Consider the following 56,366-nt stretch of genomic DNA (forward strand, 5'->3'; position numbering starts at 1 on the left):
AAAGGTGACGGCGCCCTTTTTGCTGTCATCAGAGCCGTAATCAAAGAAAATATTCACGACTTGTTTTACGTTTACGTGACATGAAGCAAATGTTGCAAAAATGTTATAAAACTTTTTTCCCGGTATCGCGCCGATAAACGCGATCCTGATTGATTTTTCCCAATCTGAAAGAAATCCTTGAAATCTTGCGGATGTGAGCTGGCTCTCTGTGACTGGGCAGTAACCGGGACCTTGTTGATATCCAAGGATCATGCGCCTAAATCGTGATCTGAAACGAGTCTTTGCTATATCCAACTTGGCAAATTCCGGTTAGTCTATTGGTCATTGGGTCGGGTATGTGACTTGATCCACACTGAATCCGATGGATCAGAACTCGTATCAATCGAAATTTCAAGGAGGCGAAATGCGGTTTCAGCGCGTTTCGAAAGCAGTCGTCGTAGGTGCGGCTATGGCTCTGGCCCTGTCGGCCTGTGCACCAGGCGGCGGCGACGCTGCCCCAAAGGCAAGTGAGAGCACCGGCTCCGGCAACGGCGGCGCAGAAGTCACCAACTCCGGTCTGGCCGATCTGGGCGACGTCACCACCAAAGATGACACCATCAAGGTCACCGTTGGCGCTCCTGAATTCATCAGCTACAACGGATTCACCCCACAGTCGTACTCGACCTACAACTCGGCCATCGACGACCGCATGTTCGCCAGCTTCAATTACGCTGGCACCGACGGCAAGATCTACCCGAACACCGACCTTGGCTCCTACGAGAAGATCAGCGACGATCCGCTGACCATCAAGTACACCATCGCTGAAAATGCCAAGTGGTCCGACGGCACCCCAATCACCACCGCCGACGCTGTGCTCGCATGGGCCGTGCAGAACCTGAACCTGAACTCCGGTTCCAAGGACAAGCCGCTGTTCTCCTCGGTTTCCACCGACCTTGGCGACACCGTTCCAAAGGGCCCTGAAGGCGCTGCCGACGGCAAGGAATTCACCGTCACCTTCAAGAACCCGGATCCAGACTGGGCCATCCAGAGCTGGATGCTGCAGCCAGCCCACGTGGTTGCCAAGAAGGGCGGCCTGAGCACCGATGAGTTCGTGAAGGCAGTTCGCGACGGCGACTCCAAGAAGCTCGAGAAGGCCGCCAAGTTCTGGAACGAAGGCTGGACCACCAAGCCAGGCACCCTGCCAGCAGAGGAAGACATTCCTGTTTCCGGCCCATACAAGCTGGATTCCTGGAAGGCCGGCGAGTCCGTCACCCTGACCGCCAACGAGAACTACTACGGCACCAAGCCGGCGACCAAGAACCTGAACTTCCGCTTCCTGGCTGACACCGGCATGGTGCAGGCACTGCAGAACAAGGACCTCGACGTCATCAGCCCACAGCCAACCGTTGACACCCTGGCTCAGCTGCAGGGCCTTGGCAAGGCTGTGAACATTGAGCAGGGCGACACCCTGACCTGGGAGCACCTGGACTTCAACTTCCGCAAGGGCAACGCCATGACCGACAAGAAGCTGCGCGAGGCATTCGCCATGTGCGTTCCTCGTCAGGAGATTGTCGACAACCTGGTCAAGCCGCTGAACCCTGAAGCCGTGGTCATGAACCTGCGCGAAGTCTTCCCATTCCAGGAAAACTACAAGGATGTTGAGGCAGCAGCCTACGACGGCCGCTACGACAACGTGGACATCGAAGGCGCCAAGAAGCTGGTCGACGAGGCCGGCGCCGCCGGAACCGAAATCCGCATCGGCTACTCCGCACCAAACGAGCGCCGCTCCAACGAAGTTGCAGCCATCAAGTCCTCGTGCGACAAGGCAGGCTTCAAGATCAAGGATGCAGGCGATCCGAAGTTCTTCGCACCGGGCGGCACCCAGGAGCGCGGCGACTACGAAGTAGCCCTGTTCGCTTGGGCAGGTTCGGGCCAGATCACCTCCGGCCAGAACATCTACGCCACCGGCAAGCCGCAGAACTACGGCAAGTACTCCAACAAGGAAGTCGACGCCGCTTGGGAGAAGCTTGCAACCTCGCTGGACCCAGCAGTCCACCTGGAACAGACCAAGAAGATCGAGAAGCTGCTGTGGGACGACCTGTACGGCATCCCAGTCTTCGCGCACCCAGGTCTGAGCGCATCGAGCTCCGACATCCAGAATGTCCGCCACACCGCCACCCAGAGTGGCATCGTTTGGAACGCCGAGCAGTGGGTACGCGCTGAGTAAGCCCTAGGGCAAACCAACCGCATACACCAACTGTGAGCGCCCGCGGGGCCCGATCACCATCGGGCCCCGCGGTGTGTCCGCCACCAGCACCGGGTGGCGCAAGCGCCAATAGGTGAGAAGAAAGAGGACATTAGAACCGTGTTGAAGTTTATTCTCAAGAGATTGGGGTCGGCCGTCGGCGTACTATTCGCCGCATCGCTGCTGCTCTATGTCTTGGTCATCAACTCCGGAGACCCGCTCGGAGACTTGAGGGAATCCAACGCCAAGAACCGCGAGTACTTGATGCAACAGCGCATCGACTACATGAATCTTGAACAGCCCTGGTACCTGAGGTACATCACCTGGCTCGGCGGCGTCGGCCGCTGCTTCGTAGGATCCTGCGATCTGGGCAAAAACGTCAATGGCATCGAGGTCACCGGCCTGCTGGCCAACGCAGCGTCCTCGACCCTGCGCCTGGTGCTGCTGGCAACGATTATCGCGGCCATCCTGGGCATCGCCATCGGCGTGCTCACCGCTGTGCGCCAGTACTCGGGCCTAGACTACTTGGTGACGTTCCTGACCTTCCTGTTCTTCTCACTTCCTGTGTTCTGGGCTGCCGTGCTGCTCAAGGAATACATGGCCATTGGCTACAACAACTGGCTTGAAGATCCCCAGATATCCATTGGGACAAGCATCCTCATCGGCGTCGTCGTCGGCTTGGCCCTGCAGATGCTGCTGGCAGGTTCGCTCAAGCGCCGCGGCCTGACCTTCATCATCACCGCAGTGTTCGTCCCGCTGCTGCTGCAGTACAGCGTCTGGCTGAACTTCTACCGCTACCCGCAGATGGGTCCGGCCATCTTGGTGGTCCTGACGCTGCTGCTGGCCCTGTCGGCCACCGCGATGACCGTCGGCCTGAAGGAAAAGAAGGTTCTCTACCCTGCACTGATCACCGTGGTGCTGGTTTTGGGCATGTACTACGCCACCTTCTGGCTGCTGCAGGACGCAAACACCTGGCTGCTGGTCATCGGCGGCGCATTGGCAGTGGCAGTTCCGGCGCTGATCGGCAAGTTCATGGGCGGGCGCTTGTCCAAGGCCGCCGCCAGCGTTTCGGCACTGGTGGGCTTCGTCGGAGCCGGCTTGACCGTCCTTGACCACATCTTCCGCGCCTGGCCGGGCTTCCTGGACCTCAAGGGCCGCCCCATTGCCACTATCGGCTCCTCGACCGCCAACCTTGGCGGCGGGTACTGGGACTCCTTCTTGGACAACGCGACTCAGCTGCTGCTACCGACCATCGTCCTGGCGATCATCTCCCTGGCCAGTTACTCGCGCTACACCCGCTCCTCGATGCTTGAAGTGCAGCAGCAGGACTACATCCGCACCGCCCGGTCCAAGGGCCTGAGCGAACGCACAGTGATCTTCCGCCACGCATTCCGCAACGCGCTGATCCCGATCGCCACCATCGCGGCCTTCGACTTCGCCGGCCTGATCGGCGGCGCAGTGGTGACTGAAACAGTGTTCGGCTGGAAGGGCATGGGCGACCTGTTCATCACCGGCCTGCACGCCATCGATCCGGCACCGGTCATGGCATTCTTCTTGGTCACTGGTACCGCAGCAGTGCTCTTCAACCTGCTGGCAGATATCGTCTACGCATTGCTCGATCCGCGGATCCGCGTCTAGGGAAATAAGGACACTCGATGAGTAACACAAACGAAAAGGCGCCGGAGAACCTGACGTCTATTGCCGAGGTCGAAGACGCGAAACTTGCTGCCACGACCGAACAGTCGAAGAGCCAGTCGCGCATTGTGCTCGAACGCTTCCTGCGCCACAAGCCGGCCATGGTCTCCGCTGTCGTCCTGGTCTTGGTGACCTTGCTGGCCTTCACCTCCATCGGCTTCGGCCCGGTCCCCGGATGGTGGAAGCAGAGCTACCTGGACGCCGGCTCCGTCGTCAACGGCGGCAAGCCGACCTTCTCGCTGCTGCCCACATGGCTCGGCGGCTCCGGAATCGCCTGGGGAGACCATCCCTTTGGGCAGGACTCCGTGGGCAAGGACTACTTCGCCCTGGTTATGAATGGAACCCAGAAGTCGATCATCATCGGCGTCGTCGTCGGCCTGGTCGGCACCTTCCTTGGCGCTGTGATCGGCGCCGTGGCAGGCTACTTCCGCGGCTGGGTCGACGAAGTGCTGATGCGCATCACCGACCTGTTCATCGTGATCCCGCTGCTGGTGCTGGCCGCCGTGCTCGGCCAGATCGCCGGACGCGGTTCAACCTCCATCATCGCCTTGGCAGTTGTGCTGGGCTTGGTGACCTGGACCGGCCTGGCCCGTCTGGTGCGAGGCGAAATCCTGTCGCTGCGCGAACGCGAATACGTCTCCGCCGCCCAGGCCATGGGTTCGCGGACCTCCCGCGTGATCTTCAAGCACCTGCTGCCGAACACCATCGGCGTGATCGTGGTCAACGCGACCTTCGCCATCGCGGGAGCGATCCTGCTCGAATCTTCGCTGTCCTTCCTTGGCTTCGGCGTCCAGCAGCCTGAATCCTCCCTCGGCCTGCTGATCAGCCAGTACCAGAACGCCTTCCTCACCCGGCCGTGGCTGTTCTGGTGGCCTGGCATGACCATCGTGGTCATCGCCCTAGCAGTGAACTTCCTGGGCGACGGGCTGCGAGATGCCTTCGACCCACGCCAGACCGGCAAGCGCCGCCGCCGCCGTGCGGGCCTGTTTGCCATGCCAACCCGCAAGGAGAAGCCATGAGCCACGCCGCACCAGTATCTGAGAATTCCGCAGGCGAGTACGCACTGAGCTTCAAAGACCTGCAGGTGACCTTCGAAACCTCGGGCCCCGAGGTGCATGCGGTCAAGGGCCTGTCCCTGTCGGTGCGCCCGGGCGAAGTGGTCGCCCTGGTGGGCGAGTCCGGTTCGGGCAAGTCGGTGACCTCCACCGCGGCCATGGGCCTGCTGCCCTCCAACGCCAGCGTCACCGGCGAAGCGAAGGTCGGCAACGTCAACGTGGTCGGCCTGGACCAGGGCAAGATGCGCAAGATGCGCGCTACCGACATCGCCATGGTCTTCCAGGAGCCGATGACCGCGCTGAACCCGGTGCTGACCATCGAACGCCAGCTGACCGAAGCGCTGGAACTGCACGGCATCGCCTACGGCAGGGCGGCCACCGAGCGCGCGGTCGAGCTGCTGACCCTGGTGGGCATCCCCGATCCTGCCAAGCGCATCAAGCAGTACCCGCACCAGTTCTCCGGAGGCCAGCGCCAGCGCATCGTGATTGCCATGGCGATCTCCTGTGATCCGAAGGTCATCATCGCCGATGAGCCGACGACAGCGCTCGATGTGACGGTCCAGGCCGAAATCCTGGACCTGCTGCGCGAGCTGAAGGACCGCCTGAACACCGGCATCCTGCTGATCACCCACAACATGGGCGTCGTGGCAGACATGGCGGACCAGGTGGCAGTGATGTTCCAGGGCAACCTGGTGGAGACCGGATCGGTTGACCAGGTGCTGCTGCACCCGCAGCACGAATACACCCAACGCCTGCTGGCAGCGGTGCCAAAGCTCTCCTCGGCCCATGTGGACGAGATTGCGCGACACGCTGAGGAAAACGCCGCCAAGGGCCGCGAGCTGGTCCTCGAAGCCAAGGACCTGGTGCTTGAATACGACATGCGCGGCACCAAGTTCCGTGCAGTGGAAGGCGTCAGCTTCGACGTCGCCAAGGGCGAGGTCATCGGCATCGTGGGCGAGTCCGGCTCCGGCAAGTCGACCATCGCCAAGGCGGTCATCGGCCTGCTTCCGGTAGCCGGAGGCTCGCTGGAAATCAATGGACAGAACCTGCCCAAGCTCTCGCCGCGGGAAGCACGCGCTGTGCGCCGCAAGATCGGCGTGATCTTCCAGGACCCTGCGGCTTCGCTGAACCCGCGATTCCCCATTGGTGAATGCATCACCGAGCCAATGGTCGTGCACAAGGAAGGCACCAAGGCCTCGCGGATCAAGCGCGCCGAGGAGCTGCTGGACGCGGTGAAGCTGCCGCGCAACGTCATCAATCGCTATCCTCACGAGCTCTCCGGCGGCCAGCGCCAGCGCGTGTGCATTGCCCGTGCGCTGACCTTGAGCCCCGAACTGCTGATTGCCGACGAACCAACCAGTGCGTTGGACGTGTCGGTGCAGGCAGTGGTGCTGGAGATGCTGCAGGAGCTGCAGCGGGACTTCAACTTCGCCTGCTTGTTCGTCAGCCATGACCTGGCAGTGGTCGACATGCTGGCGGACCACGTGGTGGTGATGCAGTCAGGCAAGGCGGTGGAGCAGGGACTGGTCAAGACCGTGCTGCACAATCCGCAGCACGACTACACCCGCCGCCTGCTGGCCGCGGCGCCGGTGCCTGACCCGCACGAACAGGCTGTGCGCCGCGAGGCATGGCGTGCGTTGAACAGCGGCAAGTAGCGAAAACTGTGCCGAGGACCGGTTCAAAGAGATGATCTTTGAACCGGTCCTCGCAACTTAACCGCCAATGTGCCTACTGTGTAGATAGGCCATGATGGACAGTCCACCAGACCGTTGACAATGGGGGCACAAATTGAGCGCACATTCGCCGGAACTTTCCGATGCATCCTTGGCTGAGGCATTCACCCGCGAACACCATGAAATTGATGCGGGCATCGAGGAGTACCTCAACTCAGAAGAAAACGATGCGGCAACCCGGGCACGGCCGCTCCTGCGGGTTGTTGACGCCTTGAGACGGCATATCTACCTGGAAGAGGAGATCGTCTTTCCCTACCTGCCCCAGGGCATGCTGCAGATGCCGCTGATGGTGATGCGCCGCGAGCACGGCGAACTGTGGCGCCGCATGGATGTGTTGGAAGAATCGATCCGCTCCGCTTCCGGCGATTCGGCAACGCTGGGCAGCGACTGCCAGGAACTGCTGGCGCTGCTCGACAACCACAATTCCAAGGAAGAACCGATCATCTACCCGCATATGGACCAGAGCTTGGGAGAAGAAGACCAGCGTCGAGTTGCAGGACTTTTGGCCGGCGGCTCGCTGCCTGAAGGCTGGGTCTGCCAAGACGCGTAGTAAACTCGCCCAAACCGTCGAAAGGATCAGCTCATGGATTTTGCGTCAGTCGTTATCGTGGTGGTGGTCATTGCGTTGTGCGCCCTGCCCTTCGTGCTGGGCGCGTTTCGCGGGCTTGACCGCAAGGCCGACGAACTTGAGGACGTGGATCCGCAGACGGCCCAGGCGCTGCGCAAGGCGCGGGAAGACATGGACCGGGGCAAGGGATACTACGGTCCGCGCCAGTAGCGTCGGATGATGCTGAGAATTAAAAGGAAGAAGGAGCTGGCCGCGTGCGGCCAGCTCCTTCTTTGCGTCGGTGGACTCTGCTAGTCCAGCTGCATCACGTTCTCGGTGACGACCTCTGCACGGGCGTTGGAGAAGATCTGCTCGGTGCCGATGATCTTGAAGCCGCGGCGCTCCAACACCTTGATCGAACCGAGGTTGTCCTGTACAACATGGGCAGTCAGCGGACGCTTGGTGTATTCCTGCAAGAATGCGTCGACTGCGCTGGTGGTGATTCCCTTGCCCCAGAACTTAGTGGAGGTCCAGAAATTGATCTCGGGCTGTTCGCCGTCGAAAACAAGAATCGAGCCGGCAACATCGCCGTCGTGTTCAATGGTGCGAACCAGCACGGTCGGGTCGTTGAGAATCTGGTTCCAGTGGTGATCGAACACCGCACGATCCGAGGGATTGCGCGCCTGGTAGGCGGCCATAAGATTCGCCTCGGGTTCTTGCTGATGAGCGAAGAATGCGTCCAAGTCGGAAGCGCGGACTTCACGTAGCTGCACGGCAAAGGCCTTTCAATCGTGTGGGAAGTCTGCCGGATGGCAGGCCTCGTGGTCAAGGGCTTAAAACTAGACTACCGGTGAAGTCAAAGCCGCAAGGGCCATATTCGACAGTAAAGGCTTCAAACCAGATTTTTTAGTGCGTGGATTATGGGCCGAATGGGCGGTTGAGTTCAACAGACCAAAGACCGCGTGAGCCCGGAAACGCTGGGATTGGGCGGAGTCATTCGGATGTAGTTTCGCCAACTGTTCGGTCCACAAGGCGATGTAGGCATTCTGAAGTTTACGAACTAAGGCGAGCTCGGTTTTAGGCAGTGACTTCAAGTCCCGGTCCTGGACCTGGAGGATATCTGGGCGCGAGAGCGAGAAATCGGTGTGGAAGTCGACAAGACGCGAAAGCACCTCAATCGGTTCTCCGTCCAGATCGGCGGCCTTCTGCCCTCCGGCATAGATGTCCTTGGACATATCCACGAGCAGCGCAATCAAGACCGCCTGTTTGCCGGCAAAGTGACGGTAGACCGCCGGCCCTGAGATCCCGCAGGCGGCACCCAGGTCCTCCAGAGAGACTCCTGCATAGCCGTGCTGGGCAAAGAGCCTGGTTGCCTCGCGCAGCAGGGCATCGCGGCGCTCGGCCTTGGCCCGCTCGCGGTCTGTTGGTTCGTTGAGTGGCTGATACCTAGCCAACGGCATTATCTCCTTACGAATACCAAGCCCGACTATGGACAACTGTGATGCGTGCCACTAGTGTCAAAATCAAGACGGATGCTTGGACGCTGTGGCAACCAGTTAATAGATATTAACCATACTCGCCCTGATGTGAGCTTCCAAGTAGTACTGGCGTCACAGCGACCGGCCCGTCACCTTCCGCCCACAGACCATGTGGGCCGGGATTGGAGACTTTGATGGAGGCAGCAAGCAATGCTTGATCTAGAACTCGACGAACAGTACCAAGACCTGGTGAATCTCGTTCGTGAATTTGCCCAGCAGGTCGTCGCTCCACAGAGCGCAGCCAATGATGCAAATAAGACGTTTCCCTACGACATTGTGAAGCAGATGGGGGAGCTGGGGCTCTTCGGCCTGCCGATCTCCGAAGAATACGGAGGATCGGGCGGAGACTACTTCCACCTCGCACTGGCGCTCGAGGAACTGGGCAAGGTCGACCAGTCGGTTGCGATCACGCTGGAAGCGGGCGTTTCACTTGGCGCGATGCCCATCTACCGCTTTGGCAGCGCAGAACAGAAGGAAAAGTGGCTGCCTGAGCTCGCGGCGGGGCAAAAGCTTGCCGGGTTCGGCCTGACCGAGCCGGGCGCCGGATCCGATGCTTCGGCCACCCACACCAGGGCCAAGCTGGAGGGCGGCCAGTGGGTCATCGACGGCGCCAAGGAATTCATCACGAACTCCGGCACCGACATCACCTCGCTGGTGACCGTGGCCGCACAGACCGGAGTCAACGAGGCCACCGGCGCCAAGGAGATTTCAACAATTATCGTTCCTTCGGGCACCGAAGGGTTCACCGTAGCCCCGGCCTATGACAAGGTCGGCTGGCGGGCCAGCGACACCCACCCGCTGCACTTCGACGCGGCCCGTGTGCCGGAAGAAAACCTGTTAGGGGAGCGCGGGCGCGGGTACTCGTACTTCCTCAAGATTCTTGACGAGGGCCGCATCGCGATTGCGGCGCTGGCCACTGGCGCGGCGCAGGGCTGCCTTGACGAAGCAGTGGCCTATGCCAAAACGAGAACCACTTTCGGAACGCCTATCGGCAAAAACCAGGGAATCTCCTTCATGCTCGCGCGCATGGCCACCAGGGTCCACTCGGCCCGGCTGGCCTACTATGCGGCAGCTGCGAAGATGCTCGCCGGCAAGGACTTCAAAGTTGAGGCCGCACACGCAAAGCTCATCGCCAGCGAAGCGGCCATGGACAACGCCCGCGATGCTACACAAGTCTTTGGCGGCTACGGCTTCATGAACGAATCGCTGGTGGGCCGCCACTACCGCGATTCGAAGATCCTTGAAATTGGCGAGGGCACCACCCAGGTGCAGCAGCTGCTGATCGCCAGGAGCCTGGGGCTCTAACAGGCCGGCAAACCGAGGGCCAATCTTTGGGTGCTCACAGTTAGTACCACCATAATGGTGGGGTGAGCACCCAAGATTTCTCTTTTCCCGCCGGAGAACCACGCCGCGTCACGTTGCTTGGATCTACCGGATCGGTTGGCACTCAAGGTCTGGAAGTCGTCGATGGCGCGCCTGAAAAGTTCAGCGTCGCCGCGATCAGCGGCGGATACAACGTGGAGCTGTTGGCACGGCAGGCTGTGAAGTACCGTCCTGCAGTCGTCGGCAGCGCCGTCGAGTCAACTGATGAATTGGCCGCCGCGATCAAGCAGGCTGCCGAAGATGCATCGGTTTCGGGATATACGCCGGAACTATTCGCGGGTCCTCAGGCCGCCACTGCAGTGGCCGGGTACGCCGAATCGGATGTGGTGCTCAACGGCATCACCGGGGCCATCGCGCTGGAACCGACGATTGCCGCGCTGCAGGCAGGCCACCTGCTGGCATTGGCCAACAAGGAGTCATTGATCATCGGCGGACAGGTGGTCAAGCAATTCGCCGCCCCGGGCCAAATCGCGCCGGTGGATTCAGAGCATTCAGCGCTGGCCCAAGCACTGCGCTCCGGCTCTGCTGACGAAGTAGCCAAGCTGATTGTGACGGCCTCGGGAGGCCCCTTCTTCGGCTACAGCTACGAGCAGCTGCGCGAGGTGACGCCCCAGCAGGCCATGGCCCATCCGACCTATGCGATGGGCAAGGTCATCACCACCAACTCCGCGACCATGGTCAACAAGGCCCTGGAAGTGATCGAAGCCCACTTGCTCTTTGATGTTCCGCTGGAGAAGATCCAGCCGGTGGTCCACCGCCAGTCGATCGTCCACTCGATGGTCGAGTTCATCGACGGTTCGGTGATTGCCCAGGCCTCGCCGCCGGACATGCGCCTGCCCATCGCCCTGGGAATGAACTGGCCGCACCGCGTCGCCGGCGCAGTGCAGCCATGCGACTTCTCCACGGCGTCCACCTGGACCTTCGAGCCTCTGGATGAAGAGGTGTTCAAGGCGGTGAAGATCGCCAAGCAGGCAGCCGCTGCATCAGGTACCCATATGGCTGTCTACAACGCCGCGAATGAAGTTGCCGTGGATGCCTTCCACGACGGCTTGATCAAGTTCACCGACATTGTTGAAACCGTCGAACGGGTCCTGGACGCCTACACGCCGGTGAATGCGGAACTGTGCACGGAAGTAGTGCTGGAAACCGACAAGTGGGCCAGGGCGCACGCCGCGAAGATTTTGGACGCAAGCTCATGAGCACAGTACTTTTCATCGGCGGCATCCTGTTCATGGTGCTCGTCATCGGCTTGTCCATTGCCCTGCACGAAGTAGGCCACCTGGTTCCTGCCAAGCTGTTCGGCCTGCGTGTACCGCAGTACATGATCGGCTTCGGCAAGACGCTGGTCTCGTTCAAGCGCGGCGAGACGCAGTACGGGATCAAGATGCTGCCGCTGGGCGGCTACATCTCGATGGTCGGCATGTACCCTCCGCGCGCTGCCGATGCAGAAGAATCGAACGTTCCGGGGAAGAAGCCGAACTTCTTCCAGCGCATCTTTGGCCAGATGGTGGACGACGCGCGCTCGCAGGCCAACGAAAACGTCCGTCCCGAAGACCACGGCAGGATGTTCTACCAGCTGCCGATCTACAAGCGCATCATCATCATGCTCGGCGGGCCGTTCATGAACTTGATCATCGGCTTCGTGCTGATCGGCGTGGTCCTGACAACCTTCGGCGTGCCAACCACCACCACGACGGTTTCCGAGGTGTACCAGTGCATCGGATCCGCGCAGAACACCACGCAGACCCAGTGCACCGACAAGGATCCAGAAGCCCCGGCCTATAAGGCAGGGCTGCTGCCCGGGGACACGATCACTGCGGTGAACGGGACACCGGTGGCGCAGGGGGAGTGGACCAAGCTGACGGATGTCATCAGGGACAACCCGGGTCAGTCGATTTCACTTGACTACACTCGCGACGGCGCCAGCCACAGCACCGAACTCACGCCCTATCTCACCGAGCGCCCAGCCATGGATGACAAAGGCAACGCGGTCAAGGACGAACATGGCAACTATGTAATGGACAAGGTTGGCTTTGTCGGCATGAGCTCCACGGTAGCCAACATCGAGATGCCATTGAGCGAGGTGCCGGGAGTGATCGGCGACCAGCTGGCAAACATCGGCAATATCATCGTGCACCTGCCGCAGCGCATGGTCGACGTTGCGCAGGCAGCCTTTGGCAGCGAAGAACGCGACCCCAACGGTCCTGTGTCCATCGTGGGCGTGGGCCGCATCGCAGGTGAGATCACCGCTCAAGATTCGATCTCCGTCAGCGACAAATTCGCCACCCTGCTTTCCTTGGCAGGCGGATTGAACCTCGCATTGTTCGCCTTCAACCTGATTCCCCTGCTCCCACTGGACGGCGGGCATGTTGCCGGCGCTCTCTACGAGGGAGTCAAGCGAACAGTGGCCAAGGTTTTGGGCATCAAGAACATCAAGCCGGTTGACACCATCAAGATGCTGCCGCTGACCTACGTGGTGGTCGTGGGCATGCTACTGATGGGTGGCCTCTTAATATATGCAGACATTTTTAAGCCGATTCAATTGTTCTAGCCTCGAGGAATAAGCTGAAGATATGACTGTTTTTGCTGTTGAATATGTTTACGCCGAGAACTCCACCGAACTGCGCAATGAGCACCGGCCGAAGCACCGCGAATACCTGGGCGGCTTCTTGGCCGAAGATGCAAGCGTTCGACTGCTGGCATCGGGTCCAACCCCTGCCAATGACGGCGCCCTGCTGATCATGGCGGCGCAGAGCGAAGAAGAACTCGTGAAGGTGCTGGACAACGACCCATTCAAGCTGTCCGGAGCTGTCGCGAAGTCAATCCTCACCGAGTGGAACCCGGTGACCGGGCTGCTCAACGAGTACGCATCCTAAAAAGCAAAAGATCAAACGGTGGCTGATTCATGAGAGGATCAGCCACTGTTTTTATTAGAAACCCGTTTTCATCAGAAACCAATGCCATGGACCTCAAGATATCCCGCACGCTGAGCATCCCGTCCTCGGAACTGAAATGGAACTTCTCCCGTTCTTCCGGACCCGGCGGGCAACACGTGAACACCACCGATTCACGGGTTGAATTGTCCTGGTCGGTGTTCGACTCTAGGGCGCTCAGTGCGTGGCAAAGGCAGCGGCTGATCGACAAGCTGGGCGGGAAGCTGAACCGCGGCGTCCTGACCATTGCTTCCTCCCAAGAGCGCTCGCAGTGGCGCAACAGAATTGATGCCCAAGAACGGCTGATTGAAATAGTCCAGGCGGCTTTCGCACCGGATTCGCCGGTGCGAAAGCAGACCAAGCCCACCAGGGGATCGGTGAAGCGGCGCCTGACTTCCAAGGCCAACCGTTCGTCCACCAAGGCCCTGCGGCGGCGCCCGCCGATGGACTAGAAGCGCCTACTGCACCAAGAAAAGTGATGCAGGTCATGGGAACGAACGGAATTATCTTCCGGTCACTCTAGTTGAAAGTAGATGAAGCGTCAGCTTGTTTATTTTTCTGCACTAAAGGAGAAGCCCCCTATGGCTACTAAGGTCCTCACCCTCGTCGGTTCCCTGCGCAACGGCTCGACCAACCAGCAGCTGGCCGAAGCCAGCGCCAGCAATGCCCCGGAAGGCGTCGAGGTCCAGCTGTACTCGGGACTGGAGAACATTCCTTTCTACAACGAGGACAACGACGTTGAAGGCGCCGTGCCAGCAGCCGCACAGGCATTGCGCGATGCGGCAACGGAAGCCGATGCCCTGATGCTGATCACCCCGGAGTACAACGGCACCATGCCAGCTGTGCTGAAGAACGCCATCGACTGGCTGTCGCGCCCATTCGGCTCCGGCGCCGTCAAGGACCTGCCATCGGTAGTCGTGGGCACCGCATTCGGCCAGTACGGCGGCGTGTGGGCTCAGGACGAAGCCCGCAAGGCGCTGAACATCGCCGGCGCCAACGTGCTTGAAGACGTCAAGCTGGCCATCCCGAACTCGGTGGTCCGCTTTGCCGAGCTGCACCCGAAGGACGACGCAGAGGTCGTCGAGCAGGTAGCCGCAGTGCTCAGCGGCATCAAGGCAGTTGCAGAAGCAAACTAGTGTGTGACGTCGTGGATTAAGTAAATGATCCGCGGCATCGTAGAGTGAAGGCCACGGTGTGACGCCGTGGCCTTTCTCGCATCAGTACCCCGTTGCCTGCAGACGGTGACATACTTGGTAAAGAGTATTACCCACAATCAATTCGGAGGCGTCCATTGACTTCGGTCAGCCTAGGCATGCCGGCAGCCCCACCGCCGGTTCTCGCACCACGTCGTAAGACCCGCCAGATTCAAGTCGGCTCTGTTGGCGTGGGTTCTGACTCGCCGATTTCGGTCCAGTCCATGACCACGACCAAAACCCATGACATCAACGCGACGCTGCAGCAGATCGCCGCGCTGACGGCCACCGGCTGCGATATTGTGCGCGTTGCCTGCCCAACGGATAAAGACGCCGAAGCGCTGAAGATCATTGCGATGAAGTCGCAGATCCCTGTCATTGCGGATATCCACTTCCAGCCCAAGTACGTCTATGCCGCCATCGAGGCTGGCTGCGGCGCGGTGCGCGTGAACCCCGGCAACATCCGCCAGTTCGACGACCAGGTCAAGGAAATCGCCCAGGCGGCCAAGGACCACGGCACCTCGATCCGCATCGGCGTCAACGCCGGTTCGCTGGACCGCCGCCTGTTGCAGAAGTACGGCAAGGCCACCCCGGAGGCGCTGGTTGAGTCGGCAATCTGGGAAGCGTCGCTTTTCGAAGAGCATGGCTTCCACGACTTCAAGATCTCGGTCAAGCACAACGACCCGGTGATTATGGTCCGCGCCTATGAGCTGCTGGCTGAAAGCGGCGACTGGCCGCTGCACCTGGGCGTCACCGAAGCAGGACCTGCCTTCCAGGGCACCATCAAGTCAGCTACTGCTTTCGGCGCCCTGCTGTCCAAGGGCATCGGTGACACGATCCGCGTCTCGCTCTCGGCTCCGCCGGTTGAAGAGGTCAAGGTGGGCAACCAGATCCTCGAAGCGCTGAACCTGCGCCCGCGCAAGCTTGAGATTGTCTCCTGCCCTTCCTGCGGCCGTGCCCAGGTCGACGTATACACCCTGGCCGATCAGGTCACCGAAGGCTTGGAAGGCATGTCAGTTCCACTGCGCGTGGCTGTGATGGGCTGCGTTGTCAACGGACCGGGCGAGGCCCGCGATGCAGACCTGGGTGTTGCCTCCGGCAACGGCAAGGGCCAGATCTTCGTCAAGGGAGAAGTCATCAAGACCGTTCCCGAAGACCAGATCGTTGAAACCCTGATTGAAGAAGCCAACCGCTTGGCGGCAGAAATGGATCTGGGCAATGACGAGAATCCTTCCTCGGGTTCTCCAATGGTCACCGTCGGCTAAGCACATCCGACGCGTCGACGAGGGACAGCCGCGCATTCTGGGCCGCAGGGACACTGCGGCCCTGGTTGCGTTGCTCGACAGAGACCCCGTCGCGAATATCTTCACCCGCTCCCAGGTCGACCTGCACCGTTCTGCAGTGCCTGACGGTTTCGCCCACGTATTGGGCGTCGACGGTGAAGAAGGCCTGCTCTCTGCATGCTGGGTGGGCGCCAACATGTCGCCCACCAACATGAGCGAAGAGCAGGCCCAAGAATATGCGCTGATGGCCCTGGCCACCCGGCAGCGCTTCGCCTCGGTCTTCGGGCCCGCGCGATCCGTGCTTGCAATGCACGAGGTGCTGGCCACCGGGCCCCAGTCGATCTTCGACGTGCGTGAAAACCAGCCGCTCATGGAAATGCGCAGCAACCCGCAGGGGATTGTCCGCAGGCAACTGCGCCCCGCCAAGCCCAGTGAATTCGATAAGGTGCTGCCAGCCAGCGCCGCAATGTTTGAAGAAGAACTGGGCTACTCGCCCCTGGACAATGGCGGAAGCTTCTACCGCGGCCGCGTGCGCCAGCTCATCCGGCAGGGGCATACCCTGATCGACATGGACGAGCTGGGAAATATCGTCTTCAAGGTCGATCTTGGGACCGTCACGGATCAAGTGGCGCAGATCCAGGGAGTCTGGATCAATCCTATATATCGTGGGCACGGCCTAGCCGCCGGCTACATGGCCGCCACCGTCGACTACGCCCTGCAGCACGCGCCAATCGTCAGCTTGTACGTGAACGACTACAACCACGCAGCTGTCAGAACCTATGAAAAGGTGGGGTTCAAACAGGTCGGAACCTTCGCAACGATCCTGTTCTAGAGTCCCGCCGGGAGCGCGGCGGCGCTGGTGTCTAACGGGCTTCCAGCTTCCGAATCCATTAGACTCGTGGGGAATCGCCGTAAATGATGGGAAGTGCAGTGCGCGAAGGCCGAAGACGACTAGTTGCTGGCGCCGCCATTGCTGCCCTGACTCTTTCTGCTACAGCGTGCAGCACCCCCAGCACCCAAATTGCAGGTCCGTCGGTAGCGCAGCCGGTGGCGCAGTCGGCTGACGGCTTGAACCGGGCGCTGACAGAGTTTTCGCAGAACAGCTCTGAAGCGAAAATCTTGACCGATGCGCAGCTGCGCAAGACGATCCCCAAGGCCCAGCAGTGGCTGGAAAATGTTGAGATCATGCCCAGCAAGTGCGGCGTCACCTTCGCCTCACCGATCGCCGAACAGTTGAAAAACTCTGTCATGGGGGCGGTCGAGCTCAAAGACCAGTTCATCACCGTTGCGATCTACCCTGACGCGGCCACCCTGAAAACTGCTTGGGATGCACACGCCGCGGCGAACGCCGAATGCTCACGCTACTCGGTCAAATCCGAAGGGCAGTCACGAGCCTTCCACCTTGCAAAGCAGCAGGTGAAAAGCAACGCCCCGCTCAACGAAGGATATGTCGTTACCGGCAGCGATGGGTCGCGCACTTCCCAGCAGCTGAGCATCCGTTCAGCTTCCGCCAATATCCTCATTGGCATCCAGCAAACCACCACAAAAGATCAGACGGCGCAGCAGCTGAATGCTGCGACCGAAACCATCAACGCTGTCTTGGACAAGATCAAGTAGTCCTTGGCCGAAGGAATGACAATGTCGAAAAAACGCGGATTGCTGGCAATCCCCATGGCACTGGCCCTGCTCATGACCGGCTGCTCATCGGCCGATCAAGGTGAGGCACCCGCTCCGGGCGGAGCCTCAGCGCAAACCGAGCCGAAGCAGGGCAACCTGAGCGCTGAGCAGGTTGAAACCGTGGTGAAGGATCTTCTGGGTGAGGATCCGTCTGTGATGATCGTCGGTAACGATACGATGCAGCAGCAGCTGCAAATGGCCAAAGACGTGAAGTCTGCAGGCGGGATCAAACCCGAAAAATGCGCGCAGCAAATGGAAAAATACTCGGTGACCGACCTGACTGGATCAATTTCGGCCACCGGCACGGTAACCGACGAGAAACTGGGCAAGGTAATACAGGTTTTCTCCATCACCGATGACGACACGCTCCAGAAGATTTCGCAGGCGCTGACCCTGGACAATATCGACGGCTGCAAAGACATCACCGTCGAGCAGGGCGGCGAAACGCTCAATGCGAGTCGTCAGATCCTTCCCTTGGATGTCAAAGCCGACCAGGCACTGACGATGTCCACGCAGCTGGATGCGGGAGCCGACCAGAAGCTCAGTTCCACCGTCGTCCAGGCGCTCAAAGGCCGCAACTTTGTGATCGTCACCTTCCAGACCGGCATGGCAGAGCCTGCCGAATTGAGCGCGCAAGCGGTAGAACTGGCGAACAAGGCCTTTGCCCAGATCGACGCGGCCAAGTAACTATCGCTGAATGTGTTTTATTTCTACCCGGTTTTGAAATAGAGTGAGTGGCACATCGCTCCCTAGTTCTGAGGACATCCTGAAATGAAGAAACGCGCATTGGTGCTGCTCCCGCTGGCCGCCGCATTGGCACTGTCGGGCTGCGGCGGTTCAGACACCGCAGCAGACAAGTCGGATTCTGCCACCCAGCCGGCAGAACAAAGCGCGCCAGCGCAGAATACCGAAGCTGCAAGCCCGGAAGCCTCGGCCGTACTGACCTCTGAGCAGGCAACCGCCATCGTCAAGAAGCTTGCCGGGGACAGCGAAGACGCGATCATCATGGATGGCGACACCCTGGCAGCCTCCATCCCACAGGCCCAGAAGCTCATCGAGCAGATGGAAATCAAGCCGAAGAAGTGCGCAGAATTCGTTTCCCAGCAAAACATCGGGGATCTGAGCGGCATTAACATGGCTGCTGCAACGGTACCGGGCAGCAACCCGATGCAGGCAACCAGCTACAGCGTCGCCGGCTATGAAGATGCGTCGAAGCTCGACAAGGCCAAGGAGCTGGCTAGCTCCAAGGACCTGCAGGGTTGCGACAAGTTCACCATGAGCATTGCCGGACAGGAAGTGGAAGCAGGGGCGAAAATCCTCGATGCCACCTCCGACGCTGATGTCACTTACGTATCAACCAGCACCGTCAAAATGGGCGGGCAGGAAGTTCCCGGCGGGAGCTACCAGATCCAGGGCATCGTAGGATCCAACGTCATCGCCATTGGAATCTCCGGTGACGAGTCGGAATCGGAAGACAAGGTCGTCAAGCAGCTGACCGAAGAGATGAACAAGGCAGTGGCAGAGGTCAAGGCCGCCGCCAAGTAGCGCTGCTCCAAGGCTTACAGGGTGCTGAATTCTTAGAAAATCCTAAGGATTCAGTACCTCTTGTTTTCCGGGCTGACTTCGAAAAACGACAGCCTGAAAAAGTTGAAGGAAAATGGTGCTGAAGTCCTGCGACAGGCGTACAGTACTCATTCGTGAAGATGAATGTCGAGGGAATGACACCCTCTTCGTCTTCGGCCGCGGATACGCCGCGCCGCCGTCTATACCGGTGGCTCAACGACCAATCCGTCGGCAGAGAAGATGACAGCGACGGCAAGAACCGCGCTGGAAAATGGTGGCAGGTCATGTGCCTGTCAGGCCTGGATTATTTCTCAACGCTCGGCTATCAGCCAGCCATCGCCGCGTTGGCGGCTGGAGCCCTGGCGCCCTTTGCAACGCTGATCTTGGTTGCCGTCACCCTCGGCGCCGCATTGCCGGTGTACCGCGGGGTCGCGGGGGAGTCGCCTCACGGCCAAGGCTCGATCGCCATGCTCGAACGGCTGCTGCCACATTGGAAGGGCAAGCTGCTGGTGCTGGTGCTGCTCGGATTTGCGGCGACGGACTTCATGATCACCGCGACCTTGTCCGCGGCAGATGCCACAGCCCACCTGATCGAGAACCCCTTCACACCCCAATGGTTCACCGGCAAGCAGGTCCCCATCACCATCATCTTGCTGCTGCTGCTCGGCGCCCTGTTCATGCGCGGCTTCAACGAAGTCATCTGGATCGCTGTGACGTTGGTCGGGACCTTCCTGAGCCTGAACCTCATAGTGATCGCGGTGTCGCTGGCAGACATTGCACAGCATCCGGTGAGCATCAGCAGTTGGATGGAATCGCTGTTCACCGCCCACGGCGACCCGCTGATGATGCTGCTGGTCTGCCTGATCGTCTTCCCCAAGCTTGCCTTGGGACTCTCAGGCTTTGAAACTGGCGTGGCCGTCATGCCGCAGATCTCAGCCAAACCCGGCGACACCGAAGAAAACCCGGCCGGCCGCATCCGAGGCGCGCGCAAATTGCTGACCACCGCAGCTTTGATCATGAGCAGCTTTCTGGTGCTCTCCTCGGTGGTCACCACGGTGCTGATTCCCGCCCCCGAATTCCAGGAAGGCGGCAGCGCGAACGGCCGCGCCCTGTCCTGGCTGGCGCACCGGCTGCTGGGCGACGGCTTTGGCACGCTCTATGACGTCTCGACAATCCTCATCCTGTGGTTTGCCGGCGCTTCAGCCTTGGCCGGACTGCTCAACCTGATCCCGCGCTACCTGCCGCGCTTTGGCATGGCGCCGGAATGGGCGAAGGCCGTGCGACCGCTGGTGGTCGTGGTCATTGCCGTGGCCCTAGCCATCACCTGGCGCTTCGATGCCGACGTCGATGCCCAGGGTGCCGCCTATGCCACCGGCGTGCTGGTGCTGATGACGTCTGCTGCGGTTGCCGTGACGATCTCTGCCCGCCGCAAGCGCGAGCGCGGCAAGACAGTCATGTACACCATTGTTTCCCTGGTCTTCCTCTACACCACGGTGGTCAACTGCCTGGAGCGGCCTGAAGGCCTGAAGATCGCCGCGTTCTTCATCACCGCGGTGCTGCTGGTCTCGCTGATATCCAGGTTCCGCCGCTCCACCGAACTGCGCGCCACCTCGGTCAGCTTCGACGCTGCCGCCGAAGAATTGATCGCCGCCTCTGGTCGCCGGGGCATCTTGCAGTTGATCGCCCACGAACCTGCAAATTCGACCAAGGCACGGTACCGGCGCAAGCTGCACCATGCGGTGCTTGCAAGCCACATCTCCGACAAGGCGCCGGTGGTGTTCTTGGAGGTCAAGGTGTCCGACTATTCCGACTTCGCCCAGGACATCCAGGTGCGCGGTCTGGTCCGCCACGGATTCTGGATTCTTGAAGCCACCGCTCCTTCGGTGCCAACGGCCATCGCGGCGGTCAGCCTGGCAATCAGGGACGGATACGAGGTCATGCCGCACATCTACTTCCGCTGGACCGAAGGAAACCCGCTGAGCAATCTGGCGAAGTTCCTGTTCCTGGGACAGGGGGAAATCGCGCCGCTGACCCGCGAGGTGCTGCGCGAGGCAGAGCCCGATCTGCAAAAGCGCCCCTGGGTGCACGTCGGCTGACGAAACCCGGGTATTCCGGGCGTGAACCCAAGTACCGGTAGAATTGAAAAAGGCCGTTCACTCGGCCGCGATTTGTTAGATTCTGCCTATCACGTCCATCGCCGTCATCCACGGCCGCGGACATACGGAAAAGGACACCACGCGTGGTTTTGAAGCTTTCCACAACGTTCCTGCGCACCCTGCGCGAAGACCCAGTCGACGCCGAGGTCGCCAGCCACAAGCTGCTGGTTCGCGCCGGCTACATCCGCCGCGCAGCCCCGGGCATCTACACTTGGCTGCCGCTGGGCCTGCGTGTTCTTTCCCGTGTTGAAGCCATCGTCCGCGAAGAGATGAACGCCATCGGCGCCCAGGAAGTCCACTTCCCGGCACTGCTGCCTCGCGAGCCATATGAGCAGACCGGACGCTGGACCGAGTACGGCGAAGGCTTGTTCCGCCTGAAGGACCGCAAGGAAGCAGACTATCTGCTGGCTCCTACCCACGAGGAAATGTTCACCCTCCTGGTCAAGGACCTGTACAACTCCTACAAGGACCTGCCGGTCTACCTGTACCAAATCCAGAACAAGTACCGCGATGAAGCACGCCCCCGCGCCGGCCTGCTGCGCGGCCGCGAGTTCATTATGAAGGACTCCTACTCCTTCAACATCGACGACGAGGGACTGGACGAGGCCTACATGGCCCACCGCGGCGCCTACCTGAAGATCTTCGAGCGCCTGGGTCTTGAAGTCGTTCCGGTCTTCGCACAGGCCGGCGCCATGGGCGGTTCCAAGTCGGAGGAATTCCTGCACCCGACGGCCATCGGCGAAGACACCTTCGTGCGCTCGCCGGGCGGCTACGCCGCCAACGTCGAGGCAGTGACCACCGTGGTTCCCGAGGACATCGACTTCTCGCAGCTGCCTGCCTTCGAGGTGCTTGACACTCCTGATGCGCCGACCATCGACACCCTGGTGGCGGTCTCCAACGAGTTGCGCCCGCGCACCGACCGCGCCTGGGAAGCCAAGGACACGCTGAAGAACGTGGTTCTGGCGATCATCGATCCGGAGGGCAACCGCCACCTGGTGGTGCTCGGCGTGCCGGGCGACCGCCAGGTCGACGAGAAGCGCCTGGAAGCAACCATCGGCGCGGCGCTGGGCATCAACGGCGAAGTCGGCGTAGAGCAGGCTACCGCCGAGGACCTGAAATCACATCCCGAGATCGTCACCGGCTACCTGGGCCCAGCACTGGGCTTGGACAAGCAGCTGCTTGGCAAGGACACCGAGGGCGGCATCACCTACCTGGTGGATCCGCGAGTAGTCTCCGGCAGCTCCTGGGTGACCGGCGCGAACGAGCACGGCAAGCACGTCTTCGGACTGGTGGCAGGCCGCGACTTCACCTTCGACGGCACCATCGAAGCTGTGAACGTGCTGGAAGGCGATCCGGCTCCGGACGGCTCCGGTCCGCTGCGCACCGAACGCGGCATCGAGATGGGCCATATCTTCCAGCTGGGGCGCAAGTACGCCGAAGCGCTGGAGCTGAAGGTTCTGGACCAGAACGGCAAGCTGCAGGTTGTCACCATGGGCTCCTACGGAATCGGCGTCACCCGTGCGGTGGCTGCGCTGGCCGAGGCATACCATGACGAGAACGGCCTGGCCTGGCCTAAGCAGGTCGCACCTGCCGACATCCACATTGTGGTGACCGGCAAGGGCGCAGAATTGCTGGAAGCTGCGGAGAAGCTCGCCAACGAGTTCGAGGCCGCAGGCAAGGAGGTCATCTTCGACGACCGCCCGAAGGTTTCGGCAGGCGTGAAGTTCTCCGATGCCGAGCTGATCGGCGTCCCAACCATCGTGGTGGTTGGCCGAGGACTGGCCGACGGCCTGGTCGAGGTCAAGGACCGCGCCACCGGCGAACGCCGCGACGTCGCAGTGGCCGAGGTTGTTGCAGAACTTTCTGCCTAAGCTAGTTCCAGCAGCTGGACACAACTGAATAGGAGAGCAGCGCGGTGCACGAGATTTTAGATTTCCTGTCCGTCAACGGCCAACCGGTCTCCCTGTGGGCACTGCTCCTGCTGTTATTGGCAGGATTCGGTGCCGGGTGGATCGACGCGGTCGTCGGCGGCGGGGGACTGATCCAATTGCCCGCGCTGCTCCTCTTTCCCGGCATCACCCCGGTGCAGGCGCTGGCCACCAACAAGCTCGGCTCGATTTTTGGGACGACAACCAGCGCGATCACGTACTACAGGCGGACCAGCCCCGACCTGAAAACCGCGCTGCCCATGGCGGTGACCGCCATGCTCGGCGCCTTTGGCGGAGCCGGCCTGGCAACGATTCTTCCCGCAGCCGCGATCAAGCCGATCATCATCGCAGCTCTTATTGCGGTTCTTCTCTTTACCATCCTCAAGCCCAAGGCCGGCGAGCTGTCGCGGCTGCGCTTCACCGGCACACAGCATTACGTCCGGGCAATCGGGATCGGACTGGTTATTGGCATCTATGACGGCATGATCGGGCCTGGAACCGGTTCGTTCTTGATCATCGCGCTGGTCACGGTGCTTGGCTATAACTTTCTGCAGTCCTCGGCCAAGGCAAAGATCGTTAATCTCTGCACCAATCTCGGAGCGCTGGCGCTGTTCATTCCAACGGGGCATGTGTTGTTCGGCTTGGGCTTGGCCATGGGCCTGATGAACATGCTCGGCGGCTACCTTGGCGCAAGAATGGCGATTTCCAAGGGCAGCAAGTTTATCCGCATTGTCTTCGTCGTGGTGGTGGCGGGTCTCATTTTGAAGCTCGGTTCTGACCTCGTAACTGGCAGCTAGCGAACTTTCGAAATTGTTCATGAGGCGCTGACTCCAGAACTTCTGTGCCTGAAAGATGAACCCCAGTATGGGCAGGCTTGTTGCCAATGGGGGCTATGGCTGTTTGAATGACAGAAATATTTCACGTCAGAGACGGGTAGCCTGCAGGTGAGGAAGATGTCAAAGAAACAGCACCTTGAACCAGACTTAGCCGAAACCGCCGACCATACCCTTGTGCCGGACCTTGCGGGGATAGAAGAGCGATTTGAGGCAGAAAGAACAAGGGAGCTGAAGAGGCGGCGACGGCTGCCGTGGAAATTGTGGAAGTACGCGCTGGGGCGCACCACCCGCGAATTCTCAAGGAACAAATGCACGGACCTTGCTGCTTCACTGACGTACTACACGATGCTTTCGATATTCCCGGCCCTGCTGGCTGTCGTCTCGCTGCTCGGCGTTGTCGGGCAAGCTGAAGAAACGACCCAAACATTGCTGGCGCTTATTCGGGAGTTTGCCAGCGACGAAGTTGTCTCGACTCTCAGGCAGCCGATTGAGCAGCTGACCAATGCGCCGTCGGCTGGTTTCGCGCTTGTTGCTGGTTTGCTCGGTGCGATCTGGAGTGCCTCTGGTTATGTGGGAGCCTTCGGCCGGGCATTGAACCAGATTTACTCTGTGGACGAAGGACGGTCGTTTCTCAAGCTGAAGCCGTTGATGCTTCTGGTGACTCTCTTTTTGCTGGTGTCCGTGGCGATTATGGCAGTCCTCTTCATTCTTTCCGGCACATTTGCCCAGAAATTGGGAAGCTTCATTGGGCTGGGTGATACAGCCGTGGCGGTCTGGAACATAGCCAAGTGGCCGGTGGTGATCATCTTTGCAGTCATGCTGGTGGCAGTTCTCTACTACGGCGCACCGAACGTGAAAGCTCCCCGATTCAGGGTCTTGAGTGCGGGAGCATTTGTGGCGCTGCTTGTCTTGGGCCTGGCCACTACAGGATTTTTCTACTATGTGTCCCACTTCGGCAGCTACAACAAAACCTATGGCACCATTGGCGGCGTCATCGTTTTGCTGCTGTGGATTTGGATTGCCAATCAATCGCTGCTCTTTGGAGCGGTTCTTGACGTAGAGCTTGAACGGGCGCGGGAACTGAACAGCGGGGAACATGCGGAACGGTCGCTGCTTCTTGAGCCGCGGGAGGTTTCTGGCATTCAGAAACTCGAAAGCAAGCTGGAACGCGATGTCCAGAAGGCCGAGGGACTGCGTGTAGAAAGCGAAATTGCTGTGGAAGACCGGATTGAAAAGAAGTTCTGGTCGGACTCGCAATCTTGAACCTCAACAAAATAGAAGGCCGAGAACCTGAGTTCTCGGCCTTGCTATTGGGATGAATGTGTTTATGCAGGTCGTGCCTCTGCAGCAGTCGGCAAACCTGGATATTTGACACCGCTGACACCGCGCATTGGGGGAAGTGCATGTGCCAGAGCACTATGCATCAATGGGGTGACCCTAAAAGTGATACTAGGAGCAGCTGAAGCATCGAGGTACAAGTCCTTGATGGTCTTGTCTTCAGCGTACGGTTCGACTAATTCCAGATCAGAACATCCGATTATCACGTAGGTGAAGCACAGATCTCCATTTTCTGGATCCAAGGTTGCTATGAGAACCGGTGGCTGGTGAACAACGACGAGTGCCATGATGTCGGTCAGCTTTTCATCATGCTGTGCGATGACGATCAGCATCCCTTCGGTCCAACCGTGTTCTTTGAGATTCTCACGAGCATGGCGTGAGCCCACTGTTTCGGCAACGAGCTCTGCAATTTTAGATCGTACGAAACGACCGGGCATAGTTCTCTACCTCCAACTGAGGTGATCCATTCGTGCAATCACCTCCTCCAACAGACGGTTCCGAAGCGGATTATTCCTTTCCGGAAAATTGACGACATTTCAAGAATTTTAAAACGTCATCTATCAATTACAGTAACCTTAATTAATTGGAAGTGCGACATCGGATCATTGTGCGGACCATGTCATGGGCGCCAATCCGAGCGTTATCTGAACGTGTACAGCTCTTTAAATTACCTTGTCAGATTAAAAATCTTCAGCTTCATTGGGTGCTGGCAGGTTTGGTGGAGCGTCTTGCTTGGGGAGTTCTGCCCATCGAAATTCTTGATCATAACTTAGGAATCGAGCATCTTGTCATCGGGCTGGAGTTGAATGTTTGACCCCAAAATCTTGCGTACCGAATGCTGAATTTACAATTCAACGTTATCTGAACGTGATAGAAGATTCGTCTAAAAATAGAACACGGAAACATTCGAAGGGTGTGGTGAGCTCAAGCGATCGGCAATCGGGGAAAGCTTAGGAAGTTGCGTCAATCTTGAGGATGGCTTGAGGTTTATTTGAGGAATCCATTGACTTTAACACGTCAAACGCCACTGAAGAGATCACGCTCTGGGCCTGCCCATCGGCATTTCCGGAGGCGGTCACCAGCGCTGCTGAAAAGTCACTTCGCGCTTTACTGGATAGATCGTCAAGATTGTCTATCGAGTCTTCTAGCATCTGGTAAGCAGGTTGGCGCAGATCAGCACAGTCCTTGCCCAAGGCGCTGCGGAGTCTGTCCAACTGTGAATTCAAAGTCTTGCGTTTCTGCTCGATAGACGCAGCGGAGGACTTTGGCCCCCGGGCGGCTTCAAGCTGCAGAACGTAGTCAAGGGCATAGCCTCGGTCCAGCGCTCGGGAGAGGGCGATGGATTCTCCGCTGGCAGCGTTCATGTCTTCGGGTGTGCGAGTTAGCTGTTCCGGGTTGCCCAGGCAGGAGACTGCATCGCTGCCATCGTCCGAAGCCATCCGTGAATCGGCCGAGCCGTGCAGGGGCTGGGGGAGGGAAGCTGATTGCTTCTTGTCTTTATGAGCCAAAAGCCTGCGGGCGTCGAAATTCATCTGGAACGCGATTTGGGCAAATTCCTTGCCCTGGTCGAGATTGCCTGTGGCCTGCACCGGCAGGTCATGGCTCAGCTCAGCGACGTCAACGGCCAGTTCGGCGACCGCGGCCGGCGTTGCCTCGCTCGGCATCTGGACTGCAGGTTCATTGTCATAGCTCAATTGGCCCAGCAGGCTGGCGCCCTGGGAAAGGGTCTGTTCCAATGCTGTCAACGCCTTGGCTTCGCGCTGGTCTCCACTCAGCTGTGCCAGAGCTTGGGCACGGGCATGCAACCGAGAAAGTTCGGCGCCCAGGACCCACTGTGCCTTCTGGTCTGCGGAAGAATGGGCCACTTCTTCAGGTTGGCCCGCCTCGACGAGCGCGCCCTTGAAAACTGTCATGCCCACGCCCCATGTCGTACCCGCCGCAAGTGCGGCCGCTAGAACGGGAGCTACCCACTGTGGGGCTCGGCGGGAATCGGAACGGCGGGAGTTGCGCGGATGCGGTGATGAAGCACTCATAACGATGTCGATCATCCCATGGAGTGCTGGAAAGGTTTGGTTATTGAGATGTTCCAGAGCGCTGTGGCGGTATTGCTGCGTGAGTTCTTTCACCTGAACCCGCTAACGAGTTCTCAAGCGGCGTTGGGCGATATACCCTTAAAGGACAACATCGAATAGCGTGGGAGGATATCCATGACCGGTATGCCGGCCGATACCGAACAGGAAGCGCAGCGTCTGAGTACTGTGCTGAACAAGGAAGTAGAATCCCACGGGTTAATTCTGGAGGAAGTCTCCCTCCGTCCCAACGGCAAGCAGATGATCATCCAAGTCATCGTCGACAAAGCCGATGGCCATGATTCGGTCAACCTTGACGAGCTCGGCGAGGTAACCACCACTATTTCTACTGCACTGGACCGCGATGCGGTCTACGCATCCGCATCCCCATATGAACTGGAAGTCAGCTCGCCGGGACTGTCCCGTCCGCTGACCGCACAGCGCCACTGGGTGCGAGCCCTCAACCGCATGGTCAAGGTGAGCTTGACCGACGGCACCAAGCTGCGCGGACGCCTCACCGAGGTCAATGACGAGGACGTCGTCATCGTAGAGCACCGCGAGCCAGCCAAAAAGGGAATGAAGGCCAAGGTCTTGGAACCTGCAAGCTTCTCCTTTGAAAACATCCGCAAGGCGGTTGTCGATCCTGAACTGAACTTCGACGACTCGCTCTTTGACACCATCGATACTGAAGATTTGGAGGGCTAGGCGTGGATATCGATCTCGGCGCACTACGCATCCTGGAAAAAGACCGCGACATCCCCATGGATGTCCTGATTCCAACCATTGAATCCGCGCTGCTCTTGGCCTATAACAAGACCGAAGGCGCAATGCCCGGGGCCCGCGCCCACATTGAGCGCAGCAACGGCCACGTCTCGATCCTGGTGGAGGACCGCGACGCGGCCGGCGTCCTGCTCGGCGAATTCGACGACACCCCGCACGGCTTCGGCCGTATTGCAGCTTCCACTGCCCGCCAGGTCATCATGCAGCGCCTGCGCGAAGCAGAAGATGCACAGGTAGTCGGCGAGTACGCTGCACGTGTCGGCACCCTGATCTCCGGCGTGATCCAGCAGGGCTACTCCTCGCACATGGTCCAGGTAAACATCGGCGCCATCGAGGCGCTGCTGCCTCCAGTGGAACAGGTGCCCGGCGAAACCTATAAGCACGGCGACCGCCTGCGCGCCTACGTGGTTTCGGCCGAGCGCGGCAACAAGGGCCCGGCTGTGACCCTGTCCCGCTCGCATCCGAACCTGGTGCGCCTGCTGTTCGAAATGGAAGTTCCAGAGATCGCCGACGGCACCGTCGAGGTCGAGGCGCTGGCCCGTGAAGCCGGCCACCGCACCAAGATCGCCGTGCGCGCCACCAAGCCTGGCGTCAATGCCAAGGGCGCTTGCATCGGCGAGATGGGCACCCGCGTGCGCGCAGTCATGAACGAGCTGAACGACGAGAAGATCGACATCGTCGACTACAACGAAGATCCAGCGAAGTTCATCGCCGCGGCGCTGTCCCCGTCGAAGGTCGTCTCTGTTGAGATCCTCGACTACGACGAACGCCGTGCCCGCGTTGTGGTTCCGGATTCGCAGCTGTCGCTGGCCATCGGCAAGGAGGGCCAGAACGCCCGCCTCGCCGCCAAGCTGACCGGCTGGCGCATCGACATCCTGGCAGCTTCGGGCGGCAAGGAACCGCGGCTCTAAGCAGCGGTTGGACAAAGTTTGAGCCGGCAGCGGTTGCGGACAGTGTGCGCGTGATACCAATCTCACGCGCACACCGGTCTATAAACGCGCTAGACTGGTAGTTGGTTCTTTTCAACGGGAAGGTGGCGACGGCGCTCGCATGAAGCTGCATCAGCAACGCACGTGCATTGGCTGTCGGACCTCTACCGATAGAAACGAGCTCATTCGTTGGGTCCTCATCGACAACGCACCGCCGCGCGCGGTGCTTCTTGATGTGCGCGCCAGTGCCTCAGGGCGCGGCGCGTGGACCCATGAAAATGAAAAGTGCGTGCGGCAGGCTGTACAGCGCAAGGCATTCGCCAGGGCCTTCAAGGCCCAGGTCGATGACGCCTCGGTGCTGGAACAATTTACCGCACGCGAAGATCGGCCGGGAGCGTCCCGGCCATCTGGCAGTCATGATGAAAGCGGGTCAGAAATCTGATGGCAACCCGATGAGTCCGCAATGTTGAGCGCACACCGATGAACAATCAGTTCTGCGTGATCCACCGTGCGGCGGAAGAATTTCACGAAATACATAGCTGATCTGCCAGAGCTCCGTAGTCTTTTTGACCGCAGGGTTTATGCAGATCACATCAAAACAGGAGAGATGTGGCTAAACCCCGCGTTCACGAGCTCGCCAAAGAGCTCGGAATCACTTCGAAAGAAGCACTAACCAAACTGCAGGACATGGGCGAATTTGTTCGCTCGGCGTCCTCCACCGTTGAGCCTCCGGTAGCGCGCAAGCTGCGCGACGCCTTCCCGGGTTCCAACGCCGGCGCAGCCAAGCCTGCCGCCGCTCCAAAGCCAGCCGGCGCGACCCCAGGCGCCCGCCCGGGTGCCCCGAAGCCAGGCGCCAAGCCAGCAGCAGCTACCCCGGGCCCACGCCCGGCGGCCAAGCCTGCCGCAGCTGCACCGGCTGCTCCAAAGCCAGCCGCAGCGGCTCCTGCCGCGCCAAAGGCAACCCCTGGCGCACCGGTTCCAGGTGCACCAAAGCCAGCAGCGGCACGCCCAGGTGCGCCAAAGCCAGGCGGCCCGCGTCCGGGCAACAACCCATTCAGCTCCCAGCAGGGCATGCGCTCGGCTGACGCTGGAGAGCGCCGCGGCGGAAACCGCGACGGTTCCCGCGCGCCTCGTCCGGGAGCACCTCGTCCAGGCGGCCCACGCCCGGGCAACAACCCGTTCTCCTCCCAGCAGGGCATGCGCTCCGAGGGCGGCCAGGGCGGTCCTCGCCCGCCACGTGACGGTGCGCGCGGTCCTCGTCCAGGCGGTCAGAGCCAGGGCGGTCCACGCCCTCCACGCGACGGTCAGCGCGGTCCGCGTCCAGCCGGTCAGGGCGGTCCACGTCCAGCCGGCCAGGGCGGTCCACGTCCTGCAGGTGCAGGCGGCCCGCGCCCAGCTGGCGCAGCAGGCCCGCGTCCGGGCGGCACCACTGCCACCCCGCGCATGATGCCTAACCGCACCGAGCGTCCAGCCCCAGCAGGCGGCGGACGTCCGGGCGGCGGCGCTGGCGGCCGCGGTCGTCCAGGCGGCGGCACCGGTGGCGGCACCGGCGGCGGATTCCGTCCAGGTGCACCACGCGGACGCGGCGGCGTCGGCGGCGCTTTCGGCAAGGGAGGCGCCGGCCGCGGCAAGCAGCGCAAGTCCAAGCGCGCAAAGCGCCAGGAATTGGAGCAGATGAGCGCTCCGTCATTGGGCGGCGTGAATGTTCCACGCGGCACCGGTGACACCGAAATCCGTCTGCGCCGCGGCGCGTCGATCACCGACTTCGCCGACAAGATTGGCGCAAACCCGGCAGCACTGGTCACCGTGCTGTTCCACCTCGGTGAAATGGCCACCGCAACCCAGTCCCTGGACGAGGCAACCTTCGAGGTCCTCGGCGAAGAGCTGGGCTACAAGGTAGCAGTCGTCTCCCCAGAGGATGAAGACCGCGAGCTGCTCGAAGGCTTCGGCCTGGACCTGGAAGCCGAACTTGAGGCTGAAGGCGAAGACGAGCTGGAAGAGCGCGCACCGGTCATCACCATCATGGGCCACGTCGACCACGGTAAGACCCGACTGCTGGATGCCATCCGCCAGTCGAACGTCATCGAGGGCGAGCACGGCGGCATCACCCAGCACATCGGCGCCTACCAGATCGTGCACCAGCACGAGGGCCGCGACCGCGCGATGACCTTCATCGATACCCCGGGCCACGAGGCGTTCACCGCCATGCGTGCCCGCGGTGCCGAGGTCACCGACGTTGCCGTGCTGGTTGTCGCAGCGGACGACGGCGTCATGCCGCAGACCGTTGAAGCGCTGAACCATGCACAGGCCGCAGGCGTGCCGATCATCGTTGCAGTGAACAAGGTCGACAAGCCGGAGGCAAACCCTGACAAGGTCATGGGCCAGCTGACCGAATACGGCCTGGTGCCTGAAGAATACGGTGGCGACACCATGTTCGTGAAGGTTTCTGCACTGCAGAAGCTGGGCATCGAGGAACTGTTGGACGCTGTCCTGCTGACCTCCGACGTCATGGAACTGCAGGCAAACCCGGACAAGTCCGCCCGCGGTGTGGCCATCGAAGCCAACCTGGACAAGGGCCGCGGCTCGGTTGTCACCGTGCTGGTCCAGTCCGGCACCCTGGCAGTGGGCGACACCATGGTGGTGGGCACCGCCCACGGCCGCGTGCGTGCAATGTTCAACGAGAACGGCGAGAACCTCGACGTGGCTCTGCCATCGCGCCCGGTTCAGGTCTTGGGTCTGTCCTCCGTGCCTCGTGCAGGCGACAGCTTCCTGGTCACCGAAGACGAGCGCACCGCACGCCAGATCGCTGAGAAGCGCGAAACCGCTGAGCGCAACGCCCAGCTGGCCAAGCGCCGCAAGCGCATCACCCTGGAAGACTTCGACAAGGCAGTGGCAGAGGGCAAGATCGATACCCTCAACCTGATCCTCAAGGGCGACGCCTCCGGTGCTGTGGAAGCACTGGAAGACTCGCTGATGAAGATCGACGTGGGCGAGGACGTGCAGCTGCGCGTCATCCACCGCGGCGTGGGTGCCATCACCCAGAACGACGTCAACCTGGCTACCGTGGACAACGCCATCATCATTGGCTTCAACGTCCGCCCAGCCGAGCGCGTTGCCGAACTGGCCGACAAGGAAGGCGTCGACATGCGCTTCTACTCGGTCATCTACGCAGCCATCGACGACATCGAGGCAGCTCTCAAGGGCATGCTCAAGCCGGAGTTCGAAGAGGTGGAGCTCGGCACCGCCGAGATCCGCCAGGTGTTCCGCTCTTCCAAGTGGGGCAACATCGCCGGTTCGATCATCCGCTCGGGCACCATCAAGCGCAATTCCAAGGCACGCCTGGTGCGCGATGGCAACGTGGTCGCCGACAACCTGTCGATCGACTCGCTGCGCCGCGAGAAGGACGATGTCACCGAGGTCCGCGAAGGCTTCGAGTGCGGCATCGGCCTGGGGTCGTTCAACGACATCAAGGAAGGCGACATCATCGAGACCTTCGAGATGCGCGAGAAGCCACGCGCCTAGTAGCCAACAGCTATTAGCAGCGTGACTCACCGATTCGTGGGCGTTTGACCTAGTATGTGGTCAGACGCCCACGAATTTTGAACCATAAGGAGAAAATCATGGCTGATTCAGCCCGTGCCGCACGCCTTGCCAAGCGCGTGCAGGTCCTCATGGCCCAGTCGCTGCGCACCGTCATCAAGGACGAGCGCATCGACAACGTGACGGTGACCGATGCCCGCGTGACCAACGATCTGCAGCACGCCACCGTGTACTACACGGTCTTCGGCGATGACGACGCCAAGAAGGATGTTGCAGAACTGCTGGCCAAGCGCGGGGGTGCCCTGCGCAAGGAGCTGGGCCGCAACCTGACCATCCGCCTGACCCCAACCTTGGAGTTCGTGGCAGATGAGATTCCCGAGGGCGCTTCGCACCTGGAGGAGCTGCTGGCCAAGGCCCGCGAAAAGGATGCAGAAGTTGCAGCGCTGCGCGAGGGCAAGACCTTCGCCGGCGACGAGGATCCTTACAAGAAGGACGCAGAAGACGAAGAAGCTGAAGCCTAGGCTTCAGCCCGGTCGATTCATACGATGAGGAACGCCCCGGAGAGTATGCCTGTGCATATTTTCCGGGGCGTTTGCATCCCGCAAATCTTTTTCATTCAATTGTGCGATGCTGTTATAAGAGTAATTTAGTTAACGACTGGATTTACTGTGAGTTAGTATCTCCGTTATGGAACAAACACAGATTTGGCCGGCGGTTTTGGCAGCTGTCCTCGGGTCCACAGTACTGAACACATTGCTAAATTCGATAATCGGACGATTTTCCATCGACCGAGATCAACAGCATTTCCAGTCTCTCAAGAACGAGTTGGACATCCTTGAATCGCTGACGCGAGACACTGACGCCGCTGAGAGTGCGGAACTCGACGCAGGACGTACGGTTCTGCGAGAGGTAGTCAAGGCTCGACATTATCAAAAGAACGTTGAGGCGCTAATTCCGAAACGAAGTGTGAATTCCTTTTCACTTAAATCGGTGTTGGTAGTTTTCATTCTTGCCGGCTTCGTTCTGATTGCCGCGGGTGATTCCATAAATGATCCCGGAACTGCTGGGCTGGGCTGGTTCCTTCTCCCTTTCGGATTGCTTGCCATGGCTGTCGTCCTTTGCGATGAACATGCACGATCCCATTTTCGGGCGATGCTGATGGAAGCCATCCAAGGGAAACATTACGAAGAGAAGATTGCGCTGAAAGATCCTAGCGAACCGTGGCACTCCAAGAAATTTTGTAGGCTTGGATGGATGCCTGAGCTTGATATTCGGCAAACATTCGACTTGCTCATGGAAAAGATCATTGAAAAGAATTTGACCGAGACTGCGCGACGCGAAGCTCACTGTAAAGGCAACGAGCCAACAGAACAGTGATGTTGAAACGACTAGAAAAATGATCTGTCCTGTTTTTCAACGACTGCCTCCGGCTACACCTGCAAACACAGTGGAGTCAGAGACAGTCGTTATTGATGCCAAAAGATCAGCGCGGCAGCCGCGCTGTGACGAGCTCACCGGATTCGGTGAGCACCTTGGTGGTGACTGCCACGTGGCTGCCGGATATGGCAATGTCGGCCGCCATCAGTGCAGGCATCACGGTGACCGCCTTGCCATGGGAGATCCTGGAAACCCCCTCTCCGAAGAGCTGCGCGACGTAGACCTGGTTGTTCTTGTCCACCGCGACACCCGTCGGCGCGCTCAAATGCGAGGCAACCAGCTGGGTCTTGCCGGAGTGAAGATTCACCCGGTACACCTTGCCCAAGGACAGCGACTCGCCGGGAACGCCTGGCAGCACCGTGTAGTAGAGCCACTGGCCCTTGACGGTGATGTCGGTTGGCACCGGCTGGGCCCAATAGGTCAGCCCCAGCATGCAATCCGGGACAGCCATGCCCATCTGGGCGGCCAGCGCCTGCACATCGGTGGTGATCTTGATTGGCTCGGCTGGCAGGGCCTTAACCAGTGACACCTTGCCGTTGGCCGCTACATGAAGAATCGTGTTGGCACCGGCATCGCCCACATAGACGCTGGAGCCAACAGGAACACTTGAATAGGGATGCGAAAACTGCTCGCCGGTCGACTGCAGGTACGGCGCCTGGGCTAGGCACGCCGGTGCTGCGTCCCTGACTCCGTAGACTGTCTTGCCATCCGGGTTGTGCTTAGCCTCGAACTTGGCCAGGTCTGCAACAGTGCTGATTTTGCCGGTGGATGAGATCGACTTGAGGAATGCAGTGGCATTCGGGTCAGGCTGGCCTTCTTCGCCCATCGAGTTCTCGAAGAAGTAGGTTTTGCCGGCGGCATGGGAGACGCCAGCAATTTCCTTGCCTGGAGCGCTGTAGAGCGAGCTTCGGGCGCCGGAGGCAGAGATCTTGGTCAGCTGGCCGGCAAAGGATTCTGCCACGAGCAGGCTTGAATCCTCTCCAAAGGCAACCTTCAACGGTGTGGCCAACCCCGCGGCGACCGTTGAAACATGGGTGAATTCCCCAGATCCTGCTGGATTCTTGGGGACCGCTTGGGTTGGCGCCGCACTGAGTGCGACGGCCAAGACTGAGGCGGAGGCGGCAGCAATGAGTGCACGAAACTTCATTGTCATGTCCTAGATGTGAGTGTTGGGCGCAACGAATAGCGTTGCGCTGGAGAATCACCAAGAGATCATAAGCCGTGCAGCGATGACAGAAATTGAGTGCGTCTGTGAAATAGGAGGCGAAATGCTGGCGGCTGAACCGAAGATTTGCGAGGCGACCGAAACACCGCAGAAGCGGTTCTCGAGAAGAGCCAAGGTGCACTAGCTCATCCCACCAACTGCCCAGCTAGCTATTGCGAGCAGTCGTAGCTTACCCCGATTTTTGCGGAATGAGGGTAGGTGCCAAGAACGTAGGTACCGAAGCCGCGGAATATAGGTATTGGGGCGCAGAAGTAGTGCCTGTGCCCCGTTCAGATCCTTAGAGGTACTGGTCGAGCAGTTGAACAATTTCGGTAAACCCGCGGTCTTCGGCCAGCTGGCGTGGGGAAGTTCCGTTGCCGTCAGGGATCGTTGGATCCGCGCCTGCCTCCAGGAGCAGCCTGATTGATTCCACCTGGCGAGGTCCTCCGTCATTGAGCACGATGGCTTCGTGGATCGCAGTCCATCCAGGATTGTTGATGTGGTCCAGCGGGACGCCGGCATCAATGAGAATCTTGATGGTTTCCACATGTCCATGTTCACCAGCGGGAATCAGCGCGGTCCCGCCGTAGCGGTTGGTGGCGGCAACGTCGGCTCCGGCGGCGATGCTTGCTTTGAGGATCTCATTCAATCCCTCGGCGCCAGCATAGAGGAATGCCGAGTCCTGAATGTCGTCCTTCGCGTTGACGTCAGCTCCTGCTTCGATCAGGGCTATGGCCAGCTCGGTGTCCTGCGCCTTGGTCGCGGCGATGACCGGAGTCATTCCGCGGGCGATTTCCACTTCCAGGTCTGCTCCGTCTGCGATGGCAGATTCCGCCGCCGCGGCATCGCCGCTGTTGACGGCCTCCACCAGTGCCTCGGTCGCTGCTTGAACATCTGGCGTTGCCGAGGGGACCGATGACGCAGAAGCTGCGCTTGGGGAAAGGTTCGGCGCAGGAGCGCCTGACGCGCTGGAGCTGCCTGGCTCAGGGGAGCAGCCGGTAAGCACTGCGGCGCTGATGGCCGTTGTCGCGAGGAACATGGTCAGTCCGGGCTTCGTGCTTTTCATCTAGAGCTCTCCTGGGGTTGAGAAATGGTTACCCATCCTAGAATCTCAGTCGCCAAGCTGGCCGGCATCGGCCAAATGGCTAGTTTCGCGGCTGATGGCGGTCTACCAGCGGGCGAAGCGCTTCGAGCTGCCTGCGCAGCATGGCGATGGATTCTTCGCCCAGGTGCTCCTGCCATGCTGCCTCGATCGCGGATTCAGCCTGTCTTGCAGCCAGCTGGGCCCTTCGGCCGAGTTCTGTCAGCGTGATCAGTTGTGCCCGAGCATCCTGCGGGTCATCCTGCCGCTGGACCAGACCCGCGGCTTCCAGTTGGCTCACAAGATATCCGGCGCTTTGTTTCGTGATTCCGGCAGCTGACGCAAGATCTGTCAGGCGGCTGCCGTTCTCTGCAATCCGCGCCGCAAGCCGGCCCTGGGACAGGGAGAACTCAAATCCCTGCGCGTGGAGGTTTGCGACGATTTCTTCTTCAAAGGCGCGTTGGGCGATGAACAGTAGCGTGCCCAGGGAAATCTGTGCACCGTTTTCTCTTGACATAGTAGTCAGGATAGCTGACTATTTAGTCAGAATCACTGACTACATTGGAGTGTGGGTCATGGACACCGGGGAAATTTGGGATGTCATTGTCGAACAGCGCCAAGAACTTGCGGGGATCTTGCGTTCTTTGCCGCCGGAGCTGTGGGAGCGGGATTCCCTGTGCGACGGCTGGAAGGTCAAGGACGTGGCGGCGCATATCATCAGCGCGCCGCAGCTGACTCCATCTGCAATGCTCAAGGTTGTGCCGAAGATGTTCATTCATGGATACAACGGAACCACGCTGCGCGATGGACAGCGCCGTGGGCAGCTGGGGTCAGCCGCGATTTTGGAACAGTTCGAGCAGTATGCTGCGCTGCGCCGGGGGCCTGCAATGGTGGGCCCCATGGAAACATTGACAGACACTTTGGTTCACACCCAAGACATCGTCAGGCCGTTGGGCATCAGGCATGACATGCCCTTGCCTGCCGCGGCGCTGGTGGCCCAACGGCTGGAGAAGACAGGGATCATGCTCGGGGCACGCAAGATCTTGCGGTCGGTGAAAATGGAAGCCGTCGATTGGGAATTCACTGCCGGACATGGACCTTTGCTCAGCGGCCCGCTGTCTGAGCTGGTAATGCTGCGTTCCGGAAGGACTCCTGACTGGCAGCGTCTGAGCGGCCCAGGAGTGCAGCTTGCCATGGGCTTGCAGCGGGCCAAATGAGCACGGGCGGATGCAGGGGAGTTAGTGGGCAAAGGGTTGGTATGAAATTTCAGCCCAGCAGTTTCTTGTTGAGTGATGCCACTCACACGTACCTTTGATTCTGGGATCCCGATTTGGGATCCCATTAACCCGGTGGTTGTGTTCGGCAGCGCGCGCATTGTCTAGGCCAGCACTCGCACCATCGTCTGAATGACAAAGGACATCCCCACTCATGACTACGCAAAACAGTGCGGCAACGGCCACCGAGGCCGAAGCCACTCGCTCTGGCCGCGGGCGCGCAACAAGAACCCGCTGGCATCTGTTCTTCCTGCTGCTGGTTCTGGTCACCGTCAATTACGTAGACCGCGGATCCATCTCGGTGGCGCTGCCGCTGATCCGCCAAGAATTCAATATGCCTCCGGAACTGGTAGGCCTTCTGCTCTCGGCGTTCTTCTGGACCTACGCGCTGATGCAGGTTCCGGTGGGCTGGCTGATCGACAAGTTCGGACCACGCAAGATGTTTACCGCCTCCTGCGTCGGCTGGGGAGCCGCCACTGCCGCCTCGGGCCTGGCCGGCGGATTCATGTCCATGTTCATTGCACGCCTGGGCATCGGCGTTACCGAGGCAGGCGTCATGCCCGCCGGCGGCAAGCTCAACGCGCTGTGGATGCCAGCCAGCGAGCGCGGCCGCGGCGCAACGATTCTCGACGCCGGCGCACCGCTGGGCGCAGGCATCGGCGGCATCGCCATCGCCGGGCTGATCGCCGCCACCGGCTCCTGGCGCTGGGCCTTCATCATTGCCGGCGCCGCGACGGTGCTGCTCGGCGCAGCGGTGTGGTGGTTCGTCCGCGACAACCCCCGCAGCCACCCAAAGGTCAACGAGGCAGAGGCTGAGTACATCGAAGCGGCCCACCGTGCAGAGGACGCCGCCACTGACGGGGCCGAAGGCACCGGCAAGCTGCGCAACTACCTGAAGTACCGTTCCTTCTGGTCCATGTGCTTTGGCTGGTTCGGCTTCAACGGGGTCTTCTACGGCCTGCTGACCTGGGGTCCGCTGTACCTGTCGGAAGCCAAGGGCTTCGACCTGAAGGAAATCGGCTGGTCCACCTTCGTGATTTTCGGAGCAGGCTTCGTCGGAGAAATCCTCGGCGGCATGATGGCCGACAAGCTGCAGGTCAAGGGATTCGGGACCAACAAGGTCATGCGCAGCATGCTCGGCTTCTCCGCCCTGATGGTCACCCTGGGCCTGGTGGGAACCACCATCATCGCCGACCCGATCACCGCAGTGGTGCTGCTGTCCACCGTGCTGTTCTTCCTGCGCTGGGTAGGCCTGTTCTGGGCAGTACCGGCAACCCTGGGCGGCCGCAAAAACGCCGGCGTGCTGGGCGGGGCGATGAACCTCTCCGGCAATATCGCCGGCTTCCTCACCCCGATCATCGTCGGCCTGATCGTGGGCGCCACCGGCGGCTACACCTGGGCCCTGCTGTACTTCGTCGGCTCCGCGGTAGTGATGGGCATCGCCGTCATCAGCCTGGACTACAGCAAGCGGCTGGCAATCTAAGAAAACACCAAAGCAAGACAAGGAATCACCATGACCGTGGCGGATCTGAACAAACCCCAACCCCTGCGCGAACAGGTGCGCGACACCATCCGGCAGCGCATCTTCGACGGCTACTATGTGCCAGGCACCCGGCTGATCGAAAGGTCCCTGGCCGAGGAGTTCACCGTTTCGCGCCTTCCGGTGCGCGAAGCGCTGCGCATGCTGCGCCAGGAGGGGCTGGTCGTTGAAAAGGACCGCCGCGGTTCCATGGTTTCCTCGCTCACCGATAAGGACGTGCGCGACCTGTTCGACCTGCGCACCGCACTGGAGGTGCTCGCCTGCAGGCTGGCGGCGCAGCGCGCGAGCGACCAGGAGCTGGAAGAGCTTAATGAGCTGCTCACCGCGGCCCGCTCGCAGCTGGAAGCTGGGCGGCAGGCAACGGCGCAGCGGATCAACAGCGAATTCCACGACAGGGTCATCGACCTGGCGGACAATGACCAGCTCTCCCAGGTGCTCAAGCCCCTGGCGGGCAGGCTGCACTGGATCTTCAGGCACGTGGACGACCTGGGCGAGCTCATCGACGAGCACTTTGCCCTGCTGGCCGCCATCGCCAGCCGCGACCCGGAAGCCGCCGGAGCCGCCTCCGCCGAACACATCGCCAAATACCGGGCCCAGTTCCCGGACCTGCACGCACTCTACTCACAGGACAAATCGTGAAACTGCTAGTGATCAACCCCAATATCTCCCAGGACGTCAGCGCCCTGATCGCCGCGGAGGCGCAGCGGTCCATGGCCCCGGGCACGCAGCTGGTCATGGCCACCGCCGCTTCCGGCATGGAGTACATTGAAACCCGCTTCGAATCCCTGCTCGCCGCGCCCGCGGTGGCCCAGGCGATGGCGCAGACCCCCGACGCCGACGCCGTGGTGGTCGCCGCCTTCGGCGATCCCGGCCTGCCTGCCCTGAAAGAAATCTCCGGCGTCCCGGTCATCGGGATCACCGAGGCTGCCCTGGCCGCCGCGGCGCTGATGGGCAAGTGCTTCTCCATCATCGCGATCTCCGACCGCATCACCGCCTGGTACCGCGACTGCGTTGAATACAACGGCTACCTGCCGCGGCTGGCCTCCATCCACCACCTGCGCGACAAGCTGAATTCCATCGGCTCGGTGGCCGAGGACTTCTCCGAAAAGCTCGTGGAGCTTGCCAACCAGGCGGTGCACGAGGACGGTGCGGATGTCATCATCCTGGCCGGGGCTCCGCTGGCAGGGCTGGCCCGGGAGGTCGCAGGACGCATCCCGGTACCGGTGATCGACGGGATCGCCGCCGGAGTGCGCTTCGCCCAGTCGCTGGCAGCTATGGATACCGGTTCCCACCGCGCAGGCTCGCTCACCGCCCCTCCGGCCAAGCCGCGCCAGGGCCTGGATCCGGACCTCGATGCACTGATCTCTTCCCGCCAGCACGCCGTCGCGGCCGCCGGCACCCCAATTGCAGGAGCACACTCATGAGCGCCGACCTGGTCATCACCTCGGTACTGATCGCCAACGCAGATTCCCGCCGCGCCGGCCACGTGGTCGTTGCCGACGGGCGGATCAGCCGGATCCTCGATGCCCACCAGCCGGTGCCAGAAGCCGCGCGCATCATCGACGGCACCGGTAAGATCCTGATCCCCGGCGGCGTGGACGGGCACTGCCACATCGCCCAGGTCACCGGGGCTTGGCGGACCAAGGACGACTATGCGGTGACAACGCTGGCCGCCCTGGCCGGCGGCACCACCACCGTGATGGACTTCGGCATCCCCGCGCACGCTGGCGAAACCCCGCTGGCCGCCGCCGAAGCCAAACTCGCGATGATCGCCGAAGCGCGCTGCGATGTGGGCCTGCACGCATCGGTCATCGACTGGGACGAAAGCACCGCCGGCCAGCTGGCGGCCCTGGCCGAGCGCGGCATCCGCTCGGTCAAGCTCTACACCACCAACCGCGGCTCGACGATGGCTTCCATGGACACCATCGTGAAGGTGCTGCGCGAAATGGCCAAGCTCGATGGGCTGTCCTATGTGCATGCCGAGCATGATGCGCTGGTGGTCGACGCCACCGACCGCCAGGCCGCCACCGGGCAGATCGGCATTGAAACCCTGCCAGGTACCCGCCCCGAGCTGGCCGAGGAAGCCAGCGTGCGCGAGGTGCTGGCGGTGGCCGAATACACCGGCGCCCCGGTCTACTTTGTGCACCAGTCCACCCCCGGTGCGGTGGACCTGGTCTCCGAAGCCAAGAGGCGCGGCCTGCGGGCCTACTCGGAAACCTGCCCGCACTACGTGGCCCTGCACGACGGCGTCTACAACGGCCCGCTGCCCGAGTTCTACGCCTGCTGCCCGCCGATGCGCGATGAGAAGACCATGCTGGCGCTGCGCGCCAAGCTCAACGACGGCAGCATCGACACCATCGCCTCCGACCACTCCTGCTATGACCTGAACCAGAAGCGCGAGCGCAGTGACGACCTGCGGCTGATGCCGCACGGCCTGCCCGGGGTGGAAACGCGGCTCCCGGTGACCTTCACCCATATGGTGGGCAAGAACCTGGAAGGCCTGGAGCGCTTCGTCGAGGTCTTCTCCACCGCGCCGGCGCGACTGAATGCCCTCGCCGGCAAGGGAAGCATCGCCGAAGGCTTCGATGCAGACCTGGTGCTCATCGACCCTGCGGCCAGCGCCGCGGTGGACGAGGTGCCGCTGCACATGGGCACCGACTTCTCGCCCTTCACCGGGCACACGCTGCGCGGCTGGCCGCAGGTAGTCATCTCCGCCGGTCAGGTGGTGCGCGACGAGCACGGCGTGCATGACCCAGGTCCGGTGGGTCGATTCATCGAACAGCAGCCATTCAGCCAGAGCCTTGCCTGGCCAGCCCTCGGGGCCGCCCGCCCTGTCGAAGCGCATCCAGTCGAAGCCCGCTAGCACCAAGGAACACCACCATGATCACCAACTCAGTAATGAGCCAAGCTCCCGGAGCGATCAGCCAGACCCGGCCGGTACGCCTGGGCATGATCGTCCCGTCTTCCAATACCTGCCTTGAACCGCAGAGCTACCGCATGTTGGCTGACAGGGAAGATGTCACCATGCACTCGACCCGCATTCCGGTCACCCGCATCGCCCTGGACGGCGGCAGCGACAAGCAGTTCGAGACGCAGACCATGGCTGACGCGGCGGCGCTGCTGGCCACCGCGGACACCGACGTCATCGCCTGGAACGGCACCAGTGGATCCTGGTTGGGAGTGGAGCACGACGAGCAGATCGCCAGGGTGATCACCGAAGCCACCGGCGTTCGGGCCACCACCAGCACCATTGCCTATCTGGAAGCTTTCCGGCGCTTCGGGCTCAAGCGCATCGCCTTGCTGACCCCATACACGCAGGATGTCAACGAGAAGATCGCCGCCAGCTATGCTGCGCACGGGATCCAGATCACCGGTTCCCACCACTGGTCCCTGAGCGACAACGAATCATTTGCCAGGGTGCGGGCAGAAGACCTCGTCGAGCCCTCGCGCAGGCTTCTGGAAGACAAGCCCGACGCGTTGATCTACCTGTGCACCAACCTGTATGGGGCGCCTGCCGTGCAGCAGCTGGAAGCCGAATTCGGCATCCCGGTGCTTGATTCGGTAGCCGTGACCTTGTGGCATGCGCTGCTGCTGGCGCAGGCGCCGCTGCTTGACGAAAAATGGGGCAAGCTGCTGGCTACGGCCTAGCCCTATTGCTGGAGGCAAGCCGGCATCCGAGATTCTCGGATGCCGGCTTGCAGCGGTTAATGCATGTTTTCGCACCAGGTTTTTCGCATCAGCTGAATGGGGAGTACCGGTGTGACCGACGAGATAATGACAGTAACCCGCGTTAATCGTATGCTGAATACATGGCACGCAATCCACTGTCCCAGCAAGCACTCCTTGAGATGTCGCGCAACTGCGCGGCGGTGCTCAACGAGGTTGGCGTTGACGCGTCCACTGCCCAATTGGTGGCGGCGGCAGGTGTTTCCGAGCGCACCTTTTTCAGGTACTTTCCGATGAAGGCCGACTGCCTGAGGCCGATTATGGAAGACGGCTACCTGCGCTTTGTTTCTGCGGTGCAGGACAACTGCGGGGCGGGGGAGTCCACTGATCTGCTGGAGATCGTCTGCTCGGCATTTATCGCCGCCTATGGGCACGGAGAAGACGGGCTGGACCAGCGCTTCCTGGAGCTGATCACCTCAGCCGAAATTTATCGCCGGTTGTGGCTTGCCATCAACGAAGAAACCATGCAGGCACTCTATGCACCCATGTCCCAGGTGCTGGGCCTGCCCGAAGACCACATCGACGTGCGCATCGCCGCCGATGCAGCGACCCGGCTCGCGGTCGAGTCAATCCGCCTGATGGCGTTGTACTCGCTCAGTGCCCACCAGGCCGCAACCCAAGTGGCCGACGCGCTGCGCCGGCATCCGTTGATGCGCCCCGCGGCGCATCGCTAGATTCAAGGAGTAGATCATGGAACTGAACAACAAGGTCATCATCGTCACCGGCGGAGCCCGCGGCCTGGGCGAAGCGTTCTCCCGCGGAATCGTCGCCGCTGGCGGCAAGGTAGTCATCGCCGACCTGCTGGATGAAGCCGGCAGCGCGGTAGCCGCAGAACTGGGCGAGAATGCACTGTTCCTGCACCTGGATGTCACCGACGAGAAGAACTGGGAAAGCGTGGTCGCGGCCGCCGAAGAGCACTTCGGCAGCATCAACGGATTGGTCAACAATGCGGGCATCAGCGCCTCGGGCACCCCGGTGGCCGATGAGCCGCTGGAGACCTTCCGCAAGATCATCGACATCAACCTGATCTCGGTGCACACCGGCATGCACTTCACCATCCCTGCCCTGCGCCGCGCCGGCGGAGGCTCCATCGTGAACATCTCCTCGGCTGCCGGCCTCATCGGCCTGGCGCTGACCAGCGGCTACGGCGCTGCCAAGTGGGGCGTGCGCGGCCTGTCCAAGGTGGCTGCTGTGGAGCTGGGCCGCGAGAAGATCCGCGTCAACTCGGTGCACCCGGGCATGGTGCTGACCCCGATGACCGCTGTCACCGGCATCGTGGCAGATGAAGGCGCATTCCCCAACAACCCATTCCAGCGTGTGGGCAAGCCAGAGGAACTGGTAGGAGCAGTGCTCTACCTGCTCTCCGATGCCGCAAGCTACACCACCGGTGCTGAAATTGCAGTTGACGGTGGCTGGACCGCAGGTCCTTCCACCGAATACGTCATGGGCCAGTAGTCCACTAGTCGTCCACTGAAAATAGGCCCTTGGCACTTCTCCACTGGAGAAATGCCAAGGGCCTATTTGGCGAGTAAAACCTGCCTTTCTAGAGGAAGCGGTTTAACACCTCAACGAGCTTCGTGTGCCCATGCGATACCGCCAGTTCCTGTGGGGTGCACCCCTCGCCGTCTGCCAGCAGGGGATCGGCGCCTCGCTCCAGCAGCAGCTGCACCGTGCGCACATAGCGCTCGCTGCCATCGCCCAGGATGATCGCTTCGATCAATGCGGTCCAATTCAACTTATTGACGTGGTTGACCTCAAGGCCCGCATCAAGCAGGCGTTCGACGGTGTCGACCAGGCCGCGCTCGCTGGCGGGAATCAGCGCGGTGCCTCCGTAGCGGTTGGTGCTGTAGATATCTGCACCGGCCTGCAGCGAGGCTTCAAGGATTTCGCTCATTCCGCGCGCGCCCGCATAGAGGTACGTTGAATCCTTAATATGATCCTTGGCGTTGACATCTGATCCTGCCCGGATCAATTCAAGTGCTGCGTCGGTCTGGCCGGACTTGGTGCAGGCCAGCAGCGGCGTCATGCCCTGCGCGTTACGGGATTCGAGATCTGCGCCGTTGGCAATTGCCACTTGAACTTCCTTTAGATCATTTGACTGAACGGCTGCCCACAGCTGCCGCGTCGCTTGGCTTGATGACATGATGCCCCCATCGCTGAACTCAACTTGTTGCTAGAATGGTATACCATTATTGGGTAATTGGATCAGATGTAGCGGCGGCGGAAGGCTGAACAGCGTTGATGAGGCAGAAAACTGAGAGCCGGAATTTCTTCAAGGCAGCCTTCTCATCGGTGATCACCAGCCGGGATTTCCGTTTCGTCTGGTTTTCCAATGTCTTTTTTTCAGTGGGCTGTGGACCCAAACCCTAGTGCTCGGCTGGATGGCATTCGAGATGACCGGGTCCGAATTCCTCGTCGCATTATTTACCTCAGCGCGCCTGGCGCCCATGGTGCTCGGACCGATTGCCGGAGCCTTTGCCGATAAACTCAACAAGATCCATCTGCTGATGGCGGCCTGCGGCTGGGCGGCCGTGGCAATTTCAGTGGTCGCCGTGCTCGCCGGGGTAGGGGCCCTTGAATACTGGGGGCTGGTTGTTGCAGGGTTGGCCATCGGCATGGCACAGTCGCCATCCCAGCCGGCGCGAGGTGCGCTGGTTGCCGAGCTGGTTCCGGCCAAAGAGCTGTCCAATGCCAACGCACTGAACGCCCTGGCCCTGAACATGACCCAGGTGGTGGGTCCCGGAATTGGCGGCGTCATGATCGCCACCCTGGGTGCACCCGCCGCGTTGTGGGTTTCCACCAGCTGGTACGTGCTCTCGCTGCTGATGCTTGTCCCGCTGCGCAAGCGCGAGTCTCCTGGCGCACCTGAGGAACATGGATCGATGATGGTGCTGATCATCGACGGGCTGAAGCTTGTCGGGCGAAACCGCCTCGCCGTGGGCGTGCTGCTGGTGACCTTCAGCGCCAACGCGCTGCTGTGGCCGGTCTATCAGAGCTTCATGCCGATCTTCGCCGAACAGCGCCTGCATCTGGACGCTGCAGGTCTGGGCGCCATGCTGATGGCGGCGGGCATCGGCGGACTGCTGGGTTCCATCGCCATCGCGGCGCTGGGAGATTTCAAATTTAAGGGTGCACTGTTTGTCTACGGAACCATGGTGTGGGCGGCGCTGTGGGCGGTCTTTGCCTTCCTGACCGACGTTCCCATGGCTTTTGTTGTCCTGTGCCTGATCGGCTTTTCCTCGGCGGCCTTCGGCGTCCTTCAGACCACACTGCTGCTGATTGTCACCCCGCCGGTACTCCACGGCCGAGTCATGGGAATCCAGGAGCTTGCCATCGGCATCATGCCCATTGCCACCTTGGCACTGGGTGCAGCTGCTGAAGGCATCGGTGTTGCGCTCACTACTTTTATCGCCGCAGTGCTGCTGGTCTTCGTGCTGGGATTGCTGATCATGATGACCCCCGCCATCACCAAGATCGGGCGCCAGGCCAGCGGCGAGCTGGTGGAAACTACGGCGGTGAGCTCTTAGCGCTGGGCTTTGAGCTTTACTGCTTCCCGGTCATCTTCAGGTTCTTACCGTTGGCATCCATCACGAAGAATGCCTGGTGGTAGTCGTCTTCCAAAGTGAAGCGGATTTGAACCGGCCCGTAGGCCTGGATGAAATCAGGGGAGTGCACGTCGCTGATGGTGGAGCGGTCCACCAGGACGATGGCATCCTCGGAGACTGGAATCTCGGCTTGTTGACTGCCCTTTTGAAGAGCGGGCCAGATGCTGTCCCAATTGACCTCATCCATGCTGAATTGTTCGCGTTCCGATTTCGGCTGGATCATGGCCGGGCCTTTGTCCTCCGCGTAGGCCTTGGAATATGACCAGTCGTTGGTTTCCTGTTTGCCTTCGGCGATGGGCAGTGCGGCATTGACTCGGTCTTTGGAGATCGACAGCTCTACCGCGCTGCGATGCCCTGCTCTGCGCTGGAATTCGTCGATGACGAATTTCATCTGCCCTTCGGTGCGCAAGTCTGCTGTCAACCGGTGTTCGGTGATGGCAGTGTAGCCGGCAGCCACCCGATCTTGGTAGGGCAGCAGGAGGGCGCCCGCGCCGACAAGTAGGGCGAGGACGTAGGCAAGCATTCGCAGCGGCAGGCCCCGTTTGCCGGAGCCAAGGATCGGGGAATACAACTTGCCCTGATTGTTGACCTTGGCAGGAGTGAGCTGCACCGGATTACTGGCAGTGGCCGCTACAGGGATCGTGTGCGGGGGATTCACCGCAGGCTTTTCGGTGAAATAGACGTGGGTACTGTCGGGCCCGAAGAAGGCCACCTCGTGCAGCTCTCCGGGCTGGTAGCGAGGCAGCAGGGTCAGCGGAACAATCATTTTGACCTGCCCCAGAAACGGCATTCCCTGAGGAGGCTGCACCGCAACGACGACGTTGCATACTGGCTCGTCATTGATCTTGGTACCGGTCTGGCTCAACGACTGCACAATCGCGTGGCCGATCCGACCCTCGGCGCGCGCCTGCTGCAGGGCTTCTGTCGGCACCAGCGCCCCGGCCTTCATCGCCTTCCCGATGATAATCAGGGTTCCGCTGAAGATTGAGATGCTCATTCCCAGGCCCAAGCCCCAGCCGAGCCCCTCCTCGACTCCTAGATAGCTCAAGCCGAATCCTGCAAGAACGACACCGAGACCGGCAAAGAAGAGCATGCGCAACATGCTTACTAGCCTACTTAAAGCACTTGCCACAGAGGGAATTGGGAGGACGTCTGGCTGCCGTGTCCGCAGGCGGGATCGCCGGCTGCGGTGTGGAGCTTGTCACGAGTCGTTCAGCCAGAGGGCGTTCTTCATAGGCAGACCATATACTGGAGGGCGTGAGTAAAGCCGGGCAGAACACGCAAGAGCAGGCCTCGGGCCTGGTACTAGTCGACAAAGATCAGGGCATGACCAGCCACGACGTGGTCGGCCGCATCCGCCGCCTCGCGGGCACCCGCAAGGTGGGCCATGCTGGCACCTTGGACCCGATGGCAACAGGCGTCCTGGTTGTCGGCGTGAACAAGGCAACCCGGCTGCTCACCTATATCGTGGGCCATGACAAGACCTACACGGCAACCATCCGCCTGGGGCAGAACACCGTCACCGACGATGCCGAGGGCGAGATCATTTCCGAGCGCATCGCTGCGGCGGTCACCGATGAGGACATCGAAGCCGAGGTGGCCAAGCTGCGCGGGGACATCCTGCAGGTGCCGAGTCAGGTCTCGGCCATCAAGGTCGACGGCAAACGCTCCTATGCACGCGTGCGGGCCGGCGAGCAGGTTGAACTAAAATCCCGCCCGGTGACCATCTCCCGCTTTGACATCCACGAGGTCCGCCGCGAAAACGGCGGCAAGATCCTGGACGTGGACGTCACTGTATCCTGCAGCTCCGGCACCTATATCCGTGCGCTGGCCCGAGACCTGGGCGAGGCGCTGAACGTGGGCGGCCACTTGACGGCGCTGCGCCGCACCGAAGTGGGTCCGTACAAGATCGAGCTGACCCGTACCCTTGAGCAGCTGGCTGAGAAATTTGAGATGCTGCCCATCGAAAAGGCTGCGGCCGCGCTCTTCCCGAACCGCACCGTTAGTGTGGATGAGGCAGTGGAGCTGTCCTACGGGCGAGCAATTCCAGCATCATCCAAGACCATGGAGCTTGAAGAGAACACCCCGGTAGCTGCGTTCGCGCCCAATGGCGTGCTGGTGGCGCTGCTGGAGGACAAGGGCGACAAGGCCCGCGCAGCCCTGGTCTTCACAGCTAAATAGTTTCGAAGGGAATTTCCTGGTGATTGCCTTCAACGGCTTCTTCATTGCCGGTGCGATAATCTGCGCCGTCGCATTTCTCGTTGCGGTCATCGCCACGGCGATCCGCCGGTACCCGGATGACTGGGCGCTGATCGGCGCGGCGGCCACCGAGGTGTTCCTGATCGTCTACGGCATCGCCGCGGCGATCCGGCAAGGCGGCGGAAACAGCGTGGCAGGAGACCCGCTGGAATTTTGGGGCTATTTCATCACCGCCCTGATCATGCCGCCGATTGCCTTCTTCTGGGCCATCAGCGAAAAGAGCCGCTGGTCCAACGCAGTTTTGGCCGCTTCGGCCGCAGTGACGTTTGTAATGCTGTTCCGTATGGAACAAATCTGGCAGTAGGAGCCGATTTCATGAGTGACAAGCCCCGCAACTCGCGCATCGTGCAGGCGGCAGAAGCCAAGAGCGCAGAGAACGGTCCCAAGCCAAGCCGGACCACCGGCCTTGGCCGGGTCATCATCTCCATCTACGGCATCCTGGCCCTGGCCGCCACGGTGCGCGGGGTCTACCAGATCCTGAGCAAATTCGACGAGGCTCCCACCGCCTACATCCTGTCGGTGATCTCCGGCCTGATCTATGTGGTGGCCACCATTTCGCTTGCCTCGCCGAAGCGCGGAGCCTGGATGGTGTCGCTGTGGGCAGTCAGCATCGAGTTGATCGGTGTCCTGGTAGTGGGCACCTTGTCATTGACCCACCCGGAAGTCTTCGCCCACCCATCGGTATGGAGCGGCTTCGGCAAGGGCTACGGCTATATCCCGTTGGTGCTGCCGATTGTCGGCCTGTGGTGGCTGTACCGTAACCGTAACGAGCGCCACGCCTAAAGACGTGCGAGAATTGCTAAGGCGGGTTCGCTGATCCGCCGAGGCAAGAACCTTATAAGGAGCAAAGTGCACTATTGGAAGGGCCTGGACGCAGTCCCCACAGATATGGCTCCCACTGTTGTGACCATTGGAAACTTCGACGGAGTCCACCTTGGGCACTGTGAAGTGCTGGATTCCGTGGTCGTGCAGGCAAAGGCACGTTCGGCCAAATCCGTGGCCATCACCTTCGACCCCCACCCGGCGCTGGTGCACCGCCCGGAGAGCGCCCCGCAGCTGATCATGGGCGTCGCAGACCGCATTGAGACGCTGGCCAAGGTCGGCCTGGATGCGGTGCTGATGATCCGCTATACCCTTGAATTCGCCGAGCAAAGCCCTGAAGAGTTCGTGAAGTCGGTCTTCGTCGACTCGCTGAATGCCGCGGCGGTGGTGGTAGGCCATGACGTGCGCTTCGGGCGCAACAACTCCGGCGACTTCGCTCTGATGCAGGAGCTCGGCGCCAAGTACGGCTTCGAGGTCATTGGGGTGGCAGACGTGGGGGACAAGCGCAGGCTTTCCTCCACCTGGGTGCGCGAAGAACTTGCCGAAGGCAACGTCGAGGCAGCAGCCGCCATCCTGGGCCGTCCGCACCGCATGCGCGGCGAGGTAGTCCACGGCGCCGCCCGCGGCCGCGAACTCGGCTTCCCCACGGCAAATCTTTCTCCGGACTCCTCGGGCATCATCCCGGCCGACGGCGTTTACGCCGGATGGCTGATCGACGAGGCAGAAGTCCGCTGGCCTGCAGCCATTTCGGTGGGCTCGAACCCGACGTTCGAGGGCGTCTCCCGCGTCGTTGAGGCGCATGTCATCGACCGGCCCGAGGAATGCGTGGAGGACTTCGACCTCTACGGCCAGCAGATCGTCGTCGAGTTCATCTCCCATCTGCGTCCCATGGTTGCCTACCGCGGCATCGAAGCGCTGATTGAGCAGATGGCCACCGACGTATCCCAGGCCCGAGCAGTCCTGGCCGCCGACAAGCACTAGGCGTCATGGCTGAGATTCCTTCGCTTCCGCGCCGCGCCTTCGTCGTCAGCGAGCAGCGCCGCAAGGAGCTTGCCTCCGCCTTCCAATCAGGGGCCCAGAGCTACGACAAGATCCGCCCGTCCTACCCGGATGAGGCGCTGGACTTCACTGTGCAGAACGGGCCGTCCACAGCCGTGGACATCGGCTGCGGCTCGGGAATCTTCACCGAACAGCTGGCAGCCCTCGGCTTGGATGTCACGGCTGTAGATCCTTCAGCGGACATGCTTGAAGTGCTGTCCCAGCGCCTGCCCGATATCCGCAGAATCTGCGCCTCGGGTGAAGATACTGGTCTGGAGTCCGACAGTTTCGATCTGGTGACCTATGCGCAGGCTTGGCACTGGGTCGACCACCCGAAAGCCAGCGCCGAGGCCGCCCGGCTGCTGCATGACGGCGGGTCGCTGACCTTGCTGTGGAACCAATTGGATGTGACGATTCCCTGGGTACACCGGCTGGCGCGGATTATGCATGCAGGCGATGTGCACAGGCCCGAACTTGAACCGCCGCTGGGCAAGGAGTTCTCCAAGCCCGAACACGGCTTGTGGCGCTGGTCGATGGAACTGGACTTTGCAGATGTCATCGAGCTGACCAAGTCCCGCAGCTACTACCGCAAGGCCAGCGATGCCACCCGGGCCAAGGTGGAAGCAAACCTTGCCTGGTACTGGTGCGAGCACCTGGGCCATACGCAGGAGGCAAAGGTCGAAGTGCCCTATCTCACCCATGCCTGGAGGGGGCGCCGACGCAAGCGTCGATGATATGATTGATGCCGGCCTTCGCTGCAGTCCGCGGTTGCGAAACGCCGTCGTGAACGTCTGACGTTCATTGTGAATGAAACGCGGTCCAACTCTAGGAGTTTGTTATGGCACTGGATGCCGCTATCAAGAACGAAATCATCAAGGCTTACGCCACCCACGAGGGTGACACCGGTTCGCCTGAGGTTCAGATTGCTGTCATGTCCCGTCGTATTTCGGACCTGACCGAGCACCTGAAGCAGCACAAGCACGATCACCACACCCGCCGCGGCCTGATGGCTCTGGTTGGTCGTCGTCGTCGTATGCTCGGCTACCTCAAGAACACCGACATCGAGCGCTACCGTTCGCTGATCGAGCGCCTGGGCCTGCGCAAGTAGTCTCAAGCAGTTCAACAAAACCCCGGTTCCTTTGGGAACCGGGGTTTTGTGCTGTTCTGGGCCCGGATGTGAAAAGCAAACTCAGATTGAAAGACGGTCCCATGGCTAATCTCGATCGCGTGGTCTATCCGCGACAGCTCAAAGAAAGCCTGACAGCAGTTTTAGTACGTTATTCTTCCTGACCCCAGGAATCGACAATGCCCCTAGACTCCACAGACAAATCAGGATTCTCGCTAACGAGATTAGTTGCGGCTTCTTCGGGCGTTGAGAAGCAACCACCAGCTCCAGTGTCGATATTTCCCCAGCAATGTTCTGCCTTTTGTGTTGATAAAACCTGAGAATTGACAGTTAGGGAGACAACGGCAGCAGCACCAGCAATAAAAGCGGATGCGAGAACAAGTTTTCTTCTTTTCATCGCCGACCTCTTTCTGTTTGAACTTACCTCGAATGATAAGGGCAGACCTTCCGATACCACAATGAACCATTTGTATAAGAACAAAAACTTTCAAATATACAATTTGACCCATAGGTTAATGCGCCTGTTGCTTCGGTAAGTCGTGGTGGCATTGGAATCGCCTTGGTGGACTATGGAAGTTCGTAAAAACTTTCTGAGCAGGGATTAGTGCATCCTAAGGCGCCAGAATGCTCCGAGGTTCGCGCCTATCCTAAGCTCACCTTCTTGGAAGACAATTAATCCTTCAGGCCGGAACCGAACTTAGGCAAATTCTTGAGCTTTAAGGCACAGAAAATTGCGACAACAGTCAGGACTGCTGCCAAAGCGCCGAGGCCAAAGTTCACGCCGAGAGCCGTAGCAATTCCGCCAACCAGCAGCGGTCCGCCCGCATCTCCGACTTCGCGGCCCAGTTCGGCTGATCCCATGGTTCGACCCATTCGATGCTCGGGTGTGGTTGCTGCCAGATGTGCAAAGCCCAGCGGCGTGGTGACTCCAATGCCTGCGCCGATGAGGAGCGCACCAAAGATCAAAGTGAGAAGCTGCGGCAGCAGCGCCACCAATGCAAGTCCGGCCGCAATGATGAGCAGCCCCGCATTCATCCCGACGACAGCCGAAATTTTTCCTTGGTCGCGCATTCTGCCGACCCATGGCTGGATCAGCGCTGAGGCAAGCGCCAGCACCGAAACGAGAATCATGCTCTGTCCACTGGTCAGATGGAGGTCTGTTCCCACCTTCGGAAGAAAGCCTATGGCAGTTCCCAACGCACCGGTCGCGCAGGCAAGTGCCAAGGTGGGGACGAGAAACGACGGCTCGAAGCTTTGAACGGCCAAGTCCTTCAGCGTGTAGCGCTGTTTCGGCAAGATCGGCAGTGCCGGCATTGAGCGCGCCACCCATAGTGCCGCCGCCGCTGAAATGATGCTCATGCTGGCGAACAGCGCGGGGAATCCTCCTGCCCAGATCAGCACAGCGCCGAGCAGTGGTCCAAGTACATAGCCAAGAGTTTTCCACGAACCATACCGGCCGAAGAACTTTCCAGTATTCTTTCCACCAGAAAGACGGGCAACTGCCGCTGACGATGCGGGAGAGAACGCAGAAGCAGCGGCTCCCTGGCCAAGCCGGACGAGTCCCAGTGCCAGCGGAGTCGCAGCGAAGATTCCCACGGTGGAGAACAGGCAGAAGGCAACAAGGCCGCCGAGGATGACCGGCTTGGCTCCGATGCGGTCGCTGAGCGATCCGAAGATTGGTTTAAGGATAACTTCTGCGACGTCGTAGACGGCAAGCATGATGCCCAGCGTCAGCAGGCTGGTGCCAAGTGCCGACTGTTCTGCACCGAGGCCCGCCGCGATGCTGTGGGCTCCGAAAGCGGTAGTGAAGCCAGCGGCGTAGAGCGGCGCGACAGCTGGAGAAGAAGATCTTGTCTCAGCCATTATTCGCCTCCATTTTGAGCTGAATAAACCGACTGCGCATAGGCTTCGAGGCTGTCGATGCACGAGTTGAGGGCCTTCTGCGCTTGCTCGGCGGCCGGGAGCTGAAGTGCATCTCGTTTTTTGAGGTCGCGGAACCAGCGGCGCAGCCGTTCCAAGCTTTGTTCTTCTTCCTCAAGCTCGGCAAAGGTGAATTTCTCAATGGAGATTTCCTTGGCAATCTCGGCCTCAAATTTGAGGCAGTCAGCCAAGAATTCTTTCCATTCATCGCTGCGCGCGTCCCTGAAGGCAGTCTCAAGGACAGATTGGGACTGCTCATCTTCGCCTTCAACATTCAACACCGCGAAGGTTCCACCGGCCGAACGGCATAACTCTTTGGCTTTTGCGATGCCTTCTGAGAATTGAGGTGCATTGGGTAATGCCCAGGCACCAGAAATTACAGGAACAGCGCCGGTCTTACGCAATTGCCGCCATACGGCGACACGATGGCGTGAAGGCTCCGACGGGACCTGAACGAGAAGCAACAACCAATTGATTTCATTTGTCACAATCACCAAGGTAACAGCTGTTACATTCAAAGTGAACTCCGAAACTAGAATTCCTCCGCACAGGCTTGCTTCTGTGATTGTGTTGAGCCAGGGCACCGAACTTCGTAGAAACTAGGCATTGGACATTTTTGCTGTGGAAGAATTCGAAGGGCACCTAGCGAATGAAAATAAGGGAACAATCATGACCAGAGAACAAGGACATCGAGTTCCATTCTTGGAACGGGTCTTCCAAATTTCACTGGTGCTCAAAGGCTTGGATGGAGTTCTGGAGATTATCGGCGGAGTGCTTTTCCTCTTCGTTCGCCCGGAGCAATTAGATCGATTGGTTCGCACGCTGACGCAGCACGAACTGTCGGAAGACCCTGGGGATTTCATTGCCAACGCCCTCGTGCATGCCAGCGGCGGGCTGACGCCGTCGGCGTCATGGTTTGCCGCCGCCTATCTGCTGCTTCATGGGCTGGTCAAGGTTGTTCTCGTCTGGGCGGTATTGAAGGATAAGCTGTGGGCTTATCCTTGGATGATCGTATTTCTGCTGCTTTTCATTGCCTACCAGACCTATCAGTTGCTCACCGCATTCACCATAGGGATGCTGCTGCTGACACTCTTTGACCTGTTCATTGTTTGGCTTACTGCTAGGGAATATCGCATTCATAAACACCGCATCCATGGATCTGCAGCTGAATAATCGGGCTGATTAGCAATTAGAAGCTGGCTCTTCGATTTGTAATGCGTCGGCTTGCTTGCCGGAACTGGGTGTGACAAGGGCTACCCTGTAGGTAAGTTGGATCACCACCGCACAGTGAAAGTGAGCAGCCATGAGCAAGACCATCCTTGAACGACGTCTCTTCGGCCCAGGTCCGAGCAACCCATACCCGGAGGCTACCTCTGCTCTCGGACTTCCACTGCTGGGACACTTGGACCCAGAATTCATTGCCCGAATGGACAACGTCTGCGACGGGCTGCGGGTGCTGTGGGGGACCAAGAACTCTCGCACCCTGCCGTTGAGCGCTACCGGCTCGGCGGGCATGGAGGCGGCCTTCGTCAACACCATCAACCCTGGCGATGTAGCCGTCATTGCCATCAATGGTTTGTTCGGTGAGCGCATGTGCGAGGTGGCTTCTCGTGTTGGCGCCGAAATCGTACGGGTAGAGCACGACTACGGCACTCCGATTGATGCCGAACGGGTTGCCGCAGCCCACCCGAATCCCAAGGTCATTGCCGGCGTCCATGCAGAGACCAGCACCGGCGTCGTTTCTGACATTGCGGCGCTTGGCGCCATCAAGGGCGATGCACTGCTGATCACCGACGCTGTGACCTCCATTGGCGGCATGCCTGTGCTTGCCGATGAGTGGGGAATCGATGTTGGATACGCAGGTACCCAGAAATGCATTGGCGTGGCCCCCGGCTTGGCTCCATTCACCATTTCGGACAGGGCCTTCGAGCGCCGGGTCGCCAAGCCCCAGTCCTGGTACCTGGATCTCGGCCTGCTTGGCGGATATGCAACGGGGTCAACAGGAGGCAAGCGAACCTACCACCACACTGCGCCGGTGGCCATGGTTGCTTCGCTGGAAGCAGGGCTGAACCGCATCCAGGCCGAAGGCTTAGAAGCGGTGACCAAACGCCATCAGGAAGCGGGCAAGGCGCTGCAAGATGGAATCCAGGAGATGGGCTTGGAGCTCTTTGCGGCAGAAGGCCACCGGCTGCCCCAGTTAACCACCGTCAAGGTGCCGAACGGCGTGGATTCGGCCAAGGTGCGCAGCTACTTGCTGAACCGGTTCAATATCGAGATTGGCGGCGGTGTCGCGCAGTACGCAGACACCGTGTGGCGCATCGGCCTGATGGGGCCGAACGCAAATCCTGCTTCAGTTGCATTGATCCTTGCTTCACTGAAGGAAGCAATCGACAAAGCCTAGGGAAGTTTATTGCACAACATGTGGCGGGTGTTCGAAAAGGAAGGCTCATTCCTTTTCCAACACCCGCCACTGGTGTAACGGACACTTGCTGCCAAATTGTCGGTAGAGCTTCCTATTCTGGGGCCATGAAAGACACCTATGATGCAGTAGGCCAACTGCAGCTCGACAATCCACGCGACTGGTACTCCGCAGAAGAACTGAATCTTCTGCTGGAAGATCCCGAGCCTTCCGAAGAACTGTGGTGGAATACGACCGCTACACGTGAGTGGGAGCAACTCGTCTCGGTTCCTCAGATTGCCCAAGTACTGCAGCTCGTGACAGAAGAAGGACACACCTTCCAAATCGAAGGTGAAGAACCGATCGACAAGTATGCGCAGGGAGCTCGCTTAGCTGATGGGAACTTCATGCTTGAACTGGCAGTGATCGACGGCTGCGCCTACAACATGCGCATCGCCCATGGGCCCAACGCGGACCAGGCATCCAGCCATCCTGACGAAGACGTGGAAGCCTACGGCCCCCAGTCATTGACTTTG

The 56,366-nt window shown here is 60.4% G+C and carries 59 protein-coding genes (1 of these 59 running past the window's edge); 46 read left to right on the forward strand and 13 right to left on the reverse strand.

Annotated elements, in window-relative coordinates; genetic code table 11:
- Positions 1-252 (reverse strand): hypothetical protein (locus AUR04nite_RS18170; RefSeq protein WP_218024673.1); only part of this gene is annotated, 252 nt, incomplete at its 3' end.
- Between the two features lie 151 nt (positions 253-403).
- Between AUR04nite_RS18170 and AUR04nite_RS10265 the strand changes: the two genes are divergently transcribed.
- From AUR04nite_RS10265 to AUR04nite_RS10290, 6 genes are all read left to right on the forward strand, one after another.
- Positions 404-2,206 carry an ABC transporter family substrate-binding protein gene (locus tag AUR04nite_RS10265; RefSeq protein ID WP_141364648.1) on the forward strand — a complete coding sequence of 601 codons (1,803 nt, stop codon included), beginning with the start codon at positions 404-406 and terminating at the stop codon, positions 2,204-2,206.
- Positions 2,207-2,344: 138 nt separating this feature from the next.
- The gene (locus tag AUR04nite_RS10270; RefSeq protein ID WP_141364650.1) at positions 2,345-3,862 is read left to right on the forward strand and encodes an ABC transporter permease; all 1,518 of its coding nucleotides are present in this window, start codon (positions 2,345-2,347) and stop codon (positions 3,860-3,862) included.
- 17 nt (positions 3,863-3,879) lie between these two features.
- A complete protein-coding gene (locus AUR04nite_RS10275; RefSeq protein WP_141364652.1) occupies positions 3,880-4,938 on the forward strand; it encodes an ABC transporter permease in 1,059 nt (352 codons plus the stop codon).
- Positions 4,935-6,629 (forward strand): ABC transporter ATP-binding protein, encoded by a 1,695-nt coding sequence (locus AUR04nite_RS10280; protein WP_141364654.1) that lies wholly within the window; start codon positions 4,935-4,937, stop codon positions 6,627-6,629. The genes AUR04nite_RS10275 and AUR04nite_RS10280 overlap by 4 nt, the downstream gene beginning before the upstream one ends.
- Positions 6,630-6,762: 133 nt before the next feature.
- On the forward strand, positions 6,763-7,257 hold the full coding sequence (locus AUR04nite_RS10285) for a hemerythrin domain-containing protein (RefSeq protein WP_141364656.1): 495 nt from the start codon (positions 6,763-6,765) through the stop codon (positions 7,255-7,257).
- Between the two features lie 33 nt (positions 7,258-7,290).
- Positions 7,291-7,485: a hypothetical protein gene (locus AUR04nite_RS10290; RefSeq protein ID WP_141364658.1), complete on the forward strand. Its 195-nt coding sequence runs from the start codon at positions 7,291-7,293 to the stop codon at positions 7,483-7,485.
- Between the two features lie 80 nt (positions 7,486-7,565).
- Here AUR04nite_RS10290 and AUR04nite_RS10295 read toward each other — a convergent pair whose 3' ends face one another.
- Positions 7,566-8,027, reverse strand: a complete 462-nt coding sequence (locus AUR04nite_RS10295; protein ID WP_141364660.1) for a GNAT family N-acetyltransferase — start codon at positions 8,025-8,027, stop codon at positions 7,566-7,568.
- Between the two features lie 66 nt (positions 8,028-8,093).
- A complete protein-coding gene (locus AUR04nite_RS10300) occupies positions 8,094-8,708 on the reverse strand; it encodes a TetR/AcrR family transcriptional regulator (protein ID WP_407646685.1) in 615 nt (204 codons plus the stop codon).
- 234 nt (positions 8,709-8,942) lie between these two features.
- Between AUR04nite_RS10300 and AUR04nite_RS10305 the strand changes: the two genes are divergently transcribed.
- The 15 genes from AUR04nite_RS10305 (at position 8,943) to AUR04nite_RS10375 (ending at position 25,007) form a co-directional block, all read left to right on the forward strand.
- Positions 8,943-10,097, forward strand: a complete 1,155-nt coding sequence (locus AUR04nite_RS10305; protein WP_141364664.1) for an acyl-CoA dehydrogenase family protein — start codon at positions 8,943-8,945, stop codon at positions 10,095-10,097.
- Positions 10,098-10,159: 62 nt separating this feature from the next.
- Complete coding sequence (dxr, locus tag AUR04nite_RS10310; protein ID WP_141364666.1) at positions 10,160-11,374, forward strand: 1-deoxy-D-xylulose-5-phosphate reductoisomerase; 1,215 nt, start codon at positions 10,160-10,162, stop codon at positions 11,372-11,374.
- Entirely contained in the window at positions 11,371-12,726 is a 1,356-nt protein-coding gene (locus AUR04nite_RS10315) for a M50 family metallopeptidase (protein WP_141364668.1), read from the forward strand. The genes dxr and AUR04nite_RS10315 overlap by 4 nt, the downstream gene beginning before the upstream one ends.
- A gap of 22 nt (positions 12,727-12,748) precedes the next feature.
- A complete protein-coding gene (locus tag AUR04nite_RS10320) occupies positions 12,749-13,051 on the forward strand; it encodes a YciI family protein (RefSeq protein WP_141364670.1) in 303 nt (100 codons plus the stop codon).
- 86 nt (positions 13,052-13,137) lie between these two features.
- Entirely contained in the window at positions 13,138-13,560 is a 423-nt protein-coding gene (arfB, locus tag AUR04nite_RS10325) for an alternative ribosome rescue aminoacyl-tRNA hydrolase ArfB (RefSeq protein WP_141364672.1), read from the forward strand.
- A 129-nt stretch (positions 13,561-13,689) separates the two neighbouring features.
- On the forward strand, positions 13,690-14,244 hold the full coding sequence (locus AUR04nite_RS10330) for an NAD(P)H-dependent oxidoreductase (RefSeq protein ID WP_141364674.1): 555 nt from the start codon (positions 13,690-13,692) through the stop codon (positions 14,242-14,244).
- A gap of 155 nt (positions 14,245-14,399) precedes the next feature.
- The gene (gene ispG / locus AUR04nite_RS10335; RefSeq protein WP_141364676.1) at positions 14,400-15,566 is read left to right on the forward strand and encodes a flavodoxin-dependent (E)-4-hydroxy-3-methylbut-2-enyl-diphosphate synthase; all 1,167 of its coding nucleotides are present in this window, start codon (positions 14,400-14,402) and stop codon (positions 15,564-15,566) included.
- Complete coding sequence (locus AUR04nite_RS10340; RefSeq protein WP_246055482.1) at positions 15,520-16,416, forward strand: GNAT family N-acetyltransferase; 897 nt, start codon at positions 15,520-15,522, stop codon at positions 16,414-16,416. Before ispG ends, AUR04nite_RS10340 begins: the two co-directional genes overlap by 47 nt.
- A gap of 83 nt (positions 16,417-16,499) precedes the next feature.
- A complete protein-coding gene (locus tag AUR04nite_RS10345; protein WP_141364678.1) occupies positions 16,500-17,201 on the forward strand; it encodes a hypothetical protein in 702 nt (233 codons plus the stop codon).
- 3 nt (positions 17,202-17,204) lie between these two features.
- On the forward strand, positions 17,205-17,948 hold the full coding sequence (locus AUR04nite_RS10350) for a hypothetical protein (protein WP_170184169.1): 744 nt from the start codon (positions 17,205-17,207) through the stop codon (positions 17,946-17,948).
- 84 nt (positions 17,949-18,032) lie between these two features.
- Positions 18,033-18,806 carry a hypothetical protein gene (locus AUR04nite_RS10355; RefSeq protein ID WP_141364682.1) on the forward strand — a complete coding sequence of 258 codons (774 nt, stop codon included), beginning with the start codon at positions 18,033-18,035 and terminating at the stop codon, positions 18,804-18,806.
- Between the two features lie 173 nt (positions 18,807-18,979).
- Positions 18,980-20,920, forward strand: a complete 1,941-nt coding sequence (locus AUR04nite_RS10360) for an APC family permease (RefSeq protein WP_407646687.1) — start codon at positions 18,980-18,982, stop codon at positions 20,918-20,920.
- Between the two features lie 143 nt (positions 20,921-21,063).
- Positions 21,064-22,851 (forward strand): proline--tRNA ligase, encoded by a 1,788-nt coding sequence (locus AUR04nite_RS10365; protein WP_141364684.1) that lies wholly within the window; start codon positions 21,064-21,066, stop codon positions 22,849-22,851.
- 53 nt (positions 22,852-22,904) lie between these two features.
- The gene (locus AUR04nite_RS10370) at positions 22,905-23,705 is read left to right on the forward strand and encodes a TSUP family transporter (RefSeq protein ID WP_407646688.1); all 801 of its coding nucleotides are present in this window, start codon (positions 22,905-22,907) and stop codon (positions 23,703-23,705) included.
- 156 nt (positions 23,706-23,861) lie between these two features.
- Positions 23,862-25,007, forward strand: coding sequence for a YihY/virulence factor BrkB family protein (locus tag AUR04nite_RS10375; protein WP_141364688.1), 1,146 nt, complete (start codon positions 23,862-23,864; stop codon positions 25,005-25,007).
- A gap of 62 nt (positions 25,008-25,069) precedes the next feature.
- Here AUR04nite_RS10375 and AUR04nite_RS10380 read toward each other — a convergent pair whose 3' ends face one another.
- Positions 25,070-25,519 carry a hypothetical protein gene (locus AUR04nite_RS10380; RefSeq protein ID WP_141364690.1) on the reverse strand — a complete coding sequence of 150 codons (450 nt, stop codon included), beginning with the start codon at positions 25,517-25,519 and terminating at the stop codon, positions 25,070-25,072.
- Between the two features lie 179 nt (positions 25,520-25,698).
- Between AUR04nite_RS10380 and AUR04nite_RS10385 the strand changes: the two genes are divergently transcribed.
- Positions 25,699-25,896 (forward strand): hypothetical protein, encoded by a 198-nt coding sequence (locus tag AUR04nite_RS10385; protein WP_141364692.1) that lies wholly within the window; start codon positions 25,699-25,701, stop codon positions 25,894-25,896.
- Positions 25,897-26,032: 136 nt separating this feature from the next.
- Here the strand turns inward: AUR04nite_RS10385 and AUR04nite_RS10390 are convergent, their stop codons facing one another.
- A complete protein-coding gene (locus AUR04nite_RS10390; RefSeq protein WP_141364694.1) occupies positions 26,033-27,208 on the reverse strand; it encodes a hypothetical protein in 1,176 nt (391 codons plus the stop codon).
- 81 nt (positions 27,209-27,289) lie between these two features.
- Here AUR04nite_RS10390 and AUR04nite_RS10395 point away from each other — a divergent pair, with 81 nt between their 5' ends.
- From AUR04nite_RS10395 to AUR04nite_RS10420, 6 genes are all read left to right on the forward strand, one after another.
- The gene (locus AUR04nite_RS10395; protein ID WP_141364697.1) at positions 27,290-27,856 is read left to right on the forward strand and encodes a ribosome maturation factor RimP; all 567 of its coding nucleotides are present in this window, start codon (positions 27,290-27,292) and stop codon (positions 27,854-27,856) included.
- 2 nt (positions 27,857-27,858) lie between these two features.
- Positions 27,859-28,842: a transcription termination factor NusA gene (gene nusA / locus AUR04nite_RS10400; RefSeq protein WP_141364699.1), complete on the forward strand. Its 984-nt coding sequence runs from the start codon at positions 27,859-27,861 to the stop codon at positions 28,840-28,842.
- A gap of 139 nt (positions 28,843-28,981) precedes the next feature.
- A complete protein-coding gene (locus tag AUR04nite_RS10405; RefSeq protein ID WP_141364700.1) occupies positions 28,982-29,302 on the forward strand; it encodes a YlxR family protein in 321 nt (106 codons plus the stop codon).
- A gap of 167 nt (positions 29,303-29,469) precedes the next feature.
- On the forward strand, positions 29,470-32,382 hold the full coding sequence (infB, locus tag AUR04nite_RS10410; RefSeq protein WP_141364702.1) for a translation initiation factor IF-2: 2,913 nt from the start codon (positions 29,470-29,472) through the stop codon (positions 32,380-32,382).
- Between the two features lie 98 nt (positions 32,383-32,480).
- Entirely contained in the window at positions 32,481-32,921 is a 441-nt protein-coding gene (gene rbfA / locus AUR04nite_RS10415; protein WP_141364704.1) for a 30S ribosome-binding factor RbfA, read from the forward strand.
- 166 nt (positions 32,922-33,087) lie between these two features.
- On the forward strand, positions 33,088-33,777 hold the full coding sequence (locus tag AUR04nite_RS10420; RefSeq protein ID WP_141364706.1) for a hypothetical protein: 690 nt from the start codon (positions 33,088-33,090) through the stop codon (positions 33,775-33,777).
- A 106-nt stretch (positions 33,778-33,883) separates the two neighbouring features.
- On the opposite strand, the gene AUR04nite_RS10425 is transcribed toward AUR04nite_RS10420, so the two are convergent.
- From AUR04nite_RS10425 to AUR04nite_RS10435, 3 genes are all read right to left on the reverse strand, one after another.
- On the reverse strand, positions 33,884-34,984 hold the full coding sequence (locus tag AUR04nite_RS10425; RefSeq protein ID WP_170184171.1) for a ScyD/ScyE family protein: 1,101 nt from the start codon (positions 34,982-34,984) through the stop codon (positions 33,884-33,886).
- Between the two features lie 355 nt (positions 34,985-35,339).
- Complete coding sequence (locus AUR04nite_RS10430) at positions 35,340-36,107, reverse strand: ankyrin repeat domain-containing protein (RefSeq protein WP_246055483.1); 768 nt, start codon at positions 36,105-36,107, stop codon at positions 35,340-35,342.
- A 79-nt stretch (positions 36,108-36,186) separates the two neighbouring features.
- Entirely contained in the window at positions 36,187-36,639 is a 453-nt protein-coding gene (locus tag AUR04nite_RS10435) for a MarR family winged helix-turn-helix transcriptional regulator (RefSeq protein WP_141364710.1), read from the reverse strand.
- A 58-nt stretch (positions 36,640-36,697) separates the two neighbouring features.
- Here AUR04nite_RS10435 and AUR04nite_RS10440 point away from each other — a divergent pair, with 58 nt between their 5' ends.
- From AUR04nite_RS10440 to AUR04nite_RS10475, 8 genes are all read left to right on the forward strand, one after another.
- Positions 36,698-37,339: a maleylpyruvate isomerase family mycothiol-dependent enzyme gene (locus AUR04nite_RS10440; RefSeq protein WP_170184172.1), complete on the forward strand. Its 642-nt coding sequence runs from the start codon at positions 36,698-36,700 to the stop codon at positions 37,337-37,339.
- A gap of 211 nt (positions 37,340-37,550) precedes the next feature.
- Positions 37,551-38,879, forward strand: coding sequence for an MFS transporter (locus AUR04nite_RS10445; RefSeq protein WP_141364714.1), 1,329 nt, complete (start codon positions 37,551-37,553; stop codon positions 38,877-38,879).
- A 30-nt stretch (positions 38,880-38,909) separates the two neighbouring features.
- Complete coding sequence (locus tag AUR04nite_RS10450) at positions 38,910-39,575, forward strand: GntR family transcriptional regulator (RefSeq protein ID WP_141364716.1); 666 nt, start codon at positions 38,910-38,912, stop codon at positions 39,573-39,575.
- Positions 39,572-40,360 carry an aspartate/glutamate racemase family protein gene (locus AUR04nite_RS10455; RefSeq protein ID WP_141364718.1) on the forward strand — a complete coding sequence of 263 codons (789 nt, stop codon included), beginning with the start codon at positions 39,572-39,574 and terminating at the stop codon, positions 40,358-40,360. Before AUR04nite_RS10450 ends, AUR04nite_RS10455 begins: the two co-directional genes overlap by 4 nt.
- Positions 40,357-41,799 (forward strand): amidohydrolase family protein, encoded by a 1,443-nt coding sequence (locus AUR04nite_RS10460; protein ID WP_141364720.1) that lies wholly within the window; start codon positions 40,357-40,359, stop codon positions 41,797-41,799. Before AUR04nite_RS10455 ends, AUR04nite_RS10460 begins: the two co-directional genes overlap by 4 nt.
- Before the next feature lie 17 nt (positions 41,800-41,816).
- Positions 41,817-42,584 carry a maleate cis-trans isomerase family protein gene (locus tag AUR04nite_RS10465; protein ID WP_246055484.1) on the forward strand — a complete coding sequence of 256 codons (768 nt, stop codon included), beginning with the start codon at positions 41,817-41,819 and terminating at the stop codon, positions 42,582-42,584.
- A gap of 161 nt (positions 42,585-42,745) precedes the next feature.
- Positions 42,746-43,336 carry a TetR/AcrR family transcriptional regulator gene (locus AUR04nite_RS10470; RefSeq protein ID WP_141364722.1) on the forward strand — a complete coding sequence of 197 codons (591 nt, stop codon included), beginning with the start codon at positions 42,746-42,748 and terminating at the stop codon, positions 43,334-43,336.
- A 16-nt stretch (positions 43,337-43,352) separates the two neighbouring features.
- A complete protein-coding gene (locus tag AUR04nite_RS10475; protein WP_141364724.1) occupies positions 43,353-44,117 on the forward strand; it encodes a glucose 1-dehydrogenase in 765 nt (254 codons plus the stop codon).
- 88 nt (positions 44,118-44,205) lie between these two features.
- Here AUR04nite_RS10475 and AUR04nite_RS10480 read toward each other — a convergent pair whose 3' ends face one another.
- Positions 44,206-44,805, reverse strand: coding sequence for an ankyrin repeat domain-containing protein (locus AUR04nite_RS10480; RefSeq protein ID WP_141364726.1), 600 nt, complete (start codon positions 44,803-44,805; stop codon positions 44,206-44,208).
- Positions 44,806-44,983: 178 nt separating this feature from the next.
- Between AUR04nite_RS10480 and AUR04nite_RS10485 the strand changes: the two genes are divergently transcribed.
- A complete protein-coding gene (locus AUR04nite_RS10485) occupies positions 44,984-46,189 on the forward strand; it encodes an MFS transporter (RefSeq protein ID WP_281285123.1) in 1,206 nt (401 codons plus the stop codon).
- Between the two features lie 16 nt (positions 46,190-46,205).
- On the opposite strand, the gene AUR04nite_RS10490 is transcribed toward AUR04nite_RS10485, so the two are convergent.
- On the reverse strand, positions 46,206-47,369 hold the full coding sequence (locus AUR04nite_RS10490) for a hypothetical protein (RefSeq protein WP_141364731.1): 1,164 nt from the start codon (positions 47,367-47,369) through the stop codon (positions 46,206-46,208).
- Between the two features lie 155 nt (positions 47,370-47,524).
- Between AUR04nite_RS10490 and truB the strand changes: the two genes are divergently transcribed.
- From truB to rpsO, 6 genes are all read left to right on the forward strand, one after another.
- Complete coding sequence (gene truB / locus AUR04nite_RS10495) at positions 47,525-48,448, forward strand: tRNA pseudouridine(55) synthase TruB (RefSeq protein ID WP_141364733.1); 924 nt, start codon at positions 47,525-47,527, stop codon at positions 48,446-48,448.
- Positions 48,449-48,467: 19 nt separating this feature from the next.
- Entirely contained in the window at positions 48,468-48,830 is a 363-nt protein-coding gene (locus AUR04nite_RS10500; protein ID WP_141364735.1) for a hypothetical protein, read from the forward strand.
- Between the two features lie 11 nt (positions 48,831-48,841).
- Positions 48,842-49,309 (forward strand): hypothetical protein, encoded by a 468-nt coding sequence (locus AUR04nite_RS10505; protein ID WP_174787872.1) that lies wholly within the window; start codon positions 48,842-48,844, stop codon positions 49,307-49,309.
- A 66-nt stretch (positions 49,310-49,375) separates the two neighbouring features.
- A complete protein-coding gene (locus tag AUR04nite_RS10510) occupies positions 49,376-50,329 on the forward strand; it encodes a bifunctional riboflavin kinase/FAD synthetase (RefSeq protein ID WP_141364738.1) in 954 nt (317 codons plus the stop codon).
- 5 nt (positions 50,330-50,334) lie between these two features.
- Positions 50,335-51,120, forward strand: coding sequence for a class I SAM-dependent methyltransferase (locus AUR04nite_RS10515; RefSeq protein WP_141364740.1), 786 nt, complete (start codon positions 50,335-50,337; stop codon positions 51,118-51,120).
- A 104-nt stretch (positions 51,121-51,224) separates the two neighbouring features.
- Positions 51,225-51,494: a 30S ribosomal protein S15 gene (gene rpsO, locus AUR04nite_RS10520; protein ID WP_141364742.1), complete on the forward strand. Its 270-nt coding sequence runs from the start codon at positions 51,225-51,227 to the stop codon at positions 51,492-51,494.
- Between the two features lie 169 nt (positions 51,495-51,663).
- On the opposite strand, the gene AUR04nite_RS10525 is transcribed toward rpsO, so the two are convergent.
- The 3 genes from AUR04nite_RS10525 to AUR04nite_RS10535 all read right to left on the reverse strand — a co-directional run bounded on the left by AUR04nite_RS10525 (position 51,664) and on the right by AUR04nite_RS10535 (position 53,950).
- The gene (locus AUR04nite_RS10525) at positions 51,664-51,909 is read right to left on the reverse strand and encodes a hypothetical protein (RefSeq protein ID WP_141364744.1); all 246 of its coding nucleotides are present in this window, start codon (positions 51,907-51,909) and stop codon (positions 51,664-51,666) included.
- 275 nt (positions 51,910-52,184) lie between these two features.
- On the reverse strand, positions 52,185-53,375 hold the full coding sequence (locus AUR04nite_RS10530; protein WP_141364745.1) for an MFS transporter: 1,191 nt from the start codon (positions 53,373-53,375) through the stop codon (positions 52,185-52,187).
- A complete protein-coding gene (locus AUR04nite_RS10535; protein WP_218024674.1) occupies positions 53,375-53,950 on the reverse strand; it encodes a Chromate resistance protein ChrB in 576 nt (191 codons plus the stop codon). The genes AUR04nite_RS10530 and AUR04nite_RS10535 overlap by 1 nt, the downstream gene beginning before the upstream one ends.
- Before the next feature lie 88 nt (positions 53,951-54,038).
- Between AUR04nite_RS10535 and AUR04nite_RS10540 the strand changes: the two genes are divergently transcribed.
- From AUR04nite_RS10540 to AUR04nite_RS10550, 3 genes are all read left to right on the forward strand, one after another.
- Positions 54,039-54,605, forward strand: a complete 567-nt coding sequence (locus AUR04nite_RS10540) for a DUF2127 domain-containing protein (protein WP_141364747.1) — start codon at positions 54,039-54,041, stop codon at positions 54,603-54,605.
- A gap of 130 nt (positions 54,606-54,735) precedes the next feature.
- Complete coding sequence (locus tag AUR04nite_RS10545) at positions 54,736-55,833, forward strand: pyridoxal-phosphate-dependent aminotransferase family protein (protein ID WP_141364749.1); 1,098 nt, start codon at positions 54,736-54,738, stop codon at positions 55,831-55,833.
- A gap of 125 nt (positions 55,834-55,958) precedes the next feature.
- A protein-coding gene (locus AUR04nite_RS10550; protein WP_141364751.1) for a hypothetical protein crosses the window boundary here: on the forward strand, positions 55,959-56,366 show its 5' portion. It continues 87 nt past the right edge of the window; only the first 408 of its 495 coding nucleotides appear in the window; its start codon is at positions 55,959-55,961; the stop codon falls past the right edge of the window.

The sequence above is a fragment of the Glutamicibacter uratoxydans genome, assembly GCF_006539925.1.
Lineage (GTDB): Bacteria > Actinomycetota > Actinomycetes > Actinomycetales > Micrococcaceae > Glutamicibacter > Glutamicibacter uratoxydans.

Excerpts from the sequence above, each read along its gene's own strand:
- AUR04nite_RS10375 (WP_141364688.1), top strand. The coding sequence starts at position 23,862 with ATGTCAAAGAAACAGCACCTTGAACCAGACTTAGCCGAAACCGCCGAC.
- AUR04nite_RS10330 (WP_141364674.1), top strand. The coding sequence starts at position 13,690 with ATGGCTACTAAGGTCCTCACCCTCGTCGGTTCCCTGCGCAACGGCTCG.
- AUR04nite_RS10275 (WP_141364652.1), top strand. The coding sequence starts at position 3,880 with ATGAGTAACACAAACGAAAAGGCGCCGGAGAACCTGACGTCTATTGCC.
- AUR04nite_RS10420 (WP_141364706.1), top strand. The coding sequence starts at position 33,088 with ATGGAACAAACACAGATTTGGCCGGCGGTTTTGGCAGCTGTCCTCGGG.
- AUR04nite_RS10525 (WP_141364744.1), bottom strand. The coding sequence starts at position 51,909 with ATGAAAAGAAGAAAACTTGTTCTCGCATCCGCTTTTATTGCTGGTGCT.
- AUR04nite_RS10425 (WP_170184171.1), bottom strand. The coding sequence starts at position 34,984 with ATGAAGTTTCGTGCACTCATTGCTGCCGCCTCCGCCTCAGTCTTGGCC.
- AUR04nite_RS10345 (WP_141364678.1), top strand. The coding sequence starts at position 16,500 with ATGATGGGAAGTGCAGTGCGCGAAGGCCGAAGACGACTAGTTGCTGGC.
- arfB (WP_141364672.1), top strand. The coding sequence starts at position 13,138 with ATGGACCTCAAGATATCCCGCACGCTGAGCATCCCGTCCTCGGAACTG.
- AUR04nite_RS10320 (WP_141364670.1), top strand. The coding sequence starts at position 12,749 with ATGACTGTTTTTGCTGTTGAATATGTTTACGCCGAGAACTCCACCGAA.
- AUR04nite_RS10470 (WP_141364722.1), top strand. The coding sequence starts at position 42,746 with ATGGCACGCAATCCACTGTCCCAGCAAGCACTCCTTGAGATGTCGCGC.
- AUR04nite_RS10385 (WP_141364692.1), top strand. The coding sequence starts at position 25,699 with ATGTCATGGGCGCCAATCCGAGCGTTATCTGAACGTGTACAGCTCTTT.
- AUR04nite_RS10490 (WP_141364731.1), bottom strand. The coding sequence starts at position 47,369 with ATGTTGCGCATGCTCTTCTTTGCCGGTCTCGGTGTCGTTCTTGCAGGA.
- AUR04nite_RS10480 (WP_141364726.1), bottom strand. The coding sequence starts at position 44,805 with ATGTCATCAAGCCAAGCGACGCGGCAGCTGTGGGCAGCCGTTCAGTCA.
- AUR04nite_RS10445 (WP_141364714.1), top strand. The coding sequence starts at position 37,551 with ATGACTACGCAAAACAGTGCGGCAACGGCCACCGAGGCCGAAGCCACT.
- rpsO (WP_141364742.1), top strand. The coding sequence starts at position 51,225 with ATGGCACTGGATGCCGCTATCAAGAACGAAATCATCAAGGCTTACGCC.
- AUR04nite_RS10315 (WP_141364668.1), top strand. The coding sequence starts at position 11,371 with ATGAGCACAGTACTTTTCATCGGCGGCATCCTGTTCATGGTGCTCGTC.
- AUR04nite_RS10290 (WP_141364658.1), top strand. The coding sequence starts at position 7,291 with ATGGATTTTGCGTCAGTCGTTATCGTGGTGGTGGTCATTGCGTTGTGC.
- AUR04nite_RS10265 (WP_141364648.1), top strand. The coding sequence starts at position 404 with ATGCGGTTTCAGCGCGTTTCGAAAGCAGTCGTCGTAGGTGCGGCTATG.
- AUR04nite_RS10460 (WP_141364720.1), top strand. The coding sequence starts at position 40,357 with ATGAGCGCCGACCTGGTCATCACCTCGGTACTGATCGCCAACGCAGAT.
- AUR04nite_RS10505 (WP_174787872.1), top strand. The coding sequence starts at position 48,842 with ATGAGTGACAAGCCCCGCAACTCGCGCATCGTGCAGGCGGCAGAAGCC.
- AUR04nite_RS10380 (WP_141364690.1), bottom strand. The coding sequence starts at position 25,519 with ATGCCCGGTCGTTTCGTACGATCTAAAATTGCAGAGCTCGTTGCCGAA.
- AUR04nite_RS10395 (WP_141364697.1), top strand. The coding sequence starts at position 27,290 with ATGACCGGTATGCCGGCCGATACCGAACAGGAAGCGCAGCGTCTGAGT.
- AUR04nite_RS10440 (WP_170184172.1), top strand. The coding sequence starts at position 36,698 with ATGGACACCGGGGAAATTTGGGATGTCATTGTCGAACAGCGCCAAGAA.
- AUR04nite_RS10280 (WP_141364654.1), top strand. The coding sequence starts at position 4,935 with ATGAGCCACGCCGCACCAGTATCTGAGAATTCCGCAGGCGAGTACGCA.
- AUR04nite_RS10355 (WP_141364682.1), top strand. The coding sequence starts at position 18,033 with ATGAAGAAACGCGCATTGGTGCTGCTCCCGCTGGCCGCCGCATTGGCA.
- AUR04nite_RS10430 (WP_246055483.1), bottom strand. The coding sequence starts at position 36,107 with ATGAAAAGCACGAAGCCCGGACTGACCATGTTCCTCGCGACAACGGCC.
- AUR04nite_RS10360 (WP_407646687.1), top strand. The coding sequence starts at position 18,980 with ATGACACCCTCTTCGTCTTCGGCCGCGGATACGCCGCGCCGCCGTCTA.
- AUR04nite_RS10515 (WP_141364740.1), top strand. The coding sequence starts at position 50,335 with ATGGCTGAGATTCCTTCGCTTCCGCGCCGCGCCTTCGTCGTCAGCGAG.
- AUR04nite_RS10450 (WP_141364716.1), top strand. The coding sequence starts at position 38,910 with ATGACCGTGGCGGATCTGAACAAACCCCAACCCCTGCGCGAACAGGTG.
- AUR04nite_RS10405 (WP_141364700.1), top strand. The coding sequence starts at position 28,982 with ATGAAGCTGCATCAGCAACGCACGTGCATTGGCTGTCGGACCTCTACC.
- AUR04nite_RS10465 (WP_246055484.1), top strand. The coding sequence starts at position 41,817 with ATGATCACCAACTCAGTAATGAGCCAAGCTCCCGGAGCGATCAGCCAG.
- AUR04nite_RS10305 (WP_141364664.1), top strand. The coding sequence starts at position 8,943 with ATGCTTGATCTAGAACTCGACGAACAGTACCAAGACCTGGTGAATCTC.
- AUR04nite_RS10340 (WP_246055482.1), top strand. The coding sequence starts at position 15,520 with ATGACGAGAATCCTTCCTCGGGTTCTCCAATGGTCACCGTCGGCTAAG.
- AUR04nite_RS10475 (WP_141364724.1), top strand. The coding sequence starts at position 43,353 with ATGGAACTGAACAACAAGGTCATCATCGTCACCGGCGGAGCCCGCGGC.
- AUR04nite_RS10435 (WP_141364710.1), bottom strand. The coding sequence starts at position 36,639 with ATGTCAAGAGAAAACGGTGCACAGATTTCCCTGGGCACGCTACTGTTC.
- rbfA (WP_141364704.1), top strand. The coding sequence starts at position 32,481 with ATGGCTGATTCAGCCCGTGCCGCACGCCTTGCCAAGCGCGTGCAGGTC.
- AUR04nite_RS10545 (WP_141364749.1), top strand. The coding sequence starts at position 54,736 with ATGAGCAAGACCATCCTTGAACGACGTCTCTTCGGCCCAGGTCCGAGC.
- AUR04nite_RS10530 (WP_141364745.1), bottom strand. The coding sequence starts at position 53,375 with ATGGCTGAGACAAGATCTTCTTCTCCAGCTGTCGCGCCGCTCTACGCC.